Genomic DNA, 57671 nt, shown 5'->3' on the forward strand with positions numbered 1-57671 from the left:
GAAGCAGCACATTCTGCAGCCGAGAGGGCTCAATTACAAAGTTCAGTTTACCGGACCGACTGGCACCAATGCCGTCGAGGCAGCTTTAAAACTTGCACGAAATGTCACTGGGCGTAGCAATATAGTGGCATTTACTAATGGTTTTCATGGCTGCACCAGCGGTGCGCTTGCCGCTACAGGTAACCAACATCATCGAAATGGTGCCGGTACAGGGTTAACCAATGTCACGCGTTTACCGTTTGAAGGTTACGCTGACATCGATGGGTTAAAACTGCTCAGTACCATGCTTACCGATAACTCGTCTGGTATGGACAAGCCTGCTGCTGTATTAGTCGAGACGGTTCAAGGGGAAGGTGGGCTTAACGTTGCATCAGATAAGTGGCTCTCGCGTCTAGCACAGATATGCAAAGAAAATGATGTATTGCTCATTGTGGACGACATTCAGGCGGGTTGTGGCCGAACCGGTACTTTCTTTAGCTTCGAACCCTCAGGAATAAAGCCTGACATTGTCACGCTATCAAAGTCTCTCTCGGGTTATGGTTTACCGTTGGCGGTTGTGTTGTTGAAACCACATCTCGATATTTGGAAGCCCGGCGAGCACAACGGCACCTTTAGAGGTAATAATCACGCCTTTGTTACGGCGGCAAAAGCGATTGAAACCTATTGGCTTGATGATCAATTTTCACAGCACATCGGCGAACACGCCAAGACCATCGCAAGTTTCATTGATCGATTACTGGAGCGTTTCCCAAACTATGTGAATCGAAGAAAAGGTAAGGGCTTGATGCAGGGTATTGAGTTTCACTCAGAACGTTTTGCAAAAGAGGTGTCCACGGCCTGTTTTGAAGAAGGTTTGGTGATTGAGACTGCCGGTCCAAATGATGAGGTGGTTAAGTTCTTTTGCCCTCTAACCATAACGGCGGAAGAGCTGGAGGAAGGGTTAAATCGGTTTGAGTCCGCGTTTAACTCTGTCATTGCCAAGCACTACAAAAATGCATCATAACGAGGGGAAATCATGATAGTTAGAACATTAGAGCAGTGTCGTGACAGTGAGAGGCGCGTAGCGTCGGATACTTGGGAAAGTGTGAGGATGATACTCAAAGATGACAACATGGGTTTTTCGTTCCACATCACGACTATTTACGCGGACACAACCACGCACATTCACTACAAGAATCATCTTGAGTCAGTGTACTGTATTCAAGGTGAGGGAGACATTGAGATCGTAGGCGGTGAGACTTATCCAATAAAATCGGGAACGCTCTATGTCTTGGATAAACACGATGAACACTTTCTTAAAGCCAACAAAGGGAAGGAAATGATCATGGCCTGCGTGTTCAATCCGCCAATTACTGGGAAAGAAACTCATGATGAAAACGGGGTTTACCCACTCATTGACTGAGCGAAAACATTTCATCTCTATCCCAATCAATTACAAAATAGGCTATTTATGACTACTTATACCGTAGAGAAAATCGGCGGTACATCAATGTCCGCATTTGACACTGTTCTGGACAATATTCTCCTTCGCCCTGCGACAGAGAGCTCTCTTTACAACCGAGTTTTCGTCGTGTCTGCGTATGGCGGGCTCACGGATTCCTTACTAGAGTGCAAAAGAACTGGCAAACCCGGTGTTTACCCTTTGGTTGCCAGCAGCGACGAGCGCTGGACTAATGAATTGGATACCGTTGAACAACGTATGTTGTTGACCAATGACCATATGTTTGCTGATCCGATGGATCGGATGGCAGCAGACAAGTTTATTCGCTCTCGCGTTTCCGAAGCTCGACGCTGCATCACGAATCTTTTAGAGGTGTGTCAATATGGTCAATTTGACCTAACCAATTACTTACCAGAAATCCGAGAGTTCCTGGCATCGCTTGGGGAAGTTCACAGTGCTTACAATACTGCGATGAAACTCAAGTCAATGGGCGTTAACGCCACATTTGTCGACCTGTCACTTTGGGACGCTGAAACGTTGCCAGAGACCTTGGAACAGGCAATCTCACAAGCGTTTGAAAACATCGATATCAAAACGGAGTTGCCTATTGTTACCGGTTATGCTGCATCAAAACAAGGCGTGATGTCGTTGTACGATAGAGGCTACAGTGAAATGACGTTTAGTGTCTTGCTAGCATCACCAATGCTGATTTGGCTGTCATCCACAAAGAGTATCATCTGAGCTCTGCAGACCCGAGAATGGTGGGTGCAGAAAGCGTCAAACCTGTAGGGGAAACAAACTTTGATGTTGCAGATCAATTGGCATCGCTTGGCATGGAGGCTATTCACCCAAGGGCGGCGGCAGGTCTTAGAGAAAGCGGCATTGAACTGCAAATCAAGAATACGTTTGAGCCTGACCACGATGGCACTCTCATTTCAGAAAACTATACTTCCGAGGACGAAAACGTAGAAATCGTCGCGGGTAAAGCCAAGGTTCATGCTTTGCAACTGTTCGACCAAACCCACGCGTGTCATATTGACCGAGTGAGCCTCGATCTGATGACAATCATTGAGCCGATGTCACTTGAAGTTATTAGTAAAGAGATGACGGCAAACTCTCTGACCTACTACTTAAATGGCTCGGCGACCGCGATCGACAAGGTCAAGCAGCAGCTAAAGCTCAACTACCCCGACGCGCAAGTTTCCTGTCGTGTTGTGTCTATGGTGTCCGCCATAGGTACAAAAATAGACTCGACGGAAACGCTATCGATAGGTACAAAAGCGCTCGCAGAGGCTGGCATATCACCAGTCGCTTTACATGCACCAGTTCGTAACGTCAGTGTGCAATATGTTGTTGAGGAAGATGAATATCAACAAGCGCTCGGTGTAGTTCACCATGCTTTGTGTGAGCCCAAACAAGAATCGCTCGGACTAAAAGGCGCCGCCTAGTTTTTGGTCGCTAACTTAACTTCTATCGGCTAGGCTTCATGATATTAGAGAGTTTTAATAACGGTATGTTTAATAATCAGCGCATTAGACCGCGTTTAAACACATTTGGTAAATCATGAAGCCGAATTTTAACTTTGAAGATGTGAGTCAACTGCTTGTTGGAGCATTTGCCCTTGGTATGCCCGTCTCTTTTTCGGAAGAGGCTTGGCACCTTGGGGCAACGCTCCCCGCGATCAACTTGCTGATGATTGTGCTTCTATCTGTCAGCTTTGTTACGCTGTACACCTATGAAGCTGTGTTTCAGCGTAATATTTTAGAGCGAAAATTGGCCTTTGTTTCTCGAGTATTTTGGGCTTATGCGCTGACTATGGTCGTAGTTGCGTTGATCCTGATATGCTTGATAAGTTGCCACTAATCGACGAGCCAGCGGTTGCTTTTAAGCGGGTACTTCTGATTTCAATGCCGGCCTCGATGGGGGCCATCGTTGTCGATAGCTTTGATAAAGAATAGTTTTGATAATAAGCGGTTATCCTCATTATCAATTAGTTTTAAGACGTTCACTTCTGGTCAGTTATTGTTGTAGGCACGCTACGACCATTAAAGCACTGGCTTATCAATGGCAGGATCTTCTTTTGGCGTTGCTGTTTGCTGTGTCATTACCTGACTTCTCCCATCTGCCTTAAGCTTTACAACACCTTTTTGCAAAATCAGGTTGTTTGGGTAACTAATCTGTTCCCCGCTTTCATGGCGAATAAGTACATGAAACATCGTAATGTCTATTATCTTCCCTCGAATATCCGCATCTTTTTCAACCACCTGTATTCTGTCACCAATTCGATAGGGGAAGGCGAAGAAGATCAGCACGCTAGCAGTCACATTACTCAAAATAGACCACTGAGCAACCAAGGCTACGCCCAATACAGCAAAAATGGACGACAAGAATAGCGCGATGTCACCAAACCCGATTCCCAAAAGTATAAAAAAGAGAGCGCCAAAAACGATAAGAGCGGCGACATTAAAGGCTTTTAAGATGAACTGTTTTCGTTGAATCGAAACTTGTTTACTTGTCGCGAGTGTATTGATCCAAGCGTGAACCACTTTAACAACGACTTTGTACGCAACAATCAGAATGACTGCGATGGCGAGCTGTTTAACTAAATCAGACGCTAGCAAGGTTTCGAGCATGTTTATTCCCTGAACAAGTGGAGCGTTTATAGGAGAAATCTAGGCTTTCAATGATATCTCATTCTCCGTGTTGCTGTAATTTACTTTTTACCTCGATGAACTTAGTTAGCAATGCAAAGATAGGCTCCCTCTTAGCACTGCTCCAAAAGGGTAGGATTGGAGTTCGTAAAAACTAGAATGTATGTTTTCAAGCGCAATCTTGCTTGAAAAGCTCAGAGTGAAATGGGTACGATGTAAAGCAACGATACAAGTCTAACGTGGTAAGTGGAAATACATAAATACTGGGCATTGTGTTTGGAGCTTGCAAGCGCCGCGCCTCTAGATTACGTTTTACACGCATCTCGAGGATCAATGCTTTCAACTCGTCCGTAATGTTGGCCTAGAAATATCACATCGACGAAATGCGAAGCCTGCATCGCCAGACTCTTCATACATCTTTACCCTATTATCCTCACGGAGATATCGCCCCTCACTGCAGGTGGGTACTGTTTTTTAGAAAAGTATTGAAACTTTTACACGCGATACTTGGACGGCCTAAGTAGTAACCTTGGGCTGCCTGACAGCCCAAGTCACTCACTAAAGAATACATGTTTTTAGTCTCAATGCCCTCTGCGACAATAGTTGTATCAAGCTGTGCTCCCAATGCTACGATACTCTTTACCATTCTCATTTGCTCATGCTTATCCCCTAGCTCTTTTAATATATGGCCATCAATCTTGATGCTTTCTATCGGGAGGCTGACAAGACGTTTCATAGATAGTAGGCCGTCACCAAAATCATCGATTGATAACTTAACCCCATATTGGTTTAACTCAACGAGATGCGTCATCACCTCATCTGTATCGCAGGCTAAGTGTGATTCTCTAATCTCCAAGATGATTTTCTGAGGATCGATTTTGCTAGATTCTATCGCATCCGACAGGAGCTTACAGATGAGCCCACAATGCTCAGTGCCTGGAGGCAGGTTAAGACTTAGCATTAAATCAGGCATTGTCGTCTGCCATTCTTTGAGTTGAAATAAAGCCTGCTTAAATAGCCACTGGTGAAAACTATCGACTAAGTTTAATCGCACGACAAAATCGATGATTTGCTGGGCAGGAACTTCTGTCTCACCAAACTTCCACCTTATCAATGCTTCAACAGAAGTGACTTCTTTAGTTTTTGTATCAAAAACAGGTTGGAAAACGAGATAAAGGTCGTTGTTATATAGAGCCTCTGGAAAGGAAGACGTGAGTTTACATTCAGCGCTGTTTTGCTTCTTCATTTTGGAGTCGAAAATGCGAACTTGTCCCTTGCCGCTTTCTTTAGCTGAATACAATGCGTAATCGGCATTATTGAGTAACTCAGCGCTTGTTTTAGCCGCACTTGGGTGGCTGGCAACCCCGATGGATGGGCTCACTTCAATGACTTCATTTTGCCAATCTATATCGATTTGTAAGTCCTTAAGGCAACTTTCTGCTGCAATTTTAGCGTCTTCTAGCGTTGTGTTTGATAATAGTACGGTAAACTCATCACCACCGAGTCGCGAAACTAAGTCCGTCTTTCTAAACCGCTTCTGTAGTTTGTTTGCCACCATCTGCAAAACAAAGTCACCAGCTTCATGGCCATGAGTGTCATTGATGGTTTTGAAGTTATCTAAGTCTAAATACAGCAGTGAAAAATGGTGGTGGTACCGTGCGCTTTCGCTGAAAAGAAACTCTAAGCGATCATTAAATACAGCTCGGTTTGAAAGCTTGGTCAGGCTATCGTGTGTTGCCATATAACAGAGCTGTTGTTGTGACTCCCATTGCTTGGTTACAGAGATAATGAGTTCTTCCAGGCTTTCACTTGTAATATCTTGTTTGACCGCGTAATCATGAGCACCATACTTCATAAGTTCGACAGCGGTTTCCGTATCCTCTTGGCCTGTAATCACTGCAATAGGGCAGGGCATATGGCCATGTTCTCTGTTGAGTTTGTGCAGCAGGTCTACTGCATTGCCATCAGGAAGGTAGCAGTCTAATAAGCAGCAATCTATGGGGTGCTGATTAATGAGCTCTAGTGCTTTCTCTAAAGACGCTGCATTCTCAACAGTTTGAAAAGAGTGTTTGGTCGATTGTAATAATCTGCTGAGATGAACGAAATCGGCTTCATGATCTTCAACGATAACTAAACGTTTTGCCTGCATAACACCACCTAAGTAAGAGTTTTGCCGGATGGCAATGTAGCGGATTTGATCCAAAAGTTTATGACGCTATCCAAAACAGTTCTAAATTTTGCGACTTCCAATGGTTTGCAGATATAGGCGTTAACACCAAGCGATAACTTTCAATGACATCTAAGTGATAGTTCGATGTTGTTAACATAATAACAGGTATGTGATTGGTTACCTTATCAGACCGAATAACTTTAAGCGTTTCTTTACCATTGAGTCCCGGCATATTGATATCCATTAAAATCAAATCTGGAAACGTACATTCATTGGTGGCGGTGTTCGTAGCTGTTTTCAGGTACGCTAGCGCTTTAACGCCACTGTCGACGATATCAATAGAGCAGTTTATTTTAGCGTCTTCAATGGTGCGTTTTATTATAATTTGGTCAGAGGGTCGGTCCTCCACCACAAGGAACTTAAATGGACTATTCATCATCTCGTCCCTCAATTAATAATGGGATACTTAATGTAAATGTAGCTCCTTTGTCAGGCTGAGAGGCGACGGATACTGTTCCGCCATGTCGAGTCATGACTTTATCCACAATCGCCAACCCTATACCAGTTCCAGCATTTTCAACTTGAACAGTTTTAAAAATACCGAATATGCGCTCATGATCCTGGGTAGCGATACCGATACCGTTATCTTTTACAACGATAACAAGCCGATTATCTTGTGTCTGTGCAGAGATGTTTATCTTTGGTACTTCGTTGTCACGAGAGAACTTTATGGCGTTGTGAATGAGGTTTTGGACGCAAAGTAACATTTGTGCTTTATCGGCAACCATCTCAATGTCGATGCCATCACATGTAATCGACGCTTGTTTCTCTGCAATCAATGAGCCCAGTGCAAGCTCGGCTTTTGAGACAATTTCACTTAGGTTGAACCTATGGAACTCTAGGATTTGATTTCCGACTCTGGATAATTTTAACAAATCCTCAATAAGGTGCGTCATTTGGTCGCACGCTTCATCAATAAAATACTGGTCTTCTTTCTGTCGTTCGATATCCCCTTTTTCTACGTCTTCTATCAAATATTTGGTAAATGTCTTCAGCGTGCGAAGGGGTTCTTTGAGATCGTGAGAGGCAACATAAGCAAACTGCTCGAGATCGCGATTCGCCTTTGAGATTTTCTCGTTGAGCGTCTTTTGCTGGTGTATATCAGTCATTGAGCCTGCGATGCCGATAGTATGAGCACTACTGTCAGAATGCGTGGTGCCTTTAATTCTGAACCAATGATATTTTCCAGTAGACAGACAAAGTCTAGCTTCAATGTCGCAGCTTGCTTGTTCTTCAAGGATTGCCAAAGCGGCGTTGACTTTGGTCCGATCATCAGGATGAAAGTGCGTAAGAAATGCAGCAAGAGGAATTTTTGAATCTTGTTGTGGCTGACCGATCAAGTCGAAAAACCTTTGGCTTGTTTCCACTATGTGGGGCTCTCGTGCATGCAGTTGCCAGAATGCATCCTTTGAGCCTTCCATGTATAACTCTAGCTTGGCGAGAGTGTTTTGGAGCTCGACTTCCTTGATCTTTAATCGCTCCTCGGCTTCTTTTTGACGCGAAATGTCCATGAAGCTGCCAATAAACTTGGTGACTGAGCCGTTTTCACTCGTCTCAAAAGGCGTGTCTTTGCTGAGACACCAGACCCATCGACCGTCTTTCGCTCTAAATCTATATTCGATTTCATGGATCTCAAACATCTCTTGCGCGTTGATGACAGACTCCATATGCTTCAGAACCCTCGGTAGGTCGTCCGGATGGAACAAACCCAGAAACTCCTCCCCGCTAAAGCTGTTTAGCTCATCTTTTTCGTAACCTAGTATTTTGGTGTAAGCTCTGTTGATAAAATCATTAGACTGCTTCTGAATGTCATAAACGTATATGCCAGTGACAGAAGACTGTATGGTGCGATCTAAGTACCGCAGACGCGCTGCCATGTCCTCGTCGTCCAGTCCGTCGATACTCAACAGCATATGCTCCTTCAAAAATACATTACCTAAATACTGGTTTTCCTTTACTAATTTATTCAAGCAAAGCCCCTCAAAATAAGCGATATATCATTAAGCTAGTACATCTTCTGCAAAAGGCACGTTTGTGATTCCCAAAATTAAACTCTTAAATAAAATACACAAGGCAGAACAAAGTATTTTACGGGTTAAACTATTTTCTACAACGAAAGCATGAATGTAACGTGCCTCAAGAGTTGGCCAGTCTATGTTTAATTCTGGGTTACGTTGATTGAGCTTGCTTACTAAAGAAATTTGCCTCTTAGCTCTACTGCATTGCTTCGAGCTAATATCCAGTCCTTAGCCTGGCTACTTGGCACTGCTCTAGAAAACAAGAAACCTTGGCACATTTCGATCTGCTTTGCACGTTTCAGACCCAAATGCTCATGTTGTTCAACGCCTTTATTCTTAAGGGGTCGGCGTTCAATGCTTGAGAGTGTCGATGCACCTTGTCTTCGTTGCGAATAAACAGTTTATCAGCTTCTATGAGCGTAGTTAAAACTCGAGCGATATGTTCGCTGTTGACTCTGTCATTCGCGATCATTAGTTAGTATTGAAGGTATATGCCCGGGAACTGTTGAGCGTAAACTTTTTTCAAGAGATGTTTTCTTAACGGTGATTAGTATCATTGTTCGGCTCAGAGCAAGCCAATAACAGCGCTGACACTAAGACAACTAGGAACCTGTACATACTACACCCTTGAGCATGTCCATCTAGTTATTAGGTTAGGATACCCTTATAGAGAAGCAGCAATTTAGAGCTCTATAATTTTAAAGCCGAATGCAAACAACAGTTCTCTATCCAATGCCCTGAGATAACATACTAGCCGCCACGCGATTGAACGCAGCAATATTCGCACCTTTTCGATAATTCACCCAGCCATCGGGCTCGCTATCACTGTGTTCAACGCATTGCTTGTGGATTTTTTTCATGATGTGCTTCAACCTCTCGTCTAACTCGTCGAAAGTCAGTGAGCTGAATGACGCATTCTGCGACATCTCTAGTCCTGAAAGTGCTACTCCACCTGCATTGGAGGCCTTGCCGGGCGCATTGGCTACGCTCGCTTCATTCAGTACGTCGATCGCCTTTTCAGTGCACGGCATATTTGCACCTTCTGCGAGAAACAGGCAGCCCTGTTCAACCAAAACCTTGGCGTCGTCTTCATCAAGTTCATTCTGCGTACCGCAGGGTAGCGCGATATCACAACCAACATCCCAAGCTTTTTGTCCTCTCGCCACTTCCCTCCAATATCATTGGCAACTTGTTCGAGATCGGGACGATCAGTCGATCTTATTAAGTCTTTGAGCGTTGATTGATCTATACCCTCTTTGTGATATATCGAACCGTGGCTGTTTGAGAGGGTGACGACTCTTGCGTTCATTTCTGTGGCTTTTAGTGCAGCATGAAGAGCAACATTACCCGCTCCTGAAATTGCCACCTTTTTGTCTGCAAGGCCATCGTCTGCTTGGCGAAGCATGTTCTCTACAAAATAGATCAGACCGTAACCAGTTGCTTCTGTTCGAACGTGACTACCACCGAATTCGATATCTTTGCCAGTTAACGTTCCGCTGAAATTGTTTGCAAGCCGTCGGTACTGACCAAAAAGAAAACCGATTTCACGGCTGCCTACATTGATGTCACCAGCGGGCACATCCGTGTTTTCTCCAATATGTCGGTAGAGCTCATTCATAAAGGCTTGACAGAAACGCATGATTTCTCGATCTGAACGCCCCTTCGGATCAAAGTCCGCACCGCCTTTGCCACCACCTAAAGGGAGCATAGTAAGTGCGTTCTTAAATGTTTGTTCAAAAGCGAGAAATTTAAGTACAGACTCATTAACAGAGGGATGAAAACGAATTCCACCTTTATAAGGGCCAAGAACTCCACAGTGCTGAACTCTGTAGCCGCGGTTAACATGTAAGTCACCATTGTCGTCTTCCCAGCAAACTCGGAACGATATAATGCGATCCGGCTCTGTTAGGCGCTTCATGATTTGGTGCTGTTCGAACTCAGGATTCTCCGCGATCACGGGGAGCAGATCTTTGAAAAGTTCGTGTACGGCTTGATTGAACTCTTGTTGATTAGGATTGCGCTGTTCCAGCCATTGGAAAAAATCGTGAGGATCTTTTGTAACAGGCATACTTTAAACCTCTTTTAGTTTCAAACCTAAAGTAAACGCAGCGAAGCTACTTAATGAGAATAGCACTAGAACTGCGGTCATATTCCACTGTGCAATCACTCCGCTGAGTATTCCGTATGCAAGGAGAAGTACGCCGATGACTGTATTACTCACAGATACGTAATCGGTGCGTTTGTTTCCTTCTGCCATGTCTACAAGGTAAGTTTTACGACCGAGGCGAACCCCTTGGTGGATAACCGCGAGAAGGAAATAGAGTAATAAGTAAACGACTAAAACAGTTGTTGATGACAGAGCACGCTCGAACATTGCGTGGAACAAGGACGCGAACAGGAATACACAAATGGATAAGGCAGCCGTCAATAAGACTACGAAGCGACTGCTTCTATCCGCTAGAAGCCCCCAGAATAGGCCACTGACCATGCTAGCGAGTCCGGTCAATATGACAAAAAGAAGCACGCCGGTTAAATCGGTATGTGGCGTGGCTAGTAGTACGATAAAGGGGGCGGCCAGTCCTGAGCCCATGAGCAACGCGCGCACGGCGACGAAGTATCGAAATTGCGTATCGAGGCGCAAAAGTTGAAGATTTCGTATGGCGACTTTTAACCCGTTGTTAGCACCTTCCGTAGCACCCGCATGCTCAATGATCGATCCAAAGCTCAGTGCGGCTAACAGCCAACAAAAGCTGGCGACGACTAGCATTATAATGATGAATGTGATGGTGGTTTGTTGGAAAGCCAGTAAGCCGCCAGTGACGAGTAGGGTTACGATGCCAGAGAGGCTAGCACTCAGTCCACCCAGTCGACCGCGCCGTGCTTTTGGGATGGTTTTTCCCAGCACATCCTTACTCGCAATTGAGCAAAGTCCTCGGCTTAGTGAGAAGAGGACAAGTAATACGGTAATAGTCCAACCAAGCGCAGCTCCATCAAGTTGGGCTGCAGAAATAGCCATCAAGGCAACTGAGGCACCCTGCAATAATGATCCAATAACATAAAACTGTTTGCGTCGCTGGAATTGACGAACGATACCACCGAGCAACAGCTGTGGCATCATAGATCCTGATTCACGAATGGGTACCAAAAGTGCGGTAAAAAAAGCCGGGGCGCCAGCAGTGGCTAAAAGCCACGGCAGAACGACTTTGCTGCTGCTAAACGAATCTGCAAGCTTGGTACTGAGCTGAGCTAACAAGATCTTCAGAAAGTTACCAGGTACTTCTCGACAAGCCTTATCCGAAATGCCGTTGCATGCTCTAGCATCCTCCTCGTTCGAGAGTCGTTCGTAGAGTGTCGTGCTATTAAGTTTCATTTATTCCTCCTTGGCGTTTCGTTACGGGGGAAACGGAAACTAAGTTCAAACACATTCGTAATGCATATTTGAGTAGGACATGACGTGTAGTCATGACATCGTAGCCTTATGCAACCGTCAGATAAGACCACGGCAGAAGTGAACAGTGTGTACACAAGGCATCACCGAATTGTTGTTGACAACATCGGTACCGGGTATCTCGAATCAAAAGTTATGAACCAGCGTTGGCTTCTTAGAAAACAACCATCGATTGAATACCGATTTATACTGCCAACCAAGTGATAAGAGCTTAGCAGCCAGACCTTGGTTTTCGATAATTTCTACTTCAACACCTTGATAGTGGTATGGGTTGTTTTTGATGTATTGAATGAACTGCGTAAGTACGCCTTGTCCTCTGGCTTCAGGGGTAAAGTTTACGGACACAATGCTAAACCGAAGACTTCCCGCTGGGCTTCTTACCAAACAATACCCAAACTCGCTTTTGAATGTTTCTGCAAAAACCGGAAATGGCTCTGACTGGTACTTTGAGGATACACGGTCATATTGGCGACAAAGATGTTGGAGAAGTTGCTGCGCTTTATGATTCATAGCCATCGATAGCTCCTGTCAGTGTACTACCTAACGATTTGTTACATCCTCATTGTAATTATAAATACGGCTGCAAATAAGGAGTTCGTCCTTCATAGTAGTTGCCGCATTTATATTGAAGCACTAACCGGTGACTGTTTTCCTATCGAATGCTCTAGGGTTTGGGGACTGTTTCAATAGGATTTGTTGAAACTTGACTACGATGTCAAGATTCTGAGTTGAGATTTGCTCTATGGTTGAGCTAGGTAGTCAAAATAGGGCACTGATATGAGCACAAAACGTCATGGTATTACGATTGGTTTAGAGCGAATTGGCAACGAGTCGGTAATAATGCTTAAAGCGACAGGCAAACTTACTCATGAAGACTATGAGGTGATCACTCCTGTACTTGAGTCGAGTTTGCAGGAGGTATCTGCAGATCACATAAAAATGTTGGTTGATATCACGGAGTTTTCCGGCTGGGAGCTAAGAGCGGCCTGGGACGACTTTAAATTAGGGTTAAAGTTTGGCGTCAACATAGAAAAGATCGCTATCTACGGTGATAAGAATTGGCAGGAGCTCGCGAGTAAAATAGGTAGCTGGTTTATTGCCGGGAACATGGCATCTTTTGGCAACTATCAAGACGCCATTGAATGGTTAACAGATTGATGCTTCTGAAATGAAATAGCAACATCCGTCGCAATCCCAGCTCTCACAAGCTGCTAGATATAGAAGTAGGGCAATGGCATATGCAACCATAGGCTTTTGAGTGGTTGATATTAAGGTATTTTGCCGGATTTTGGGAATGAATAAAAAGTTAGCTGTGGTAGCTGGTCTACTGGGTGTCTTCGCTCTGTTCTATTTGGGTAAACGAAGTGGAGAGGAGCTTGCCTTGCCAAGCTGTGAGGTGATGGAAAAGGTGGAAACGCCGATCCACTTTTTTACTGGCGACTTTGTCAGTGATGAAAGACTTCAAGAATATGTCGATTATTCAAACTTGGTGCTCGACAATTCTTGTATACCCATGAGGAGAGTTATTGCAGGCGTGACTCGCATTGACCTCAAGGAGTTTGAAAGTCATGATACTGGCCGTTTACATAAGCAATTAATCGACACCGTTGGAGAAGCGACCTTGCAACCGATGCAGAAGAAAGGTCGATACTATGGACTCATTCTACCTGAAGGCCATGCTTTTGGGAGAGGCGGGTTCGTAGGCGAAGCACATTTGAATTTTAGTCGTAGTTTTTTTGTAATGACCGCAGATGCCCGTGATGCCATTTTAGAGCATGAACTGGGTCATTTAGCCTGGGCATGGCACAACGATGAGCCCATTCATTGGATAAAAGGTATGCTGTTACCCGAATTCCATAGCTTCATAAAGCCTTACGCCTTTGGTGCTTTGTGTCGCGAGGCGGGCACTGTAATGACTTATGCGGATAAATCACTACCCATATATTCATCCCCAGGTATTAAGTACTACGGCACGGCTTGTGGTGATGCAGACAGCGCCGACAATGCTCGTCATATGAGAGAGTTTGCGATGTCACTGATGTAAGTATCAATGACATCTGCAGATTAAAGAGCACGGTGAGCAAAGAGGGGTATTATTTTGATGCTAAATGATCAACTGCGTGCTGAACGATCGTGTGCGAATCTAACATGGATTTTTTCACTTGTATGATTTTGTCTTCATTACCAAATCTGCAGTTGTTGAATAGCACATAGGCGAGACCAATATCTTTTAGTATTCCCCGCAGTTTAGGTTCTCCTTGCAAAAGCAGCTTTCGCTCAATCTGGTCTACTTTATCGACTTCGACAGCGGCTTTGGTCGCTGCCATCAAACCAGAAATGGCCAGTCCTGGTATTAAAGCTAGGCCACCGGTTAGTACCGATGTCGCGGTAAGTAGCGTTGTTAGTAAGACGGGTGCAAAGCTGCCGGCTACCCAATACTTATCATCCCAGGCATCCTGGGCTTTTTCTGCTATCCACTCTTTAGCACTGCCTCTGTTATGAACCGCTTTGCCGGTGTTTTTTCTCAGTGTTTCAGCAATGTCCATATCTTCTGAGCCAACCTTTTTGCCGGTGAGTTTACCTGCACCCCATTGGCTTACCTTCTTAACTCCTGTTCCGGTCACACTGATGCCCGCGTTGACCGCTCGTCCAGCTAAATGGTTCCCCACACCGTTAGCAACAGGTTTGAGAGCCATCCCACCAACCGATGTACCAACACCAAGACCGAAACCAACGACTTGTTTGGCCACTGCTTTTGCTTTGGCGGCATTTTGGTTAACCATGGTCGCGTAATCGGTTAGTGATTTAACAGACTTCTCGCTAGCTCTAGAGCCATGCCAAGGTTGGCGCATTCGGCAATGAGCTTGTTCTCACCCATGTCATAACGGAGGATATCGAAATTAGGGGATTGGGCGATCAGCTTATAGACTGCTCGAGCGTGAGGGGTGAGACTTTCCCATGCGTCAGGATCGAAACCATTCGGTACTTTAGCTCTTTGTACGACACTGTTTGTCGATAGCTTTGGCTGAGAAGCTTGGTTTGACGGGCGCTGAAGGGGCGCACTCACCACATTCATGAGACGATTGTCTATGAGGTGAGGTTGGCGTTGAGCTGTGGTGATGTTGTCGGTGTCTGCTCGTTTGTCTGATAAAGGTTTAGAAGAGGTATCGCGACGCTGTGTTGTAGGTGGTTGCTGCGATTTATTTTTGGGCTGTGATTCAAGCAAATCTGAATACATGTTGCGGCCTTCCTGTTTCCTAATTGGCGTAGAGTTGTTGCCACCAGCAAAGGCAACAACAGTATTCACATTAGGTTAGGAAGGATCGATTCAGTTTCTACTATTTACAGTACAGTTGGTGTTTATTTTTTTGCATTGAGCTCTGCGTAAGAGTGCAATAAATCATTGAGCGTCTTCACCCAACCTAGAACATCCTTCGGCCTATTGTTCAATAGGACTTCAACGTGGTTGCAATGCGTTTGCAATGGGATGGCGCTTTCCAAGTTGAAGGAAACCGCATAAAAGTGCCATAGAACAAGGCGCGTCATACGTTCACTGTTCTGATTTGCATTGTCCGAATCGTCAAATGCTTGCTGGATTTCGCAAAGCGCAATCGCCGTCATTCTTAAGATGGCATCGAGTTGTGTCGCTAGCATGCGATCTTCGTTGTCCACTTCTTCCTGATCGAAGGTAAAAAGCTCGGTCATCACATCTTCAGGTACCATGCGGCTGATCATACGCGCAGCGAACTCTTCTAGCTCTTGGCGTGGCATAGTGTTGAGGGTATCGAAGGTGTAATCTGGGATCATAAATGCATACTCTTACTATCGGTTAAGGCGAGCATTGTAAGGAGTTAGCAGTGATTTTCCAGCTTTTAGCATTCTATATTGAAAAAAGAGCCACAACGATGTGGCTCTTAAGGTGCTATTAGGGCTTGAAATTAGTTTTGATAGGTTATATCGACTAAGATCGATTGGTAAGAGCTATTGCCTTCTTTATTAGTGACGGCTTTTGATTGGCTGTCACGTTTGAGCGTGACAGTGTAGGTTGGGTCACTCTCGTAACTAGTACCTTTTGCCATGTTTGCTTTCGCATCGATCATTTGCTGAGCAAGGTAACGGTAATTATCTTGTTTAGTGTACAAAATATCATCGTTGGTTAGCGGTGCGATTGTTTCATCAATCTCGTTGTTGGAAGACTCTTCGCTAAATTGAATGTCGTAGCTTAACTGAGACATATCAACATCAAGCCTATCGCCTTCGCGCAAAAAGTGGGTTTTCACATCCGTAATCCAAAGTGGTTGCTCTTCTGCGAGGGAACTGCCCGCCATATCAATGATATAAACACCGTTGGCGCCGACAACGGACATAGAAATTGGGGACTCATCTTGCGCTCCGACAACCTGTTTCACAATCAAGGCGGTTGTCTCGTCAATACCGAAACCAAAACGCGTCTGTTGCTGTTGCAGCAGTTTAATCAAACGAGTTTCTCGAGCACGCTCAGAGAAATGGGTATCAGTGACCCCCAAGGTAAATAAACCAAGACCACCGGTTGCCACAAAAGCACTGGATGGATAGCCGCCAACGAGAACATCGTAGTTGGTGCCACCATCAATCATAGGGTTAGTGTTTGCATTGGCGTCTAATTGACCGCCGGTCATGACTGCGGTACCCGCGCTGCTGCCACCCACTAATAGTTTGCCCTCTTCGTATCGTTGACGGATCAGCGCCATTTCTTCACTGTCTCCAAGTGTGGTAATGAGGCTATCTAAGCTTCGGCTTTGACTTCCGCCGTTTATGAAAAGACCGTCGGCGGACGCAATCAGCTCTAGCAGGCTTGACGGCGTTTCACATGCTTGCTGTTTAATCGCGGCGTAATCGGGGAAATAGATATCTTGATGAGGCTTACCGGCATAGATGTCGTGAAATAGCTGCAAGTCTTCACAGCGTCCAGTGTCTACCGCTTGTCGATAGGCTCGATCGATAGGAAGCCACGAGCTGTTTGCACCTGCTTGCTCAAAAATATCTACATAGAAATCGGCAACGTCGTAATTGTTGTTCGATGATGAAGTCATGACAAGGACAGTGGGTTTTTCACCGTCAGGTTTGTTTTCTGAAGCGAGAGAAACAAAAGCCTGATAAGCACTGATAGAGTCCTCGCTGTAGGTATCAGAAAGTGCAACTCGCTCGTGAGGGCGTTGGTAAGCTACATCATTGCGCAGCGCTCTAAGTAGACGATATTGGTCTTCAATAGTGAGAGAGTTAAAGGCCGGTGATAGCGCGTTCACCAAGTCTATATAGGGATACTGCTTATTTTGTTCAAGCGTGCTGATTGCCGCTGAAACGGCGCTGTTTTCTGCGAATACATCAAGCAGTAAAGCGAGGTTTGCAGAGTTTGGAGTGTATTGAATTAAGCCATCGTCCATCTTTAAATAGTGCAGCGCGTCCCATTGATCAGAGGATGAGCTGTACCACAAGTAATCGCCATCAGCGTCTACGCCGTCGATTTTGGTGTTAACGCTAGTGACAGAGACATTGATAAACGCCGATTTAAAGGCATCCCAAGAGTCATATTTAAGAGAGGGGTTTTCGGCTTGTAAGGTTTGAAATGTGTTTTCAAGGGCGCTTTGCCACTCGGGTTCATTTTGCCATGCACTTGTGCTGAGCACGCGCGTTACATATTGTTCTGAAATGGATACCGCTTCGGATTGTGGTGTGCGAATTGCTGCATCGTCGATGTCGGCAAACAGCGTAGAGCGAACTTTATCCCAATCATTGCAGTCTCCGGGTGTCATGGACGAACAGGCAGTCAAGTGACCCCCACCCAAAAATAGACGCTTAGTGTAGGTATCACTACTGCTTTGATTGTTTGCTTGTTGGTCGTTGTCGCTTTCACAAGCAGTTAATAGAACTAGGCTAGCCACGACGGTAGCAAGAGTGTGTTTTGTTTGCATAAAGATTCCCTTCATACTGACGAAATATCAGTACAGACAGTACAAAATAAGTCAGAGCCGAATACGCCATGACTCTGAATGTTGGTGAACTTCTGTGGTTCAATATTTTGAAAGAGAAGGGAGGGCTATTCGTTATACCACTCGCTCAATGCATGTCGACTGAGCTTATAGAAACCGAGAAAGGTGGAGTGCGTCATGACGGAAACCGCGCTTCGCTGTGCGAACACGTAATCAAATAATCGATTTTGTCGGATGACATGAAACACTGCGTTACCTTTGTGAGAAGTTGCTTTTCCGCTTTGCTCATTAACGTTGGATCTAAGGCTAACGATTTAATGCGTTGAATAAAGCAAAATGGTAGAAGGCATTCTTTATTTCGACAATATTAAATTTCTCGATATTCTGAATGCTTATTCATTAATGGTGATAGTATAGTTATATGGATAGCTAAATTAGTTTTGATACTGGAAGATTATTCAAAAAATACATTTATTGAATGAGTGATTAGCTTTGATAGAAAGATCACAAATTACGTGTCGCTGCTTTGTAGAAGTGAAGTAATATGGATAATTACGATGATTGTCACATTTATTAAATGTTTTACCCACTAGACTGACACGGTCTTTCTTTTCAATTGGGTACAGCTATGTCTCAAGTTTTCACACATGAACAAGTTAAACGGTTAATATACCGTGCATGCTTGTGTGCTGAATCTTGCATCACCGCTGTTACTTTTATTGGCTTCTATCGCCTCAGTCGCCACGCTCTCAGCGAATGGTGCAACGAATAACTTTCCGTTTTTCTGAGAATTAATGCTTTTTCCGTGCCTGTATACGGATGACGGCTATTGATTCGAATTAATAACAACTTTTTGAATTTTTTACTGTGCTATACGTGTTGAGGTATATAGCGTTGCACGTGTTTAGTTCAATTGTTGGTTGTTTCTATTTTCTCTTCAATATAAATGCTCACTTATTAGGAGTAGAGTATGTTGCACGTTATTAAAAATATTATTCTCTATGCGCCAGAGTATGTTGGCCTTCGAGATATTATAATTGGTGGTGGCAAGATTCTTAAAGTATCTACGCCAAATAACACCTACAGTGATGTGTTTACTGTTACTGATGGCGAACAAAATATACTTGTGCTGGATTTGTTGACGGACTTGTACATATTGTAGGTGGTGGTGGAGAAGGAGGCTTTGGTAATCGTACGATAGAAGTCACTGCACAAGAGATGTTAAATGCGGGTGTCACTTGCGCCGCGGGTGCACTAGGCACCGATTCCATCACGCGCTCGGTAGAAAACTTGCTGGGTAAGAGCCGTGAGTTGACAAAACAAGGCGTATCCACTTATTTCTACACAGGTTCGTATCATCTGCCACCCTGCACGATAACCGATAGCATAGAGCAGGACATTTTGTACCTGCCTGATGCGATTGGACTTGGGGAGCTCGCGCTGTCCGATCATCGAGGCTCAGTCGTTCGCTTTGAAGACTTATACTCAATTGGTAGAAGTGTACGAACCAGCGCAAGCCTAGCGGGTAAGACAGGTGTCGTGCTGTGTCACCTTGGTGATGAACAAGAGCAGTTAAGTTTGCTTAGCGAGGTTATTAAAAACAGCGACTTACCTCAGACACTGTTTTGGCCTACCCATATTAACCGGAATCCGAGGTTGTTTGAGGCGGGTATCCAATTTGCACTAGACGGTGGTTTTGTCGATTTTACCACCAGTACAAACGCTGGGTTGTTGGCCGATGGCGAAGTGGCATGTGCCAAAGCGCTCAGCTCGATGTTAGAGGCCAGCGTACCAATCGAACAAATCAGTTTTACCTCTGACGCCAATGCAAGCCTGCCGAGATTTGACCCACATGGCAATGTAATAGGGACTGACAGCGGCAAAATCGACAGCCTATTTCAAGCCGTGGTCGACGCTGTAATGCTATATGACATTCCGCTCGAACTCGCACTGCGTTGTATTACTTGTAACCCTGCAGCTCGTTTAGGTCTTTCCAATAAAGGCCGAATAGAACAGGCACGAGATGCTGATTTTGTGATGCTAAATCCCACCGATTTTTCAATTCAACAAGTTTGGACGAATGGTATCGCGCGGCTTTCCTAATTAAGACGCGCATTAGAATATTATCAAGGAGGTTATTATGACCACAGAAGTGACAACGCAATCAAAAGGGTGGACATTTAAAATGCCCACGGTTTATACGTTGCTGTTTATTATCACCGCATTAGTCGCGTTGATGACTTGGTTTGTACCTAGTGGAAAATACGACTATCGAACGGCAAACAGTGGCGAGGTGATCAGCGCTGAAAATGTCAGCAGTTATTCCGGTGGCGAGCGACTTCTGCCGATTCCGGGTACTTACCAAGAGCTAGAGAGCAATCCGCAAGGCGTGTTCGATGTATTTGCAGCTCCACTCTCGGGCTTTGGTGATGCTAGCTCTATCATCTTGTTTGTACTAATGATTGGTGGTTTTTTGAATGTGACAATTCAAACAGGCGCCATGGATGCAAGTGTCAGCGCGCTGTCTAAGCGTTTTACGGGCAAAGAGCAGTGGCTGATCCCGATTTTGATTTTCATTTTAGCGGTGGGCGGCAGCACCTACGGTATGAGTGAAGAAACGGTGAGCCTTTGGGTTATTTTACTGCCGCTGTTTATCGCTGCGGGTTACGATCGCTTAGTCGTCGCGGGTATTATTCTACTTGGTAGTGGCATTGGTGTCGCAACCAGTACCGTCAACCCATTCGCCACCGGTGTGGCCTCACGCTTTGCTGAAATTCAGCTTGGTGATGGGATTGTGGTTAGGTTGTTCGCGTTTGCGGTGCTTTATTTGGTGACTTGCGTGTTTATTATGCGCTATGCCGCTAAGGTAAAAGCCGACCCGAGCCAATCATTACTCAGTGATATTACGTTCTCTGATCAGTTCTCTGCTCAGCCGACGGCCTTGCCATATACGAAGCAACACAAAATCACAATGACCGTGTTCTTTGGTGCCTTTGCACTCATGATTTATGGTGTGATCCCTTGGGAGGACATCGGTGTCACGTTTGTACCGGCGCTCAACTGGTGGTTAAAGGAAATCTCGATAGTCTATTTAGTTGCAGCTATTTTGATTGGTTTGATCAATCGTATGCCTGAAGAGCAGTTTGTTCGTTCCTTTATTGCAGGCTGTAAGGACATGATTGGTGTCGCCTTGGTTATCGCTGTTGCCAAAGGCATCAATGTCATCATGAACGACGCCAATATTACCGATACTATCCTGAGCTGGGCAGAAGGCATGGTTGTGGGCCTCGACAGCGGCGTGTTTGCTGTCGTAAGTTACATCGCGCATATAGTGTTGGCATTCTTTATTCCTTCGAGCTCAGGTCTAGCGACGGTCTCGATGCCTTTGATGGGGCCGATGAGCGATTTTGCAGGCGTCAACCGAGATATCGTTGTAACTGCCTATCAGTTGGGTTCGGGTTGGATTAACTTGTTTGCGCCGACTGCTGCTACAGTTGTTGCTGGGTTGGCGATTGCCAATGTGCATATGGACGCTTCTTCAAGTGGGTCATGCCTTACATTGTGGTCGTGTTTGTAAGCTCCTGCGCTATTTTGTATATCGCTGCCTAGGTGTTTTCACTTATGATCTCAACAAGCGCTGTTGCCGATTGGTGATGGCGTTTTTTGTGTTTGAACCATTGTCATTTTTCTTGAACCGCAAGGTGGAAAAACGTTAGCGATTCATCCGGGTTGGATCCAAACCGATATTGGTGGTGAAAATGCCACCTTTACTGCAGAGGAAGGTGCGTTAGGTATTATCAGAGTGGCAGAGAGTCTCACTTTAGAACAGACAGTTACGTTTCGAGTACTTGATGGTGCTTCTATCGAATGGTAGTTACTGCTTTTTCAACCAACTAAAGATATCTCTTAACCTATGCGGTGGGGTCGAACTATCAATATTATAGATAGTACTGTTGTGTCACGGTCAAAATACTTAATAATTAAGTCTAGGTATACTATAGTTTGATTTTTATTCGATATGCGTCTGTGTATATAAACGAAGTAAGGTCTTTTATGGAGTCATAAAAGACCTTTTAATTTTAAATTAGGAACGAGTAATTTAATTACTCTTTAAAAGAATACTGCAGCACCTAGGAAGAAGTGCGTGCCTTTCGACTCTACGCCAATAGAGCCATCACTGAAGTTCAAACCATCGTTAAGTTTTAGATCGTCTGTGTAGCTTTCCAGGTAAACTTCACCCCATGGTACAGGAGCGTAGCAGCGCCAAGGTTAAACGATGTCATTTCAGTCTTAGTGCGGCTAAGCTTTTCATCTTTTTCTTCAGCCATTTCGTAGCCAGCGTAAATACGGAATGCGTCTGACAGGTACATATTTGCACCAAAACCGAATGTGGTCGTTTTCGAATCAAAAGCGTTTAGACCATCTTTAGCGGTAAACTCTTCGTATCGAGCAGAAAGAGACAATGCTCCTTCTAGCAAATGTTGCTCAAGTGCTAGCGCGTACTGCTTAACCTCTGCGTCAGTAGCTGTAATTGCCGCTGAGGCAAGAGGAATGCCAAGAAGATCAATGAACGAACCGTTGATATCGTTAGCTTGGTTGTAAGCTGCCGCTAAATATGTACCAGTTTGTTCAATAGTATAAGCAACTGCTGCACCATAGCCACCTTTAATTGTAACTGTAGGGTTAGTTTCTGTAGGATTAACTTGAAGCAATGAGCCAAAGTTCAGTCCGTTACCACCAAAAGTAATTAGGTCATCTACGCTGCGGCGAGCTTGATATTGAAGGCCTACGTAAAGGTTATCAAAGTCATTTTGCCAAACAACCGTGTTTTGAGAGCGGCGGCTTCCTAATTCGTCAGATTGCATCATGTTAAGACCGCCAACCCAATAAGCGTAGTAACCCTTGTCTGTTTTCATATACGGACTTTCTTGGCGACCAATGGTAATTGAGCCAAAGTCATCGTGACCGAAACCAGCGAATGTTTGGCGTGCAGTTAGCGCGCGACGCGTATCAAGGTCTGTTGATGTTGAGAAGTCCACATCCCATTCAACCTTTGCTAGACCATACACTTTGCCCATTTGATGTTTGATATCAAAACCAAACCAAGAGCCTGGGTCTTCAATGTGCGTTTGGTCTGAGTTATAAGCAAAGCCTGCATCATTACCGATAATAGTTGATTCATCGTAATCATACGCACTGACTTGAGCAGCGATTGCGCCATACATGTTCGCGCTCGTACCCTCTGCATTATACAACTCAATAGCAGCAACTTGCGATGCAGCAAATACACTCACTGCCAAGGTAGAAAGTTTGAATAGACTTTTCATATGTATTCCTTTTTATATTTATTCCGTTTTTCGGATATAAGAACCCCCTTCAAAAATATTTCTATTTTTGAATACCACTGTTGGGGGACATTATTGGAGAGTTGGTTCTATTCGCGTTGGGGAATATTCCTTCGCTCTTAATAAATCTGTTTGTTGATATTAGTGTAAGGTATTTTATTCAAACGTGTGTTTAATCTTGGTCACATTTATCAAAGGAGTGAATGCTGACCTATTTGTAACTTTAATACTTGGAGCGGTGTAATCTATGTGTTACTGATGGTTGTTGCGGTAATGTTAAGTGTGTTTAAGTTAGTGTAAAAGCTCTGAGGTTTTTAATGAGTAATTTATTAGTTATTAATGCTAGCCAGCAGTCTTTTCATTCCATGCGCATCTAAATGCCCATCGTTTTTCTTAGTAGCACGTAAGTATTGATACGCGATGATGAGTTTGCGGTGGGTAAGGGTGTCACTGTCAGCGAGTTTATTACCTAGCACGGTTTCATAAGCGAGCTGATAGGCGGGCATATCAACCACTTCAGCTTGACGATATAAATAGCCGCAACCAGTGGCGAGCCACTCTAGTGAGCAGTTGGCTTTCATAGCGATTTGATTGGCTTTTGCTAAGCTTGGTTCACTGCCTTTAAGATATTTGCGTATAAGCGCTTCGGAGAGTTCAACACGGCGAGCAAAGCCACTGACGCTTTCTTGTCCAATCAATTCTTTAAGTCTTTCAGCAAAGCTCACAACTTCGTACTCCAGTTCGTTTTTTCGAATTTTACCCGTTGTGAGCCTTGGGAAACAAGCTTAGGATGTGGGCAGATTTAAATAAGGAGATAACCCATGGTTTCTAAAGTAACGATGGCGCCAAATGGGCCGGAATTTTCCGAACTGGTTCAGGGGTATTGGCGTTTGGCTGATTGGGGCATGACACCGCAAGAGCGTTTGACCTTCCTTAAACAGCATATCGAACTGGGTGTGACGACGGTTGATCATGCCGATATTTATGGCAACTATGAGTGTGAGACACTGTTTGGTGAAGCGCTAGCATTGGACCCATCTGTCCGTGAGCAAATCCAAGTCGTTTCAAAATGCGATATCAAGCTTTGTAGCGATAAGTTTTCCGATCGTAAGATCAATCACTACGATACCAGCGCGAAGCACATTTATGAGTCTGTAGACAACTCTCTACAAAGATTGGGTGTGAACGAGCTAGACGTTCTGCTTATCCACCGTCCTGACGTTTTGATGGACGCGGATGAAGTTGCTGACGCGTTTAATGAGCTTTATAAAATTGGTAAAGTGAAACACTTTGGTGTGTCTAACTTTACACCTCGTCAATATGAGTTATTGCAATCGCGATTGAGCAAATCACTGGTGACGAACCAAGTTGAGATCAACCCGCTTAACTTTGAGGTCGCTCACGATGGTACTTTAGATCAACTGCAGCAACTGCGTGTCAAGCCAATGGCGTGGTCTACGCTTGCTGGTGGTGAGATCTTTAATGGTCAATCAGAGCAAGCTCAGCGTGTTCGCAACGAGCTTGAAGCGATTCGTGCTGAAGTTGGTGCAGCAAGTATCGACCAAGTGATTTACGCTTGGGTTATGCGTCTGCCTTCGAATCCATTGCCTATCATTGGCTCTGGTAAAATTGACCGTGTGAAGGCGGCTATTTCTGCGTTAGACATTGAGTTGACGCGAGAGCAGTGGTATCGAGTTTGGGTAGCATCTAAAGGTCATGGTGTGCCATAGACCCTCCTGATACTTTGAACCACAAAACGCCACAAAATTGAAAGATTTTGTGGCGTTTTTCTGTTGTGCATTGCTTTCGTAGTATGATGACGTAGGTTCTGACTCATCGTTTGATACAAAGTTGGACAATACTGGTGTTTTCTTTACTTACTGAAAAATGTTATAACATAACAACTGTTTGTTTTTCGATTCACTACCATGAAGCTTCTTCGTCCTGCACTGATGACTACCGCTGTCATCGCTCTCTCTACTGCTTCTTTAATTAGCTTTCTGCCTGACCCGACACCGGAGCCTATTAAAATAAAGATAACTCCTTACGAAGGTGAGGCTGTTTCAAATCCTGTTGTAAATCTAGAGCAGCAAAAAGACCATTCAACCCGAGTTCACTACTTTGTTAAAGTTGGGGATACCTTAAGTACGATTTTCTCATCATGGAACCTTGGCTATTCTACGCTCCAGCATGTACTAGAGGCTGATCTAAACGTACTCAAACTCGACACAATCAAACCGGGTGATCATCTTGAGCTGGTCATCGATCCAGAATCAAAGCAGTTGCAGTCGATGATTTTCCACGAAAGTTTGGTCGAGCGAGCTATTTATACAAAAGAGTCGGATGGCTCGTTTGAGTATCGTTTTGAAGAAAAAAAGGGGGAGTGGAAGGAAACGCTATATTCAGGCACGGTTCACGGCAGTTTTTCAACCTCCGCGCATCGAGCTGGCCTTTCAACAAGACAGATTGCCAACATTACACAAGTACTAAGAGATAAAGTAAATTTTGCCAGAGAACTGCGCGCAGGCGACCGTTTCGAGATTTTGGTTAACCATCAATACTTAGGTAATCATCCAACCGGTAATGCAGAAGTTCAGGGAATCTCTATTACGCTTGGTAATCGCGAGGTCGCGGCATTCTTAGCAGAGGATGGTCGCTTCTACGACCGTGAAGGAAACAGTCTAGAGCAAGCTTTTGACCGATTCCCCATAGATAAAGCCTATCGCCGAGTAACCTCGCACTTCAATCCTAAACGCAAGCATCCGGTAACGGGACGCATTTCTCCGCATAACGGCACCGACTTTGCAACGCCCGTAGGTGCCCCAGTTTATTCAACTGGTGATGGTAAGGTAACGGCTATCCGCAACCATCCTTACGCTGGCAAGTATGTGGTCATTGAGCACAATAATGTTTACACCACACGCTACCTTCATTTATCCAAGTTTCTGGTGAGGCAAGGACAGCAAGTGAAACGTGGCCAGAAGATTGCGCTCGCAGGGGCAACAGGTCGACTGACTGGCCCACACTTGCACTTTGAAGTCTTGGTGCGTAACCGTGCAGTGAATCCACTAACGGCAGACCTTCCGTTGGCGACATCTATTCCAAAAGAGGAGATGAGCCAGTTCTTAGCGCGTATTACAGAGTTTGATCGCCGAGTGGCCAACAAACGCATGGCAAACCAGGAGCCATCTTCGAAAGACACTGACGTATAGTCTCTTTTTGGGATCTCATTCGCGCTCGCTCTCATATCGTTCGAATCTTAGACGATAATTTTGCTTGAATATGCTACTTGGTTAACATAGTTTGTGGTGTGGTTGAATTACAATCGACGCCAAATCAACAGTTTGATTGTCAGGAGTGCCTTGATGCAAAGGATTGAAAACTGTGTATGCAGTGTATGTTGTGCTGAAACGAAACACATTGTGGTGCTGGTTGAAAAACCAGCGCTAGCGGAAGGCGAACATTCACAAGACAGCAGCGCGTTTTTGGCCAACCTATTAAAAGGCTGGGTGTTTGGTGGATTAATGACTTCTACACATGCCTATTCATGTCACCGAGTCTGTGAAGTGTGCGGTACCAAGACCATTGAGGATTATGTAGAGTGACTGGTTTAACTGGATTATTAATTGTTCAGTTTGATGGCCAAACGGTCAATGTAGTAGAGATTGTGCGTGAAAATCGCGTGACATCGTTAGAGATTAGTTGAGGAGGTGGGAGGTATTGACTACAATGAGCCACTTTTCACTAACTCATTCAGGTTATCACCATGAGCGACAACGCAAAGCCAGAATTACCAGATCATCTATCAGGCAACCCTCGTAGCCCACATCACGTGGCTGAGTGTTTTGAACACCAAATTGGCATTCGCCTAAATGGTAAAGAGCGCACAGACGTTGAAGAATACTGCATCAGCGAAGGTTGGGTTAAAATCCCTTCTCCAAAAGCGAAAGACCGCTGGGGTCAACCTATGCTGATCAAACTTAAAGGTACAGTTGAAGCGTATTACGTTTAATTGAAGCCAAAAAGAAAAGGCCAGTCACTTTATCAGTGACTGGCCTTTTTTATAGCGCTTGCTTTAGATTGCTTGTTTCCAACGAAGCGTTATTTCATTTGCTCAACTTGTTTCTGTAGTTGATCAAGCTGATGCATTTTGCCTTTGAGACCCAGAGATTGGTAATCAATCGCCGCTGGGTTCATCATTTGACCTTGCTGCAATGGGTAGTCTGGTAGCGTCTTGAAGAAATCACCTAGTACGTCTTGAATCGGTACGAATAGCCACATGTTGTCAGCCATCCAACGTAGGTACATGCCAGACTCGTGTGGTGCTTTCTCAAATGGGTCAGCACGTAGGTGGATGATCTTCGGCCAGTTAGGTGCAAATCGAACTGCATCAGTGATGTTACCCTCTAAAGTAGCAAAGTGCAGTTTCCAATCGTTCCAACGCACTGCGTTTAGCTCACCATTCGCAGTGAAGTAAAGTAGCGACTCACGCGGCGCTTCATCCGTTTTACCTTCGAAAAACGGTTTGAAGTTGTAACCATCGATATGTACACGCCAGTCTTTACCGTTCGCTTTGTAGCCTTCTGCCAGTTTTTCTTTAACATCAGCACGCCCGCAGCGGCAAGTAGTGTTGGTAACCAGTCTTGGTGCGCCATCATTTCGTTGATCTTGGTACCCGGTTCAATGGTACCCGGCCAGCGAACAAGCTGAGGAACACGCATACCGCCTTCCCACGTTGTACCTTTCTCGCCATGGAATGGAGTTGCACCGCCATCTGGCCAACTTACTGTTTCTGCACCGTTATCCGTAGAGTAGATAACGATAGTGTTGTCAGCAATCTTCAACTCATCCAGCTTGTCTAGCAAGATACCTACGTGGTCATCGTGCTCTAGCATGCCGTCAGCGTAGATAGAAATGCCAGACTTACCTTGATATTTTTCTTGTAGGCGAGTCCACACGTGCATACGCGTCGTGTTGTGCCAGATAAAGAAAGGCTTGTCCGCTTTGACTGCTTTTTCCATGAATGCCAGAGAAGACGCAAGGAACTCTTCGTCCGCGTGTTCCATACGTTTACGTGTCATAGGACCGGTATCTTCGATCTTTCCGTCTGCGTAAGACTTGATGACACCGCGAGGACCGTAGTTTTTACGAAACTCTGGGTCTTTTGGATAGTAGTAAGTTTCCGGCTCTTCTTCGGCATTCAAGTGGTAAAGGTTACCGAAGAACTCATCAAAACCGTGTTGAGTAGGAAGATGTTGGTCTTGGTCACCAAGATGGTTTTTACCGAACTGAGCAGTGACATAGCCTTGATCTTTCAGAAGGTCGGCGATGGTTGGTGCCCAGTCAGGGATACCATGAGTAGAGCCTGGCATACCGATGGTGAGTAGACCAGTACGGAAAGGTTCTTGACCAGTAATAAAGGCCGCGCGACCAGCGGTACATGATTGCTGACCGTAATGGTCAGTAAATAGGGCACCTTCATTAGCAATACGGTCAATGTTTGGGGTTTCGTAGCCCATCATGCCTTGGTTGTATGCGCTAATGTTCCAGTAACCAACATCATCACCAAAAATCGCTAGGATATTAGGTTGGTCGGCTGCAACTGCTGCTGAAGAGGTTGCAACCAGGCCTACGCCCATTGCAATCTTACTTAAGTGGTTCGCCATTCGAGACTCCATCGTCTTTTAACTTATTGGATTTGAACGAGACACCCAAAGGTATCCGGATGCTTGGCACTTTAGGCGAGTTGCAGTTGGAAGTCCTCTTATAGAGACTATAAAGAAAAGTTATAAAGCATGCTTATCTATCTGATATTTTAGGGTTTTAGCTATGAAAGGCCTAGGAAAGCTTACCGAATGGCATGTGATTATTGTCGAATAATTTAGCTTTATTGCCAGATGACGTTTTCAAGAAAAGTCGTTGCGTTAGTGGTAGTTATGCATGTTAGCGACTATATGTTAATGGGCAGGATGCAACCAACTAACGTAGAGGTTTACATGACAACGACAACAAGGTTTAAGCGGAGCTTAGCTGTATTGGCTACCGCGTTAATTGGTGTTTCAGCAAGTGCGTATGCCGAGGATAAGCCTAATATCCTCGTTATCTGGGGTGATGACATTGGTCAATCCAACGTCAGTGCTTACACATTTGGCTTAATGGGTTACAAGACGCCAAACATCGATTCCATTGCTAAAGACGGAATGATGTTTACTGATTATTATGGCGAGCAGTCGTGTACGGCTGGGCGCTCGACATTTATAACCGGTCAAAGCGTACTTCGCACAGGTCTGAGTAAAGTCGGTCTTCCTGGCGCAGATTTAGGTTTGCAAGCAGAAGATGCCACGATTGCAGAGCTACTTAAGCCCCACGGCTATATGACCGGGCAATTTGGTAAAAACCATTTGGGTGATAAAGATGAGTTTCTACCCACCGCCCATGGCTTTGATGAGTTCTTTGGTAACCTTTACCACTTGAACGCTGAGGAAGAACCAGAAAATATTGACTATCCAAAAAATCCAGAGTTTCGCAAACAGTTTGGCCCTCGAGGCGTCATCAAATCATTTGCTGACGGCAAAATTGAGGACACAGGACCTTTAACTCGTAAACGCATGGAAACGGTAGACGAAGAAACCTTGTCGGCGGCACTCGACTTTATGGATCGTGCTGTGGCAGCAAAGAAACCGTTTTTTGTATGGTGGAATGCGACGCGTATGCACTTCCGTACCCATGTTAAAGATGGCAATTTGGGTAAATCAGGCATCAGCTTTTATGCCGATGGCATGATTGAGCACGATAACCATGTTGGGGAGTTGCTTAAGAAAGTCGACGAGCTAGGCATTGAAGACAATACCATTGTGTTCTACTCCACAGACAATGGTCCACATATGAACACCTGGCCGGATGCTGGTCTTACGCCTTTCCGTGGCGAGAAAAACACCAACTGGGAGGGGGCTTACCGAGTGCCAGCAATGGTTAAGTGGCCAGGCAAAATCGAAGCGGGCAGTGTGTCTAACAACATTATGCACCACATGGATTGGCTACCAACTTTCCTAGCCGCAGCGGGTGAGCCAGATGTGAAAGAGAAGCTACTTAAAGGTCACCAAGCCGGGGACAAGAGCTTCAAGGTTCATTTAGATGGCTACAACTTCTTACCGTATTTAACAGGAGAAACGGAAGAGTCTCCACGTGCGGAAATTTTCTACTTCTCTGATGATGGCGATCTCACCGCCCTGCGTTATAACAATTGGAAGGTAGTGTTTATGGAGCAGCGCGTAGAGGGAACACTGCGCATTTGGGCAGAACCGTTTGTTACGCTACGTGTACCGAAAATCTTCAACCTGAGAATGGATCCTTATGAAGTCGCTGACGTGACCTCTAACACTTACTATGATTGGATGCTCGACAGGGTATATCTACTTGTACCAGCCCAAGCATATGTAGGTAAGTTCCTAGAGACTTTCAAAGAATATCCGCCAAGGCAAAAAGCAGCGAGCTTTAACTTGGATGAGGTGATGGAGAAGCTACAGACACCGACCAACAAGTAAAGTGATGATAAAAAGCGCTCCCAACGACTGGGAGCGTTTTTATTTGGATTCTTTTTCACACTTATTACATAAACTTGGATGGATTTAGCGAATTGATACAGTAGACTGACTACTATAACTCACAATGAATACCCGTTATTTCGATTTATCATGCTGCTAACCGCCACTCCTACCGCCGAAATCTTTACTCAACACGAGTTCCGAACCATTGAATTGCAACCGCATTGTCTAGTGCTGCATTCTGTTCGAGCGGAGGTACGAATACCTTTCTGTGAATGGAGCGGCAAACTCAGCGTGAAGCGCGGCCTGATTTGGTCTTCAATTACCGTTCATGCCCATGAGAGTGATGATAAACAGGTGTGTTGGGTCGTACAAGGTCTGCCATGGCAGGAAGCGCAGCGTTTTGCCAAGCAAGCCGTCACGGTTTACCAAAACTGGCATCGAGAACAAAGTGCCATGCTTAAAACCTACTTACCAAAGTGGGAGCAGGAGTTGACGAGATTGCGTACGCTGCCTCAGTTCTTACCGCATTCGATGATGACAGCATGGGTAGATGAGGTAAACAGTCAGTTTCTAGAGATGAACATGTCTATCTCGGAAGCAATGCGTACTATGCCGAATCGAATTCAAAAGCTATTACCATGGCTAGATGAAACGCAGCAAGCACTGGAAGAGCGCAATACCCAATGGCTAGTTGATGAGCGTGAAAACTGGCAGGTGCTTTTTACTCAGTCAGAATCGTCGCCAATGAACGACTCGCAGCAAATGGCCGTTCTGCACAACAATGATCAGAATTTGATTTTAGCAGGGGCTGGTTCAGGCAAAACCAGTGTGCTAATGGCAAGGGTTTCGTACTTGCTGCAAAGTCATTTAGCACAACCAGAGCAGATACTTCTTGTTGCTTTTGGCCGTGATGCTGCCAACGAAATGCGTGAACGACTAGAGAGAAAGCTTGGCAAAACTGCCGATGATATCGCGGTACTGACTTTCCATCAGCTTGGTCTACAAATCCTCAAAGAGACAGAAATCCAACCGCCGAAGCTTACGCCGCTCGCTACAGAGTCAGCACAGAAAAACGGTTGGTGTATTGACTGGCTGAAAAAACATTGGATGACGCCCACCAACTTCAAGCGTTGGCAAAAGCACCTATCTAAATGGCCTATTGCTTACCTAAAAGGCGATGAAGAGCTTGGCAGTCAGAGCGAAAACCCTAAGTTAATCGCATGGCTTGAGCAGCAGCTCGATCAACTGATCGCAACAGGGCTGAGCAAAAAAGCGATTCAAGAGCGACTCATCGATGATGCCGAATACACGCGCTTAAACAGTGAGTTAGCCTTGTGCTGGCCTTGCTATCAAGCTTGGCAAAAGATGCTCAAAGACAACGATCAGATCGACTTTACCTCGATGATCACCAATGCCACTAAGCGAGTGACGTCGAAAAAGTTCACCTCACCATGGAAGTTCATCATGGTCGATGAGTACCAGGATATCTCACCGGATCGACTGGCTCTAGTGCAATCTTTGTGTGAGCAGCAAGATAACAAAGCCTCGCTGTTTGCGGTTGGGGATGATTGGCAGTCAATTTATCAGTTTACTGGCTCCGATGTGGATTTGACCACCGAGTTTAGTGACCGTTTCCCTCATTCATCGGTACATTTACTCGATACGACTTATCGCTTTAGTGACAAACTCAGTGCAGTGGCGTCAGATTTTATTCAGGCTAACCCAGCGCAAATCAGGAAAGAGATAAAAAGCCACAAAGCGGTGAAGCAAAAAGCGGTAGTGATTGAACACGGTAATCGAGTGGAGAAGATCCTCGATGATATCAACAGCAAGGCAAAGAGTGCTAAATCGGTGCTACTGCTTGGTCGTAATCATTATCATAAACCAGAGCTCTTTAGCGATTGGCAGAAGCGGTTTATTAATCTGTCATTAGAGTTTATGACCTGTCATTCGAGTAAAGGTAAAGAAGCCGACTTTGTTATTATTGTGAATGCCGATGAAGGGCAGTTCCCTGCTAAGCGCAAGTTTATCCATTTAAGTGATGCGCTAACGAAAGGCTCGGATGACTATCCTTACGCAGAAGAACGGCGCTTGTTTTACGTGGCGATGACCCGTGCGAAAAGTCGTGTGTGGATAACCTATCAATCGACTCCGTCACCATTTGTTAGAGAGCTTATGGATCATGAGTTAGTCATGGTGAAAAAATAACTTTGTGGATTATTGGCTATGAACATTGATTATCTACGTTTATTCATTCGTCTAGCGAGTACCCATAACATCAGTCAGGCAGGGCAAGAGCTTGGCTTGTCGCCTGCCGTGGCGAGTGCCCATATCAATAAACTTGAGGAAAGTGTCGGTGCAAGGCTAGTACATCGCACCACTCGAAAAGTATCCCTAACGCAAGAGGGGGAGGCGTTTTTACCTCATGCAGAAAATGTCGTTGATAGTGTTGAACTCGCCAAAGCTTCTATTGGCGGGCAGGGGGCATTAGCGTCCGGCACGTTGCGAGTGACAGCACCTTCGTCTTTTGGACGTATGCATTTACTGCCAGCTATGAACGCATTTATGGAGCAAAATCCAGAGCTTTCAGTCGACCTACGCTTTTCTGATTCGATTGTTGATTTGGTGGATGGCGGTTTTGATGTCGCCATTCGCAACGCCGAACTAAAAGACTCGAGTTTGATTGCCAAAAAATTAGCACCAGACCATCGTATCATCTGTGCTTCACCCGATTACCTGGCTAAATATGGAACGCCCGATTCGCCGCAGGCTTTAAAAGATCATCAGTGCATTAGAATTACTGGTATCGACCATTGGGATTTCAAAACGGCGAATGGTGACATCAGCATTAAAATCACGGGCAAAATTCGTTCAGATAATGGCGATGCGATACGTGAGCTTTGTATGGCAGGTCATGGTATTACAATGAGCAGCACATGGAGTGTGTATCAGCAAATAAAAAGTGGGGAGCTGGTGGAGATTTTACAGCAAACCCCGTACCAATCGGATACCGCTATTTGGGTGTTGTACCCAAGTTCAAGGCTCGTTGCCCCGAAAGTTCGAGCCTTTATTGATTTCTTTAGTGACTACTTTGGTACGCCCCCATACTGGGATTTATGATACAAACCCACTTTGTTTACTTTATCAAAGGTACTGATCAAGTGCAGACATGACAGCCGCTACCTTGGTGGTGTTCTGAGCATCGCTGTGCGGCTTAGCAAACTGGCCGATGTCGTTATCAAAATAGAGACCGCTGGCGTTGGCAAACTCATCCGACAGTGCAGCTCTCACAAGAATGTCAGCACCAATATTGAGATCGTTACCGGCGACGCCATATGCCTCTTTAACCATTTTGCTGGCCAAGAAGGAAGCAGGGTTTACAGCAACAAACACTGGCCCGTTTGGGTACTCAGCCGCCAAGGCCTGCGTCCACATTGTAATCGCCAGTTTTGATTGTGCATACGCGCCATTGTCAGAGAGCACCGGGCGGCCAACCATTGCTTGAACATCAACAGGTGCTTGAGCCGCGGATGATAAGTTCACTACGCGGCCATTACTGTTTAATAGTGGCAGTAACTGACGAGTCAGAATGTATGGGGCGATGGTATTGACCGCAAAACGTACATCTAGGCCGTCTTTTGTCAGAGCGTTCGGTGTAGCAAAAACGCCGGCGTTGTTGATAATCACATCGAGCTTACCGTGCATCTCTGAAACTTGAGTGGCCAGTTGGCTTACCTCGCTCAGGACAGATAGGTCAGCGACATAGCTTTCAATCTTGGCATTGCGATTTAACGCTGCAACTTCTTCTACCGCGGCATTGAGTTTCGCTTCATTGCGCCCATGCATTAGGATGTGGTGACCCTGTAGAGCAAGCTTTTTTGCAGTTTCTAGGCCAATACCATCTGTCGCTCCAGTCAATAAAAGTGTTTTTTGCATGGGGTTAGTCTCCTGATGAGTGAACATCTATAGGTTAGGCGATAAGAGGTTTCTCACCAAGAAGCGAGAATAGTAAACAGTTTTTAGATTTTGTTGATAATAAGAAAAAGCCTTTGCGCTGGGCAAAGGCTTGGTAAGGGTAATCTGTGTTTGAGTTAGGACTAGATTTTGTAGCTCGATACCACATCATCCATATGTTGAGTTTGCCCCGAGACTTTTTGAACCTCTTCAATACAGGCATTGGCGTTGTTCATATTGTCAGTGGAGATCTCATTCAGTTCAGTAATCGACTCGCCAACCTGGTTCATAACAATGCCTTGTTCTTCAATGGCTGCAGCGATTTGCTCTGAGTTTGCTTGAATTTCAGACATATCAGTAGAAATCTGTTGTAGTGCTGTATCTAACTTGGCAGAGGCGGATAATGTAGCTGCACCTTGAGTATTGCACTGCTCAATATCATCAACCACTGTGGTCATTTGAGATTGAATGGCGGTCACCAAATTGGTGATTTCTTCGGTAGATTGGTGAGTTCGGCTTGCCAATGCTCGAACTTCATCAGCAACCACGGCAAAACCACGACCTTGCTCACCCGCACGCGCCGCTTCAATGGCGGCATTCAGTGCCAAGAGGTTGGTTTGTTCTGCAATATCTTGAATGATATGCACCGCACCACCAATTTTGCCTACGTGGTCACTCAATGAGCGAATTTCATCATTGCTTTCAGCGAGTACGGCAGACAGTGATTGAATATTGCTCACCGTGTCATCAACAAAGGTACGGCTTTGCTGAGAGTTGTCCGCAGCCTGGTTAACCACATCGGCTGCTTTATGTGTGGTTTGAGAGATCTCATCAATAGTGGTCACCATTTGCTGAACGGCAGCCGCCATTGAATTGGTGTGATCGCTCTGGCTGTGGAACTGTTCAACCACATGTTGAAGCTCGGAGCTCATGTTGCTGCTGCTGTGTTTCAGTTGGCTAGATTGCTGCTGCGTATCGGCAACCAGCGCTCTGAAACTATCGAGTAGGCTATTGACCGCGCGACCAATCGAAGCGATCTCATTTTTGCCCTCTGATGGCACATGCAGTGTCAGATCGTTAGAGCGAGCGATGGTGGAAATATTGGTTTGCAATGCATCAACATCACGACTGATAGAGCGAAGGATAACGCCTATTAAAGCGACGATCGCCAAGATAAGTCCGCCGGAGATGACCCATTTGATTGTCGTTAGACTCGCTATTGCTTGATCCAACGCGTTGTGAACGGTTTGATTAAAGGCTTTGAAATCGGATTCAATACTGTGAGAGCGGCTACGGGTCTCACCTAATAAACCTTGGTCGTATCTATAACCAATGATGGAGCGTTGCGTTAACACCTCCTGGCCTAGTCGATCTAGCGTCGCGATGCCACTTTTGTCAAAAGTGATATCAGAACCCGTAAGCACCGCTTTTTCTAGTTCGACAAGAGATAGTGTCAGATTGTTACGCTGCTGCTTCTCTAGCTCGAGCTTGAACTGCTCCAAGATTCCGTCATTCGGTGTTAGGCCAAGTGCTTTATAAGCCTCGACCAGGTTGGTAAATGCGCTACGATATTCTGCCAATTCGCTATCAAGTTGATTCGGTAGCGGAACGTTAGACGCTTCAAGCATTTGTTCTAACGCACGTTTCTGTTCAATGAATAATCCAGAATTTGTGTTGAATTTGTCTAAGTACTTTTCATCTTTACGGAGTAAGAAGTCTTTTTCGTTGCGGCGAAGGTTAAGAAGCGTGACTTCTAGTTGCCCAAGTTGCGTAACAGCATTGGAAAGGTTGTCGGTAGTTCGGGCGAAGTAGGTACTGGTTCCCAGTACAGCGAGTATCGCCAATAGTGACAGCGATCCTAAGAGTAGAAGTTGATGCTTAATCTTCATAGTGAGCCTTAACTAATGATTTATCCGTATTGAAACGCCGTGACTGAAGAGGGATCAGTAGACGCAAAGTTTTGTTATTATCTGAACTCGGAGCCTTTCGGGTGCGCAATATAGCAAGTTATTGATTTTTAGTCTTCATTTGCAATAGCAAGAAAAAGAAATGGAATCGAGTGCATATAATTCGACCTGATAGAACCGTTTGTTGATATTTATATCGGTAATGGTACGCCGTTCTTTAGCGAACGGTGTAGGCTTTAGCGCACAAAAATGAACATTAGAGGTTAACGTCTTGTTACAGCTAGAAAAATACGACGCAATTATTTTTGATATGGATGGTACGCTTTTGGATACCATGCCGAACCACGTAAAAGCATGGGAGTTAACTGCTGAACACTTTGAATTTCCATTTGATCGCGCTTGGCTGCATTCGCTTGGTGGGATGCCGAGTTATAAGATTGCGGGTGAGGTGAACCAGCGATACGATCTGAGTTTGGATCAGCAAACTGTGTCGTCCTTCAAAATGGCGACGTTTGCAACATTGCCATTTCATGGTGCTCCAATTATGCATACTTACGAAGTATTTAAGCAATATCAAGGCCAGAAGCCTATGGCGATTGGTACAGGCAGCCAGCGAGACTCTGCAATAAAGTTGCTTACTGAAGCAGGTGTGTTGGAGGCGTTCGACTGTGTCGTTTCTGCAACCGAGGTAACTAGCCACAAACCGAATCCAGACACCTTTTTGATGGCAGCGGAGAAAATGGGCAAGCAAGCCTCACGCTGCGTTGTTTTTGAAGACACGAAACTGGGGCTGCAAGCTGCCCACGCGGCAGGCATGGATTGCTATCTAGTCACTGAAACCGACTTTGAGTTTTACCCTGTTTAAAAAAAAGCCCTACCAATGAGGATAGGGCGTTTTGTTAGAGTATTTCTAACTCTATCATTAGACAGCGAGTTTATTGAATCTCAAGCAACTCAACATCAAAAATCAATACTGCTGAAGGGGGAATTGGGCCGCTACCACCTTTGCCGTAACCTAGGGTACTAGGAATGTATAGACGGAACTTGTCGCCTTCAGACATGTATTGCAACCCTTCTTGCCAGCCTTTAATCACTTGGTTAAGACCAAAGCTGATTGGAGCGCCGCGATCAACAGAGCTATCAAAAACGGTGCCATCGATGAGTGTCCCGTGATAGTGGACTTTTACTTTACTCTTAGCTGTTGGGGTTTCCGTGTTCTCACCTTTATGAAGGATTTCATATTGAAGGCCACTTTCGGTGCTGATCACACCTTCTTTTTTAGCATTTTCTAGCAAAAACGCCTGACCTTGTTGGAAGTTCTCTTCACCCGCTTTGCTGTTGCTCCAAGTGCGATAAATCATGAAGGCTGCCAGCAGCAGAACGATGACCGGGATAAGGATTTTAGACACAATCTTTCCTTTTATTTTGTTTTTAAGAAATTAATGGTTTCGGCAATTTCATCGATACCCTGATGACCAGAGACCATGACTTCATATTTGCCGTTGACAATGAAGGTTGGGACCGCATTAATTTGCGCTTCAATTGAGACTGACTCAGCCACTTCAAGGTAGCGGAACAACTGCTCCTGTTGAGCTTTATCGAGTTCGTACGGGCTTACCATGTCGCGAGAGTGGAAAATACGGTCAAGTTCCGCTTTCTTTGCTTCGCCATCTAGATCACGGTCTTGAACCAAAGCGAAAAGGTTATCTTTCATATCTGCCGGCACGATACCGTTTTCTGACTGCATTACAGCAGTGTAGAAAATCATCGCGGCAATTTTAGCACTGTCATTGAACATCACGTGCAGTTTGCCAAGCTTCTCACCTGTCTGTTCTTCTAGAGCGGGTAACATAGGCTCTAGGTTACGACAGTGGCCGCAACTTAAAGAGAAGATCTCAGTGACTTGTGGAAGGCGGTAAGTTGATAAGTTGGTGTCCAGTGTACGATATTGTTTGCCTTCAACTGGGGTAGATGACTCGCTGCATGCAGCAACAGCTACAACCAGCGCTAATATAGAGAATGACTTAGAAAGTGTTTTTAACATAATAATGCTTCTAAATGAATTTAACCCAACGAGTTTAACGTTGAATGAGTGAACCACACAAGAGGGGAAAAGACGAAAGATTTATTGTAAAGCTTTGAGTAAATCGGTCGATAAAAGATCACGTTCAAAAGTGAGGAGTGGGTGATGTTGAAACTGAAAAAAATTGGAGCCGCTGCTGTAATGAGTGCTGCTGCGATCATTTTGTCAGGGTGCAGTTCGATGTCCGCTACCACAAGTAAAATGTTCCCAGCGATGCTAGAGACCGCGCCTCGTGGAGAAAGCGATGTTTTGCACGCCGACTGGGGGGAGACACAGACCATGTCGAGTGCAAAAGTCGGAGGCCCGAATGGCCAATATCGAACTCGGTCATGGGATGAGCTAGAGACGTATTTGGTGAATCATGGGTTGGATTATGAATTGATCCCCGGTGATTATGTGATGATTCGCCTAAAGCAAAAAATCCATTTTAACACTGGTTCTGCCAATGTAGCAGATGGGTCTGTGGAGTGGCTGAGTCAACTCGCCAGTTTTTTATCAGATCAAAACGGAGTGGATGTTGTCATTGGTGGTCATACTGACAATACGGGGACGGTGAAACTCAATGACTCCTTGGCAGATAAGCGAGCCGAGTCAGTAAAACGGGCATTGATTGGAAATAATGTGCCACAACAGATGATCTACACCCGCGGCTACGGAGAATACGTTCCAGCTTGCACTAATTCCACTCAGTTTGGTAAAGCCTGTAATCGCCGAGTGGAGCTGACACTGATCGTCGCTCAATAATCTCGGTACATTAAAAAAGCGACGGAAACCCCGTCGCTTTTTGGTGTCAGACTCTTACGAGCGGAGCGTTAACTCAATCCGATAATATTGCCATCGTCATCAAGATCAAGGCTCATAAACGCGGGTTTGTCTGGAAGGCCAGGCATGGTCATGACATTACCACACAGCGCGTAAACAAAACCGGCACCTGCACATAAGCGTAATTCACGAATCACAACATCAAAGCCGGTGGGTGCGCCTTTCACACTACCATCGGTGGTGATGGATAGCGGTGTTTTCGCTAAACAGACGGCAAGATTGTCAAAGCCATGCTTTTTGTATAGTTCAAGCTGTTGCTGCGCTTGGTAAGAAAGAGTGACACGTGCTGCGCCGTAGCCGACTTCACACACAGTCATTAACTTTTCTTCAATGGATTGCTCTGCGGTGTACAGTGGCTTAAAGTCCGCCTCTGTTGTACAGGCTTCAATCACTTTTTCAGCCAGAGCGATTGTTCCTTCACCACCTTTTGCAAAACCTTCGCTGATCGCCACGCTACAATTACTGTCGAGCGCTTCTACCCACTGTTTTAGTTGCTCAAGCTCTTGCTCGCTGTCTTGTGGGAAACGATTGATTGCAACGACAGATGGAACACCATATTTGGCAACGTTGTTGATGTGCCATTTCAGGTTTTCAAAGCCAGCCTCTAGCGCAGCGCTGTCTTCGCCATAAATGCTATCTGGGATTGGGGTTCCCGGCTTAAGGTCATATAGCCTGAATTCGCTTTTAGACCGCGTAGAGTCGCGACAATCACGGCACAATCTGGTTTTTTATCCGTCGCTGACGCTTTGATGTTACAGGCTTTCTCAAATCCCATATCAGAGCCAAAGCCGCCCTCTGTAACGGTAAAGTCACTCAGCTTTGTAGCAATACTGTCAGCAATGATTGAGGAGTTACCATGGGCGATGTTGGCAAATGGCCCCGCGTGGATAAGGGTTGGGACGCCTTCCAGTGTTTGCATCAGAGTTGGCTCAATCGCCTCTTTCATGCTTACGGCCATAGCACCTGCGACTTGTAAGTCTTCTGTCGTGATTGGCGTGCCGTCGATAGAGTACGCGACAACGATTTTGCCGATGCGTGCACGTAAATCTTTCAGATCTTTAGAAAGTGCTAAGATGGCCATCAACTCTGATGCAGCAGAGATATCAAAACCATCTTGGCGCTCGTAGCCATTAATAGTCTTGTTGATTTCGTTTTGACCCACTGTAACCATGCGTAGCGCACGGTCATTGTGGTCTACTACGCGTTTCCAAACCACATTTTTGCTATCGATCTTTAATGCTTTTAGGCCCGTGCGGGTTTCAAATGCTTCAAAACCTTGACGCTGCTCGTGATAGATACGTGCGTCGATAGCAGCGGCTGCTAAATTGTGCGCCGCTGTGACTGCGTGAATGTCACCGGTTAAGTGAAGGTTTAGCTCTTCCATTGGGGCAACTTGCGAATAGCCTCCACCTGCAGCCCCCCTTTAACACCGAAAATCGGTCCCATAGAAGGTTGGCGGATACAAGCCATGACCGATTTGTTGAGCTTTTTTAGACCCTGAGACAAACCGATAGTTGTCACAGTTTTGCCTTCTCCAAGAGGAGTAGGGGTAATGGCTGTAACAACGATTAGCTTACCATCACGGTTGCCTTTGAGGCGAGAGACCGCGTCCAAAGTGACTTTCGCTTTGTGATAACCTTGCGGATGATATTCATGCTCAAGCAAGCCAGCTTGCTCGGCAATGTCAGAAATAGCGGAGAGTGACGTCGTACGACAGATTTCGATATCGGAAAGCATTAACGGTCCTTAAAAGCCACAAAATTGTTGAGGAAAACGTTTGCGTCAGGATAATACTGGTTAAATATGCTTTGTAAAGCTAAATATTCAGCGGGCTGTACTAATATTAACCAGTTCCTCAATAGTTGTATGATTCAGAAACAAAAAAAGGGCCGAAGCCCTTTTTTAACGATCCCAGTATGCTTCTTCTAGGCTGTCTTCTCTCTCTGGAAGAGCGCGCGTCAGTCGAGGAGAGTGCTGGGTGAGTACTTCATAGCTCACACGGTTCGCGTATTTGCAAATTTGTGATAGCGACGAGTACGTTAAACAGGGTGCAACGTGCTTGTCTGAGTCTGATACGTTCTTGCTGTGGAATGAGTTAGCTGTCATATCATGTAGTAACGCAGAAAGCGCGCCATCACCAGCACCATTGGTGTTTTTGATTTCCAATGGACCGCCCAGATAAGGGCCAATGTGTGAGTATACTTTTTGCGGATCGGCACAGTCTTGCTTGCGCATAGCGCGGCTGAACTCAAACTGGTTGAAATCGCTGAAGTGCTCAGATGATAGCAAGTCATGGGTAGTTTCGCGTAGAGTGACGTTGTCACAGTAGCCCGCCATGTACAAGCCGTCAGGACCGGCAGTACACAGTACCAAGTCGACCCAGTCTAACGCTTTATCTGCCGCTTTTAGTGGATCGGCAAAGCCAGTCAATGCTTCACCTTCTTCTTCGTTCATCGCCAGAATTGTGACGTTTTCTTGAATATAGTCCTGCCAGAACTTCTCGTTGCCTTCAATCACCCATTTAGTTCCAAGCGTGAGCACTACTGGCACTGACTTCTGCTTGGCAATTTCAACCGCGCGAGCAACGGCTTGTGGCATTGGGTCTTCCGGTTTGCCGCGCATCAGGTAAGAAGAAACGACGAGTGCAGACGCTTTATTGAATACTGATTCAGGAATACTTTCTGGACGTAGCTGGTTCATTTCGCCTTCGTTGATCGCGAAGGTACGCTCGCCGTCATCGGTGATCAAGGTGTAGCAACGACCAATAGGACCGTCGACAGTTTGCAAGTGGTTAAGATTCATTCTTGAAGAGGTACGGCAAAGGTAACGGTAGCCGTAAGAACCCACTTGAATATTTTTTGACATAACACCTAGCAGTACAGACTTACTGTCAGCGAGTACTGAGTAGTTGTGCAGAGTGTTGCCAATGGTGTCACCCGGGAACTGGTGAGTGATTAACTCTTTCTCGACCAACTCGGCGTATAGAGCGTCCGCTTTGCTCTCTTCGAGTACTAGCGAATGTCCTTTGCTCAAGTCGTATTTCGCTAAGAAGTCGTCATCAACACGCGCTTCGATATCAACGATGGTTTGACCGACGCCAACAATCGTTGGACGATACAGTTTAGGCGCGGACTGCGCCTGACTGACCGATAGGTCTTTCTTGCTGGTAGGGAAATAGTGTTTTGACTTACGTTGTCCAGGAAATTTCATAATAAAGGCTAGCGGCTCAAAATTTGGCGGCATGATATCACAGAAATATAATTTTTATTTCATAATTTTGCAGTCATTAAGTGAAGCATCTTACCGTTGGTGGAAATTAAAAAATTACAGTAATGGTTATGTCTAATATATCAGCAACATATTATTGACACTTTCACAAATCCCACTAGTCTATCCTTGATGCACAGTGGGGTGTTGCGTATGGAAATTGCTAATCTGAGCACAAAGGAGTTTAAAGAAGTCCTTAGCCGGCTGGACTGTTACTTGTTTGTGAAGGATGTTGATCGTCGATATGTTTATGCGAATGAGGCCGTTGCCCAGTTGTTTGGTAGATCGGCAGATGACATTATCGGCTGTGATGATGCTCAGTTTTTTGATTTGGATGCGTGTAACGAGTTACTCGTCCATGACAAGCAAGTTCTCAACGGTGAGTCGATCTCAAAGGTGGAGAGAAATGTCGATAATGATGGGTTCATCCGTCATTACCAAACCTTAAAGACCCCAATTTATGATAATCAAGGGCGCGTAAAAGGCATCTTTGGGTTGTCTATTGATATCTCTGAATCGATTGCTAAGCGAGATCAACTCGAGTACTTAGCATTGAGGGATGCTTTAACCGGTGTCTTTAATCGTCGCTATTTAGATATGCAGCTAAAACGTGAGGTGGCCTCGCACGTCCGTCGTAGTAAGCCCCTGTCGTTTGTGATGATTGATGTCGATAACTTCAAAGGGGTAAATGATCGTTTCGGACACAGTGTTGGCGACCAAGTGTTGCAACGTATTGGTCAACTCCTCATGTCCTCAGTAAGGGAAGAGGACTATTGTTTTCGCTTTGGTGGTGATGAGTTCGCACTTTTGCTGCCTATGACGAGCGCCTTGTCGGCTTATCAGGTGGCTGAACGAGTGAGAAGCAGGGTGGTGGGCATCAATTTTCTTCCCACAAGGGAGAGGAGGTCAGTGTCAATGTTAGCCTTGGTGTGGCGCAGTTAACGGGTGCCAATGAAAGTTTACTACTGGCTCAGGCTGACGGTGCCTGATGGCGGTCAAACAGACGATAGCGGCAAAGAACGCGACTTTGGTTCATTGTCAGAGGTTAAGTCGTATCACCCGTTGTGATGTCTGTAACGAGAGAAAAAACTGCTCAGCACAGCAGTAAAGTTGCGCTGAGCAGTCTCTCACATTGCTTCGCTGCTATTTCTGTAATGGCGCTGGTAATGAATAAGCAGCCGTTCCCCATAGCGGAACAGTTGACAGGCTGTGTTTAAAGCTGCCTGATGTTTCTTTTGTCGAGTAAGACAGATACATCAAGGTTTGGTTATCAGCGTCATAGATCCGGCGCACCTTCATACTCTTAAAAAAGATACTTTTAGACTTTTTAAATACCACCTCTCCGGATTTTGACTTATCAATATGGGCAATCATCTCCGCCGTAATTTCTCCTGTTTGACGACAAGAAATGGAGCTGTCGCTTGGATCTGAGAGGCTTAAATCCGCTTCGATACTCGCAACGTGGCAGGTAACACCAGTAACAATCGGGTCATTAAGAGTGTTGAGTTTAATATCTTTTAATGTGAACATACCGAGCGATACATCTCCCACCTCTTTGTCACCACAACCCGATAGGGCTAACGTGACAAGCGGGACCAGCAAAAGCTTTTTGAGCATAAAGGATTCCTTTTTAAATTAGGCTTTTGTATACCATAACTAAGGTTACCCGAAAAATCGAATAGGATTGATATGAAAGACATAGCCACACGCCTCCACAACGAAAAGAATCAATGGCTGGCTAGCCAAGTAGAAGGTGGGTATCCAACCAAAGAGAGCCTCAAAGGTCGCGATCTTTATCTCGGCGCTATCTCTAGTTGTTACTTGGAACCGTTTGAAGTCCCAAGTGACTCAGTATCTAACGTTGAATGGCATTTGGTCGATTTCCATCGGCTAACCATTATGTTCGCCTTGTTGCACTCCAAACGCTGGGCTAATGATGAGCACCAGCAACTAATTGTAGAATTTCTTACGCAGATCATCGTTGAGCCTGGTCACGCGCTGTACGTTGGTTTCGAGCATGGAGAAGTCTCTGCGGCAGCCATGGTAACAACAGAAAGGGAGACGGTGCTGATCTCAGATATCGCACTTTGCGGTGATTGGAACGAGGCGAATGTATCGACTAGCATCGCTTCACTATTACAAAATGCCCAGATTGCAACTAATTCACAGGTTTGGTTAGAAAAACGGTGATCAATCACTGAGTTTCGAATTTTGCTCTCTTCAAATATCTAAACTTTCGATTCCATCGCCTTCTGAGTCGCTGAAGTGTATTAATATTCAACGAAAATTAAGTGTAAAAGGTCGTTGAATACATAATGGCGAGTATTAAATGTGTCTTGTTTGATTGTGATGGAACCTTGGTTGATAGCGAGCGTTTATGCTGTGTTGCAATAGTCGAAACGTTTGAGCAAGTTGGGGTGACACTTAGGTTAGACGCCGTCATGGACAACTTTGTTGGCGGAAAAATTGCCGACGTATTGACGTCTGCTCAACAATTGGCGGGGAGCCACGTATCACTCGACCTGTTAGAGCCTATTTATCGCGAGCAAACCCAACGTCTGTTTGAAGAGCAATTAAGACCAATGGAAGGAGCCGTTGAGTTACTCGATTTCTTAGATCAATCCGGCATTGAATATTGTGTGGTCACAAATAGTCCTACACACAAAGCCAAAAAGATGTTGGCGACAGTGGGACTCGAACAGCGTTTTAGTCATCGTGTGATTTCGGCGTTTGACGCAAACAGCTGGAAGCCTGAACCGGACTTGCTTCAATATGCAGTGACCATGATGGGCTTTCTACCAGACGAATGCTTGTACATTGATGACACGGCTAAAGGGGTGGAGATGGGCATTACGGCGGGGATTCAAACCATCCACTTCGCCTTGTCGTGTGATTACCAACAAAATTCTAGTACTTGCCTAACCTCGATGAGTGACGTCATCAAACACATCGAGAAGGCAGAGTAGTAGCAACAGCGAAACGTTAGTGCATCAGGTGGATATGTTTGATGCGTGGAACATGATTTTGAAAATGCGTGCTCTGGTAAACCACGAGACTATGGTGAGAAAACTGGCGGGTAAAGTAGCCGCAATCTGCGCATATAAATGTCTCTGCATCTTCAGATAATAGTCCTTCATCAGATCCACACACTGGACATAGACCCAGAGGTGGGTGCGAAGGTTTGGTTTTATTCATAAAACCCCTCTTGTTTTGGAGGATGGGTTTGCTTTTATGATTGTAATACTCTTCAGTGGAACTCACTTACATTACCCGTGAATTAGGCGAGGTAATGCGACTTATATCACTAATATTAGTGAATGACTCGAAATCATTGCTTATATAAATACATGCGCATAAAAAAATAGACCAGATGAACTGATCTATTTTGGTTTATGGCTAAACATTCTTTTGATTAAAACGCTCTGGTTGTTCAAGAGCGTTTTCTCGTTGTATCCGTTTTTCTTATGTGCGATAGCGAGTCAATACTTCGCTGAGCACCTTCGTTGCTTTTGATAGGTTCGCTACGCCAATTTCACTGTTTTCTGCAACTTCACGAATGGTTGCTGATTGGGTACGAATATCGCTTAGCTCTGTGGCAATTTCTGATGCCACGCTACTTTGCTCTGCAGCTGACGTGGAGATTTGGGTACTCATGTCCATAACAGCACGTGAAGAGTCAGCAATCGAATTCACATCGCCACCAATTTCACCAATAAGACTGCTACTAGACTGAGCTTGCTCAACCGTCTGTTGCGTGATCTCTGCAATGTTCTGGCTTTCTGACTGAAGCTTTTCAATCATCGCTTGAATCTCAACAGTCGCGGCCTGAGTGCGACTGGCCAAGGTGCGAACTTCATCCGCTACCACAGCAAACCCACGGCCTTGTTCGCCAGCACGTGCCGCTTCGATTGCAGCGTTGAGAGCGAGCAGGTTAGTTTGTTCTGAGATCGCATTGATAGTAGTGATCACTTCATTGATTTGCGTCGTGTTGTCGGTTAACGCAGCAACAGAGTGCGAGGCTTCTTCGATGTAGGCTGAAAGCTGGTTGATATCGGCAATGGCTTGCTGCACACGTTGGTAGCTCTGCTCAACTTGTTTGCTATCTTCTTCTGCTTGCTGGTTTGATTGCAAAGAGATGTTAGACACTTCTTGTGCAGAAGCCGTCATCTGTTCCATTGCCGTCGCGACAGAATCCAACGAAGCATATTGATTGTTGATTTGGCTGTTACTGCGCGCCATTTCTTCATGAAAAGAAGAGGCTGTTTCTTCTAAGCTAGTCGCGGAGTTTTTCACTGTGGTAACAAGCTCTGTCAACGTATCCATTGCTTGGTCTAGGGCGACACCGATAGTACCAAACTCATCACGTCCAGCGACAAAGTTGAGACGAGAAGTTAGGTCTCCATCTGCGATTTTATTTACCGTGGTATACAGGGTGTAAAGTGCACCGCCAAGGAATGTCGCAAGCCAGTAGCTGAAAATACCAAACGGAATCACCCAAAGGTAGGTTAGCGCCAAGCTAGATAGTGCGTCAGATTTCGCTTGCTCAAGCTGTTTGTTCATTGAAACACTGAGCGAGTAGTTTTTGCCGTCGCTGCCTTTCGCGCTCGCAGACACGGTACCATTGTTAATGCCTGAGGACTGAGAATATCCCTCTGTCACGCCCATCTTGTTAAGTAAAGTCATATCACCCGCAGCTTGTGCTGTGTCGAGATACGCATTGAGGCTCGCTTCGACCTGACAGATAGCTTGAGATTCAGAACTGGTTACTGCGTCTTGATAGCGGGCGACAGACGAGTAGGTGAGTGCGGCAAAAAACAGTGCAAACACAATCCATACTTTGTCGTTGATCGACAGCTTAATAAAAAACGCATCGATTTTTCTAAATTGTACTTCTCTCATGGGCGGCTCCGTGAGTGATATTGTTATTATTGAATTGAATAGACATGAAAAAGCCCCAGAGGGGCTTAATTAATGGGTATGATATCGACTTTCTATGAAATATCTTTATAGGGATACATCATCGTTGTGATGATGATCACTAAAACTAACCAAGGCTTGGGAGTACATGAAAGCTTACAAGCAATTGAGCGACAACGATAACCAGGCCGACGCTCATTGCAGCGTAAAGCGCAATTTGCCCACCACCCGTTTGATAGTGCGTCGCAGATTGAGGCTGCTCTAACTGAGCCTTACGAGTTTTCGCGACCATGACAGTAGGTAGAAATATCGCCAGTATAGCTAGAGCGATGGCCGCGTATCCCAATGCCAGAATGAAGCCTTGTGGGTAGAACAAAAGCAAAACATAAAGGTGGTAAAAAGGTAATCAGTGCAGCTAAAGCACGATGAGTAAACGCGCTGTCAGTGGATGTATCTGCTGATGCCTTACGGCCAAGATCTCGTAAGTATTCAAACAAGCCCAAACTCACACCTAAGAATGACGTCACCAAGGCTAGGTCTGCGAATACACCAATAATCGTCGCTAATCGCTCGACATGAACGGTGCTTGAAAGTAGCGAAATCAAGTTAGATAAACCGCTATTTTCAACCAAGGTTTGTTGTTGCACAACGCCTAGCGTCACGAGTTGCCAAAAGACGTAAATGACCAAGGGTAGGCTTGAGCCGATAATGATGGCTTTACGCAGCGACGCGGTATCCCCTTTTAGGTAGTTAACAATCGCCGGAATACTTCCGTGGAAACCAAATGAGGTAAAGACCACTGGGATAGCCGCAACAATCAATCCTTGTTGGAGAGGAAGGCTGGTTAAGTAACCTTGAGTCACATTCGGTGCTAACAAGAAAAGCACACTGCCCATGGCAATCAGTTTGATGGTAAACAACACTCGATTCAGTTTGTCCACCGCATGAGTGCCAATGGTAACGGTCAATGCGACGATCAACGTAAACACTACGGTTGCTGTGGTTGATGATAGAGAAAGCCCAAACACCATCTCTAAGCGCTCAGCAAATTGACCGCCTCCTCCTGCAATGTATGCCGCACACAATGCATAGAACAAAAACAGCATCGCGAAGCTGGCGATGTACTTACCTTTCTTGCCTAGGATCTGCTTTGCAAGCGTATGCAGTGTCGCCGAATGGTCGGCATATTGGTGTAACTCAACCATCAGGAGTGCGGTATAGGCCATGAGCACCCACAGACCGACCATTAATAGTAGAGAGGTACCAAATCCGATGCCAGCTGAGGCAATGGGGAGGGCAAGCATACCTGCACCTATCGTGGTGCCGGCGATGATGAGAGTGCTTCCGAGAACTTTTGACTGCATTGTATATAATTCTTTACGCATTGGTGGTAATTAGCGATATGTAAGCTAATTTGGCTGTTGTTATAGACGCTAATTCTAATAATGGTGGAATTATGCAGTGCTAAAAGCTATCGATCAAGCACTTTGTACGATAATGTTTATATCTCTGTAAACCAGAGTTTACGACTAAGCGTTGAGGCACGAAGCAATCGTTTAACGATGACTTTGCTCAAGGAAATGGTATGAGTGAGTTGGGTTTCTTATTAATGTCATATAGCGTGACTACATTGTCGTATCGACATGATTAAGGAATATCAGCATGGAAAAAGACATCAACGAACAAGAGCTCGAGTGGCTAGATGCGATTGAAATTGGTCTGCTGTTGTCTGAGTTTGACGTGAACGAGCAAAGCGAAGAGCAATAGCCCTGTTACAAATAGTGGTAAGAAAAAGCGGTGAATAATCCCACCAGCGCCATTCACAGCTGGCCTGTGTTCCTTAAGCGTTGGCATTTACAAAGCTACCCGATAGTAGCGATAGACCACTTATGGGTAAGTAATGAGAATAGTGATGGGTCACCTATTTGCCAAAGAGAGCGAATCATGGAAATCACGGGCTCGGATCATGCGGCGGTAATGACTGTTTTGAATGTCGATTAGAGCGTGAATTGAGGTGGATAAAAAAGCGACCTTGAAGGTCGCTTTTCTGATCGAGGTGTGAGTTAACACCAGGGTATCGATTATTTCTTGCGGCAATACTCAGCGATAACATACATCGCTTGACCGTTCGCTTTACCTTGAACGTGCTTTGGATCGTCAGGGTTAACGCTGATACCGCGAATCACAGTACCTTGTTTAATGACTTGAGAAGACCCTTTGATTGGTAGATCTTTGATTACCGTTACGTCGTCACCTTTCTTAAGTTCAACGCCGTTCACGTCACGTGGCTTCTCTTGGTTCTCATCAAGACCAAGCTCAGCCCATTTTGCTACTTCTTCGTCCATGTACATCATGTCGACGAGATCTTGAGCCCAGCCTTCAGCGGAAAGACGCTTAAGTTGACGCCATGCCATAACTTGAACCGGCGCAACTTGGCTCCACATACTGTCGTTTAGGCAACGCCAGTGGTTCACGTCCATGGTCTCTGGGTTTTCAATCTGGCTCTTACATGTGTCGCAAAGCATAATCGCGTGATCAACCGTGATTTGTGTATGAGGGGCAACAGCGAATGGCGTGAGAGCCGTTTCGGCAGCACAAAGTTCACATTTGTTTTCGCAGCGTTCAAGCATGGTTGCTTCAGTAGACATACATATACCTTATTTTGATATGACCAGCAGCCAAAAGCTGATGGTTAAGATGATGTGGTACTTAATTTTAGTATCACTGGATTGATAGCCGCGCATTATACATGGTTTTACGGGAAAGTGTGATCTTGGGCATAAAAAAGCACGGCCGAGGCCGTGCTTTCACCAGAACAATACGTTTACTCAAGCACGGATGTGTTTTGCACTATCGCTGCGTTCGCTTCAACGAATGTCACGACTTGTGCTTGCATTTCAGAGTGATGAGCGATGTCGTTCGGGCCTTGTGGAATAACATACGTTGAGTGTTCTCCATTACTATTAAACTTAACAAACGGCTTGATTTGTGGTCCAAGCCCACTGCTTGCAACCACTGGTGTCAACGCTAATGCTTTCGCCAGCGGCTCCGTGCCCGCCAGTGGTGAGCTCAATGCATATTTGGTAGGTGGAGTGTCATTGGGTCCATTAACATTGTTGGGTACTGTATCATCACCAAATACTTGCGCCATATAGGCTTCAGTCGTAGTCGTATTGAGCACCGCTGCATGGTTGATAGGATCCGCGGTATCAAGCACGGTTTGGGCAGCAAAACTAAATTGAGATGTTGCTGAAATGAGTGCAGGGTAGTTTACGGCTGGGTTGAGATTTTCAAAGCCATTTAAACAGTTTAGCTCATAGTTTTCGGTACCTGATGTGCCACAATTATCCGCTGCATAGGAAGCATATTCAGCAATACCAGCCTGTGCGACGTTGTGAGTGACAACGGGACCAAATGCCTGAGAACCCAGTAAGAGATTTGCTATCTGCCCACCAGCATTCACAAACGACGCGTTTTTGAATGAGAACAATACATCCACAGATGGGTCGAGTGTTGCGCTCGATTGAGCGACCGCCGGCACACCTAATATTCCACCCAGTGAATGACCGATAAAGCTTGGCGCCGAGGTAGTTAAAGGAGGAAGCGCTGCGATCGCAGTACCATTAAATCGCTGCGCTAGCTGATTGGTACCCAGTGCTAAGCGCAAAGTGATGAGATCGAGCATAGATTGGCGAATGTTATCGCGCGCCACCGGAAGCACGGACAAGTTCATATAAGCCAAGACATTGGCATTAGCCGAGCGCTGATCATCTAGACTTCTGTCACCATGAATAGGTGCATCAATGGCGATAACTGCATAACCGTTTAACGCCAGGTTGTTAGCAAATAAATAGCTGTTTTCTTTCGCAGAGGTTATGCCATGTTGATAGATGACCAGCCCTTTCAACGGTATACCCGTGTTTGGATCTTGGTTGGTGGGTGTGAAGAGTAGGTAGTTGACCGCTTCGACTGATTTGACGACAGGCACTGGTGAGTATTGCGTCACGATGCGCTCAGCGTCGTAACGAGAGCCATCCAGTTTAGTGAATGTGTAGCCAATGATGTCTTGAAGTTTCGACGCAGGATCTGCGAAAAACTCAGCAGGTTGATGCCGTATCCAACTAGCTGTTCAGAGAAGTTATTGAGCTCTGCTTCATCGGTTACTGCATCATTGATGATCGCTAAACTTGTCGAACCAGACTCAAACGGTTGTGTATTCCAATTGGTTCCGGTTTCTAGGTAGTATGGAAGATTAACGGTTCCTCGGCTAACGGTAACCATATTCGGAGTGTTCAGGTTGTAAAGACCAATAACTTGGTCACGTTCCGCGGCTGAAGCGATGTATTTGGTAAAGTTAGCATCGTTAGCGAGTACCGCTGCGTAGTCTGCCCCGGTACCAAAGGTCATTTGACCAATAGTGGCCACTGGCGCGTTATTGGGGTTTGCACTCTCTTTCCATATTGTTTCGTAGCTGTAATCCGCACCCTGCGCTAAGGCCAGCATCCCTTTTGTTGCCGCAAGGGTTGCGCCTACTGACTGAGTACTAAACCAAGCGGAATACACAATGCTTTCCGCGCTGACTGGGTTGGGGGTTAGAGCAGTGGTCGCGCCTTCAACTAACGCCTCAACGCCATAGGTAAGCTGTTGAGGTGCGACTAAGTCGCCTGACTCGTAAGGGCGCGACTTTGATTTTAATGAGGCATAGCTTTGGGACATACCCACTTTTGCGCCGTCAACATCTTGTAGTGAATCGTTTATTGCAATCAGATATTCAGATGTTGATTCGAATGGTATTTTGGGAGTAATTATTAGCCTTTTCCCGCTCACTGATACTTCATAATCAATATCATTTTGTAGGACTTTTTCTGGAAGTGGGTTGCCAGTCATCTTATCCGTTATTTTAATGATACTTACTGACGAAGCAGCCGTTGCGGAATCTAATTGACCGGAAAATGGAACAAAGAAGCTGGCGGTCGTCGACCATCCATCCACTTGCCCCATCGCGACGAGTGGGTTTGACAGTGCACTGTCATCAGTCGGTAGTTCGATAGTTCCGTCTACGGGATTGAAGAGTAGGTTATTAGGTACTGGAACAGTGGCATTAGCACCACTTAATATAAACTCAAGCTTAGTTGGTTGCGCGAGGGAAGTAGTAATAAACGACTCATAAGTTGGTAGTGTAGGTTCACCACTTTGCGTAGCGTCGCTGCCACAACCAGAAAGAAATAGAGCGCCAGACAGTGCGGTCGCGAGAATTGTCTTTTTCATTATTGAATCCTTTCTCTGGCCATTAATTGAATACATAGTTGACTTGGAGTGCACCAATAGCGGCCGATGACGAGGCATCGAACGTGAGCACTTCACCTGCAGCGTTCTCTTCAGTGAACGAGCCTGGCTTACCATGGATGTACGTAATGCCAGCATCAAATGATAAGTTTGGGTTCCACTGATAAGTAAACCCAGCGGAATACCAATAACGGTCGGTATCTGGGATGCTTAATGTGGTTTTACCGGCTTGCTGATCAAGCGCGAAACCTGCTCGAAGTGTCCAGTCCTGATTGAGATAATGGGTAAAGCCAAGGGAGTAACGATCGTTGTCGCTATAATCTTCCTTCTTATAGAAACATTGCCCAGCGGTGCCATCGTTACAATCAGGTGACGTCGCTTTTAGTTCGGTAAAACTGCTCCACTCGGTTCTAAACCAGCTATAGTGAAGCGCCCATTTCTCTGCGAACTTGTGATATCCCGATAGCTCCCAAATGGATGGTAAAGTCACATCCAAACGCCCATCAACCGTTGGTCTGGTTGCAATACCCGAGTCATAGCTCGAGAACTCACCATCTTTGAATTCGAGGTCAACGGCAGAGCGGTAGGTCAGAGCAAGGCGATTATTTTCGTTAATTTCATATAGGCACCAACGTTCCAACCGTAGCCAAATGTATCACCTTTAAGGCCGATCAGATTGTCGCTCGGGTTACCTCCGCCAAATGATGGAGCTAATCCTCCTTTGTGGCGTGTCAGTTCCGCTTCGGCATGGGTTAGGTTCACACCAGCGCCCACAGAAAATGACTCGTTAATACGATAGGCGATGTTAGGGTTAAGACTGACGGTAATGAGTGAGGTGTCACCCGCGAGATCGCCTGCGTAAATGCCGTCAGGATAGTCTGTCGCTACGCCGTAGTTGGTAAACAAACCAAGCCCCAAGCCCAGTTATCATTAATAGGACTGATGTAATAAGCACCAGGCACTAGCTGAGTTGGTGCAACATCCTTAGATGTTTGATTTATTGGGGAGGTTTGTGTCACGTCAACCTGCGGATCCACCACTGAAATCGCACCAGAGAACTGTGCAGTATCAAACAACGTCATTGCCGCAGGGTTGCGAGCTAACACACTCGCATTGTCAGCAACGGCACCTTCACCAGAAAAGGCGCGCCCAAGACCGGATGCGGAGTGTTCGTTTGCCTGGAATCCAGCAGCAAAGACGGTGGGAGCAGCAACAGCGAGCGCTATTGGTGTCAGCAGCATTCTTCTTTTCATTTAGTCGTCCTTTCATAAATGTAGGGAATCTGAGCTGTCACATCTTTGAGTGACTATTTAGTGCGACTTGTCAGACCTGTTGTTAACTATATGTAACACTTACGTAAATTAAAAGGAGAAATGCTCAAAAATGATACAGGCGTTCGCTATGCTGTTAGTTGCACTTTGGAAAAGCGGGAAGGATTCACAAAAAGAGAGAACTGCCGGATAGGAAGTATCCGGCGTAAATCAACGTTTAGGCCTTTTTGCAGGTCGGGTGTGCAATGTCGTATTCAGGGAGTTGATCCGCTTTGGCTTTCAAATCTGAAATGCGCGTATCGTGAGACGGGTGAGTAGAAAGAAGCTCTGGTGGTTGGTTTCCTCCGGATGCTTTCGCCATGTTTTTCCAAAGCTCAACACTTTGGAATGGGTCAAAGCCGCTTTTCGCCATGAGCTCTAGGCCAACGATATCGGCTTCTGACTCTTGAGTACGTCCATAAGGTAAAATCACCCCATATTGAACACCGACGCCAAGGGCTGCCATGGTGACGTCCTTATATTGGGAGCCGCCAAGGGCTACGCTGGTGACTTGAAGGCCAGCATTTGCGAGCTGAGATTGTGACAAACGTTCGTTGCTGTGATCGGCCAGAACGTGAGCGACTTCGTGACCAATAACGGTGGCTAACTGATCCTGATTTACCGCAACATCCAATAATCCTGTATAGACACCAATTTTGCCACCAGGCAGAGCAAACGCGTTCACTTGGTCAGAATCGAACACGACCACTTCCCATTGAGAAAACTCGGGTTGCGGTGGTACATGGTCAGTGATGCTTTGGCCACACATTGTACGTACTCATTGACGCGTTTGTTGTCGCTGATTTTTAGCTCTTTCTTCATCTGCTCGAATGACTGAGCACCGAGGTCGCTCATTTGCGCGTCTGAGAAAAGTATGATTTGGCTACGTCCAGTTGGAGACGACGAACAAGCTGCAATAGCGACGGTAATGGCAGCGCTGCAGCACACCTTTGTCCAACGTTTCATAGTGAAGACTCCCTTGTCCTTGTGAGATGTTTGCCTTTCTGGGTAACTGAAGGCATCATTCCTATCATTCAATCAGCTAAGTATAGGATTTATCGATGAGTATTTGGAAGAAGAATATTTCTTTAGAGGCGCTGAATCGCACATCTAAGAATACGCTTATGGAGCATCTTCAAATCGAATACACGGACTTTAGTGACAATACCTTGTCGGCAACCATGCCAGTGTGCAGCTTTACTCACCAACCTTTAGGTATGTTGCATGGCGGGGCATCGGTAGTGCTGGCAGAGACACTGGGTTCTTTGGCGGCTAATTTTTGCGTAGACGACGACCATTATTGTGTTGGTCTGGACATCAATGCTAACCATATTAGAGCCGTGCGCTCTGGGTTTGTTATTGGTACCGCGAAACCCATGCACCTAGCGTCTCTACGCAGGTTTGGCAAATCGATATTACCGATGAAAAGCAACGCTTAGTGTGTACCAGCCGCCTTACGATTGCGGTGAAAAAGCATAAAAAGGGAAAGTAATGGTTATCGATTTTTCCTCGGGCAAGGTGATTGCGACACCGCATGAAGTTGTGGTTCGCTATCTAGTGGGGCAAATCACGTTGCAGTCTCAAGTCGACGCGCTTCAGCTCATTTTGCCTGCCTGTATCCTGTCCGCAAATGGCGCAGAATGTAAGTGGTCTGTCAAACTGGACGATGAATCTCAAGTAAAGGCGATTTCTGAGGCATGTAGCATCGAGATCATGCGCGTGTAACTTGCTAATTCTGTTTATAAAGAGGAAACTTAATGGCAAACGCATTAATGGAATTTCCTCTTTATGAGCAGCCCTCGTCTTCGCAAGCAATTCGAAATCTTGTTTGAACACTTCTCTGGTCAAAATGCCGATACTCAGCTCGATGACGTCACTGGTATTTTGTTTTGTACCCGTCGTAACGCTCGAATTGTGTTAAACAAACTGGAAGAAGAGGGGTGGATCGAGTGGCATCCTGCTGCGGGGCGCGGCAAACTCTCAAAACTGATTTTTAAACAAAATCGTAACGATGTGAGTGAAACTCTGGCGCGTCGTTATTTGGAAGAAGGCCGCATTGGTCACGCGCTCAACGTACTTGATAAAGATGCGAATCGTTTATCGAGCGTGATCCAAAGTTATTTGGGGGTATCTCAAGCGGATGGTAAGCAAGTCATTCGTTTGCCGTACTACCGTCCGCTATCCATGCTGAACCCAAAAAAGCCGATGCGTCGCTCAGAAATTCACATTGCAAGGCAGGTATTTAGCGGCCTTACCAAGTTTGATGAAAACGATGAACTCCAGCCAGATCTCGCACACCATTGGCAGCAAGTCAGTGAGACTGAGTGGCGATTCTACATTCGTCCGGGTGTGCGGTTTCACAATGGCGAATTGCTTAAGCTCGAACATATCATCAGCAGTATTGAGTCCCTTAAATCCGCCAATTTGTTCCAGCACTTAAGCCAGGTAGCGTCACCTTCACCTTGGGTGATTGACATTAGTTTCACTCAGCCAGATCATCGTGCCCCTCAGTTGTTTGCAGAGAATATGGCGAAGATTTTGCCGCCAGAGTTAATGCGAGGGGATGACTTCGACCGGTACCCAATCGGTACTGGGCCTTATTCCGTGACGACTAACAACGACAAACGTCTTATCTTAACGGCTTTTGATGGCTATTTTGGCTATCGACCTCTACTTGATACGGTTGAAGTATGGGTGATTGATGAAGTCCACTCGACGATGGTATTTCCTAGCCTTGCCGATCCCATCGCTGGAGCTCGCTCTGACATTCAAGATGGGATCGACCTCGATCCTGGCTGTACTTATTTATTATTGAATCGAGTTTCAGGCGTGGCCAAACACGATAGATGGGCGCGTTATCTCACCAAACGATTGAACTCTCTGGCGATTTTTCGAAAGCTACCAGAAGAGACGATTAAAGAGCTGGGTATGATTCCTGCCCACGGTATTAAGCCTGGTTGGTATCATCAACCGATGGCCACTCTCGTCGACGACAGCGATGTGACGGACATAGAAGCTAACCTCACAACTGATGAGTTGGATGGCGAGATTCGCATCGCTTATTATGCGGAGCATCCCACGTTCCCAGAAATCTCGGTAGCTATTGATGCCTTGTTAAAGCAGGATGGGATACGCGCTAAATTTATTCGTTATGGAGTCGATGCGCCAGACTTTCATGATGTTGATATTTGGATCCGTCCAATGGGTATTGCCAGCAATCGAGAAGATGCGCTTGCGGGTTGGTTGCTCGATTACAGTGATATTGAGAAAATGGCCAAGCCCGAGGAGTTTGCGGGTTGGCGTGCACTTGTGACCGGGTGGTTGAGTCAAGCCGACACTAAGTTCCCCGCGCAAGAAATTGGTAAGCAGTTGGTACAGCATGCTCAAGTGATACCTCTGTTCCATTGCTGGCTGGGCATTAGCAAAGATCATTGTGGTAGCTTGCAAAACGCAAAATGTAACGCGCTTGGTTGGTT

The 57671-nt window shown here is 45.6% G+C and carries 45 protein-coding genes and 10 pseudogenes (2 of these 55 cut by a window edge); 25 read left to right on the forward strand and 30 right to left on the reverse strand.

Annotation, left to right across the window (positions count from 1 at the left end; all coding sequences use genetic code 11):
* From ectB to TZ48_RS01290, 4 genes and pseudogenes are all read left to right on the forward strand, one after another.
* Positions 1-1003, forward strand: partial view of a diaminobutyrate--2-oxoglutarate transaminase gene (gene ectB / locus TZ48_RS01275; RefSeq protein WP_162674441.1) — the 3' portion only. Its footprint begins 263 nt before the window's first position; the window shows 1003 of its 1266 coding nt (coding positions 264-1266); the start codon falls outside the window, past its left edge; it ends in the stop codon at positions 1001-1003.
* Between the two features lie 12 nt (positions 1004-1015).
* A complete protein-coding gene (locus TZ48_RS01280; RefSeq protein ID WP_112477964.1) occupies positions 1016-1402 on the forward strand; it encodes an ectoine synthase in 387 nt (128 codons plus the stop codon).
* 48 nt (positions 1403-1450) lie between these two features.
* Positions 1451-2889, forward strand: a pseudogene (locus TZ48_RS01285) (aspartate kinase).
* A 115-nt stretch (positions 2890-3004) separates the two neighbouring features.
* Positions 3005-3399 (forward strand): annotated as a pseudogene (locus TZ48_RS01290) (DUF2391 family protein).
* 87 nt (positions 3400-3486) lie between these two features.
* Here TZ48_RS01290 and TZ48_RS01295 read toward each other — a convergent pair.
* The 9 genes and pseudogenes from TZ48_RS01295 to TZ48_RS01330 form a co-directional block, all read right to left on the reverse strand.
* A complete protein-coding gene (locus TZ48_RS01295) occupies positions 3487-4074 on the reverse strand; it encodes a mechanosensitive ion channel family protein (protein ID WP_112477965.1) in 588 nt (195 codons plus the stop codon).
* 301 nt (positions 4075-4375) lie between these two features.
* Positions 4376-4509 (reverse strand): annotated as a pseudogene (locus TZ48_RS01300) (IS481 family transposase); the annotation flags it as partial.
* A 34-nt stretch (positions 4510-4543) separates the two neighbouring features.
* On the reverse strand, positions 4544-6295 hold the full coding sequence (locus tag TZ48_RS01305) for a putative bifunctional diguanylate cyclase/phosphodiesterase (protein WP_112477966.1): 1752 nt from the start codon (positions 6293-6295) through the stop codon (positions 4544-4546).
* A 4-nt stretch (positions 6296-6299) separates the two neighbouring features.
* Positions 6300-6701 carry a response regulator gene (locus TZ48_RS01310; RefSeq protein WP_112477967.1) on the reverse strand — a complete coding sequence of 134 codons (402 nt, stop codon included), beginning with the start codon at positions 6699-6701 and terminating at the stop codon, positions 6300-6302.
* The gene (locus TZ48_RS01315; RefSeq protein WP_162674443.1) at positions 6691-8292 is read right to left on the reverse strand and encodes a PAS domain-containing sensor histidine kinase; all 1602 of its coding nucleotides are present in this window, start codon (positions 8290-8292) and stop codon (positions 6691-6693) included. The genes TZ48_RS01310 and TZ48_RS01315 overlap by 11 nt, the downstream gene beginning before the upstream one ends.
* 773 nt (positions 8293-9065) lie before the next feature.
* Positions 9066-9506, reverse strand: coding sequence for a dehydrogenase family protein (locus tag TZ48_RS26575; protein WP_275426388.1), 441 nt, complete (start codon positions 9504-9506; stop codon positions 9066-9068).
* Between the two features lie 77 nt (positions 9507-9583).
* Positions 9584-10408: pseudogene (locus tag TZ48_RS26580) on the reverse strand (Glu/Leu/Phe/Val dehydrogenase dimerization domain-containing protein); the annotation flags it as partial.
* A 3-nt stretch (positions 10409-10411) separates the two neighbouring features.
* On the reverse strand, positions 10412-11710 hold the full coding sequence (locus tag TZ48_RS01325) for an MFS transporter (protein WP_112477969.1): 1299 nt from the start codon (positions 11708-11710) through the stop codon (positions 10412-10414).
* A gap of 204 nt (positions 11711-11914) precedes the next feature.
* Positions 11915-12298, reverse strand: a complete 384-nt coding sequence (locus TZ48_RS01330; RefSeq protein ID WP_112478074.1) for a hypothetical protein — start codon at positions 12296-12298, stop codon at positions 11915-11917.
* A 267-nt stretch (positions 12299-12565) separates the two neighbouring features.
* On the opposite strand from TZ48_RS01330, the gene TZ48_RS01335 reads away from it, so the two are divergent.
* Both TZ48_RS01335 and TZ48_RS01340 read left to right on the forward strand, forming a co-directional pair.
* Entirely contained in the window at positions 12566-12946 is a 381-nt protein-coding gene (locus tag TZ48_RS01335; protein ID WP_112477970.1) for a SpoIIAA family protein, read from the forward strand.
* Between the two features lie 136 nt (positions 12947-13082).
* The gene (locus tag TZ48_RS01340; RefSeq protein ID WP_112477971.1) at positions 13083-13832 is read left to right on the forward strand and encodes a hypothetical protein; all 750 of its coding nucleotides are present in this window, start codon (positions 13083-13085) and stop codon (positions 13830-13832) included.
* A 49-nt stretch (positions 13833-13881) separates the two neighbouring features.
* On the opposite strand, the gene TZ48_RS01345 is transcribed toward TZ48_RS01340, so the two are convergent.
* From TZ48_RS01345 to TZ48_RS01360, 4 genes are all read right to left on the reverse strand, one after another.
* On the reverse strand, positions 13882-14640 hold the full coding sequence (locus TZ48_RS01345; RefSeq protein WP_162674444.1) for a hypothetical protein: 759 nt from the start codon (positions 14638-14640) through the stop codon (positions 13882-13884).
* Positions 14586-15026, reverse strand: coding sequence for a hypothetical protein (locus tag TZ48_RS01350; protein ID WP_112477973.1), 441 nt, complete (start codon positions 15024-15026; stop codon positions 14586-14588). The genes TZ48_RS01345 and TZ48_RS01350 overlap by 55 nt, the downstream gene beginning before the upstream one ends.
* Positions 15027-15148: 122 nt before the next feature.
* A complete protein-coding gene (locus tag TZ48_RS01355) occupies positions 15149-15595 on the reverse strand; it encodes an exoribonuclease R (protein WP_112477974.1) in 447 nt (148 codons plus the stop codon).
* A 131-nt stretch (positions 15596-15726) separates the two neighbouring features.
* The gene (locus TZ48_RS01360; RefSeq protein ID WP_162674445.1) at positions 15727-17739 is read right to left on the reverse strand and encodes a cyanophycinase; all 2013 of its coding nucleotides are present in this window, start codon (positions 17737-17739) and stop codon (positions 15727-15729) included.
* Positions 17740-18727: 988 nt separating this feature from the next.
* Between TZ48_RS01360 and TZ48_RS01365 the strand changes: the two genes are divergently transcribed.
* From TZ48_RS01365 to TZ48_RS01375, 3 genes are read left to right on the forward strand one after another with little or no spacing between them, the layout of a single operon-like run.
* Positions 18728-18919 (forward strand): hypothetical protein, encoded by a 192-nt coding sequence (locus tag TZ48_RS01365; RefSeq protein ID WP_112477976.1) that lies wholly within the window; start codon positions 18728-18730, stop codon positions 18917-18919.
* Positions 18913-19860 (forward strand): amidohydrolase family protein, encoded by a 948-nt coding sequence (locus TZ48_RS01370; RefSeq protein WP_112477977.1) that lies wholly within the window; start codon positions 18913-18915, stop codon positions 19858-19860. The genes TZ48_RS01365 and TZ48_RS01370 overlap by 7 nt, the downstream gene beginning before the upstream one ends.
* Positions 19861-19897: 37 nt before the next feature.
* Positions 19898-21334: a YfcC family protein gene (locus TZ48_RS01375; RefSeq protein ID WP_239670652.1), complete on the forward strand. Its 1437-nt coding sequence runs from the start codon at positions 19898-19900 to the stop codon at positions 21332-21334.
* 625 nt (positions 21335-21959) lie between these two features.
* Here the strand turns inward: TZ48_RS01375 and TZ48_RS01380 are convergent.
* Positions 21960-23084 (reverse strand): porin, encoded by a 1125-nt coding sequence (locus TZ48_RS01380; RefSeq protein ID WP_112477978.1) that lies wholly within the window; start codon positions 23082-23084, stop codon positions 21960-21962.
* 347 nt (positions 23085-23431) lie between these two features.
* On the reverse strand, positions 23432-23827 hold the full coding sequence (locus tag TZ48_RS01385; RefSeq protein ID WP_112477979.1) for an XRE family transcriptional regulator: 396 nt from the start codon (positions 23825-23827) through the stop codon (positions 23432-23434).
* 96 nt (positions 23828-23923) lie between these two features.
* On the opposite strand from TZ48_RS01385, the gene TZ48_RS01390 reads away from it, so the two are divergent.
* From TZ48_RS01390 to TZ48_RS01405, 4 genes are all read left to right on the forward strand, one after another.
* A complete protein-coding gene (locus TZ48_RS01390) occupies positions 23924-24832 on the forward strand; it encodes an aldo/keto reductase (RefSeq protein WP_112477980.1) in 909 nt (302 codons plus the stop codon).
* Positions 24833-25030: 198 nt separating this feature from the next.
* Positions 25031-26314 (forward strand): peptidoglycan DD-metalloendopeptidase family protein, encoded by a 1284-nt coding sequence (locus TZ48_RS01395; protein ID WP_112477981.1) that lies wholly within the window; start codon positions 25031-25033, stop codon positions 26312-26314.
* Between the two features lie 153 nt (positions 26315-26467).
* Complete coding sequence (locus tag TZ48_RS01400) at positions 26468-26707, forward strand: hypothetical protein (protein ID WP_112477982.1); 240 nt, start codon at positions 26468-26470, stop codon at positions 26705-26707.
* A 161-nt stretch (positions 26708-26868) separates the two neighbouring features.
* Entirely contained in the window at positions 26869-27114 is a 246-nt protein-coding gene (locus TZ48_RS01405) for a DUF3297 family protein (protein ID WP_112477983.1), read from the forward strand.
* Positions 27115-27203: 89 nt separating this feature from the next.
* Here TZ48_RS01405 and TZ48_RS01410 read toward each other — a convergent pair.
* A pseudogene (locus TZ48_RS01410) lies at positions 27204-28768 on the reverse strand (arylsulfatase).
* Between the two features lie 303 nt (positions 28769-29071).
* Between TZ48_RS01410 and TZ48_RS01415 the strand changes: the two are divergent.
* The 3 genes from TZ48_RS01415 to TZ48_RS01425 all read left to right on the forward strand — a co-directional run bounded on the left by TZ48_RS01415 (position 29072) and on the right by TZ48_RS01425 (position 33769).
* Positions 29072-30646, forward strand: a complete 1575-nt coding sequence (locus TZ48_RS01415) for an arylsulfatase (protein ID WP_420822916.1) — start codon at positions 29072-29074, stop codon at positions 30644-30646.
* 150 nt (positions 30647-30796) lie between these two features.
* Positions 30797-32857: a DNA helicase IV gene (helD, locus tag TZ48_RS01420; RefSeq protein WP_112477984.1), complete on the forward strand. Its 2061-nt coding sequence runs from the start codon at positions 30797-30799 to the stop codon at positions 32855-32857.
* An 18-nt stretch (positions 32858-32875) separates the two neighbouring features.
* Positions 32876-33769 carry a LysR family transcriptional regulator gene (locus TZ48_RS01425; RefSeq protein ID WP_112477985.1) on the forward strand — a complete coding sequence of 298 codons (894 nt, stop codon included), beginning with the start codon at positions 32876-32878 and terminating at the stop codon, positions 33767-33769.
* Positions 33770-33793: 24 nt separating this feature from the next.
* Here TZ48_RS01425 and TZ48_RS01430 read toward each other — a convergent pair whose 3' ends face one another.
* Positions 33794-34585, reverse strand: coding sequence for an SDR family NAD(P)-dependent oxidoreductase (locus TZ48_RS01430; RefSeq protein WP_112477986.1), 792 nt, complete (start codon positions 34583-34585; stop codon positions 33794-33796).
* 161 nt (positions 34586-34746) lie between these two features.
* The gene (locus TZ48_RS01435) at positions 34747-36492 is read right to left on the reverse strand and encodes a methyl-accepting chemotaxis protein (RefSeq protein WP_112477987.1); all 1746 of its coding nucleotides are present in this window, start codon (positions 36490-36492) and stop codon (positions 34747-34749) included.
* A 289-nt stretch (positions 36493-36781) separates the two neighbouring features.
* Between TZ48_RS01435 and TZ48_RS01440 the strand changes: the two genes are divergently transcribed.
* Complete coding sequence (locus TZ48_RS01440) at positions 36782-37375, forward strand: beta-phosphoglucomutase family hydrolase (RefSeq protein WP_275426389.1); 594 nt, start codon at positions 36782-36784, stop codon at positions 37373-37375.
* A 70-nt stretch (positions 37376-37445) separates the two neighbouring features.
* Here TZ48_RS01440 and TZ48_RS01445 read toward each other — a convergent pair whose 3' ends face one another.
* Positions 37446-37919, reverse strand: a complete 474-nt coding sequence (locus TZ48_RS01445; protein WP_112477988.1) for a BamJ family beta-barrel-assembly machinery protein — start codon at positions 37917-37919, stop codon at positions 37446-37448.
* An 11-nt stretch (positions 37920-37930) separates the two neighbouring features.
* Positions 37931-38554 carry a thioredoxin domain-containing protein gene (locus TZ48_RS01450; protein ID WP_112477989.1) on the reverse strand — a complete coding sequence of 208 codons (624 nt, stop codon included), beginning with the start codon at positions 38552-38554 and terminating at the stop codon, positions 37931-37933.
* A 144-nt stretch (positions 38555-38698) separates the two neighbouring features.
* On the opposite strand from TZ48_RS01450, the gene TZ48_RS01455 reads away from it, so the two are divergent.
* Positions 38699-39337 (forward strand): OmpA family protein, encoded by a 639-nt coding sequence (locus TZ48_RS01455; RefSeq protein ID WP_112477990.1) that lies wholly within the window; start codon positions 38699-38701, stop codon positions 39335-39337.
* Between the two features lie 68 nt (positions 39338-39405).
* On the opposite strand, the pseudogene TZ48_RS01460 reads toward TZ48_RS01455, so the two are convergent.
* Both TZ48_RS01460 and TZ48_RS01465 read right to left on the reverse strand, forming a co-directional pair.
* Positions 39406-41152 (reverse strand): annotated as a pseudogene (locus TZ48_RS01460) (formate--tetrahydrofolate ligase).
* A gap of 165 nt (positions 41153-41317) precedes the next feature.
* Entirely contained in the window at positions 41318-42625 is a 1308-nt protein-coding gene (locus tag TZ48_RS01465; RefSeq protein ID WP_112478077.1) for an inosine/guanosine kinase, read from the reverse strand.
* 210 nt (positions 42626-42835) lie between these two features.
* Here TZ48_RS01465 and TZ48_RS01470 point away from each other — a divergent pair, with 210 nt between their 5' ends.
* On the forward strand, positions 42836-43624 hold the full coding sequence (locus TZ48_RS01470; protein WP_162674446.1) for a sensor domain-containing diguanylate cyclase: 789 nt from the start codon (positions 42836-42838) through the stop codon (positions 43622-43624).
* Positions 43625-43825: 201 nt separating this feature from the next.
* Here TZ48_RS01470 and TZ48_RS01475 read toward each other — a convergent pair whose 3' ends face one another.
* Positions 43826-44299, reverse strand: coding sequence for a CreA family protein (locus TZ48_RS01475; protein WP_112477992.1), 474 nt, complete (start codon positions 44297-44299; stop codon positions 43826-43828).
* Positions 44300-44371: 72 nt separating this feature from the next.
* Between TZ48_RS01475 and TZ48_RS01480 the strand changes: the two genes are divergently transcribed.
* Both TZ48_RS01480 and TZ48_RS01485 read left to right on the forward strand, forming a co-directional pair.
* Positions 44372-44872 carry a hypothetical protein gene (locus tag TZ48_RS01480; protein ID WP_112477993.1) on the forward strand — a complete coding sequence of 167 codons (501 nt, stop codon included), beginning with the start codon at positions 44372-44374 and terminating at the stop codon, positions 44870-44872.
* 125 nt (positions 44873-44997) lie between these two features.
* On the forward strand, positions 44998-45648 hold the full coding sequence (locus TZ48_RS01485; protein ID WP_112477994.1) for an HAD-IA family hydrolase: 651 nt from the start codon (positions 44998-45000) through the stop codon (positions 45646-45648).
* A 496-nt stretch (positions 45649-46144) separates the two neighbouring features.
* On the opposite strand, the gene TZ48_RS01490 is transcribed toward TZ48_RS01485, so the two are convergent.
* Together TZ48_RS01490 and TZ48_RS01495 are read right to left on the reverse strand one after the other, a co-directional pair.
* Positions 46145-47581 (reverse strand): methyl-accepting chemotaxis protein, encoded by a 1437-nt coding sequence (locus tag TZ48_RS01490; protein WP_112477995.1) that lies wholly within the window; start codon positions 47579-47581, stop codon positions 46145-46147.
* A gap of 145 nt (positions 47582-47726) precedes the next feature.
* Positions 47727-48963: pseudogene (locus tag TZ48_RS01495) on the reverse strand (aromatic amino acid transport family protein).
* 433 nt (positions 48964-49396) lie between these two features.
* Here TZ48_RS01495 and TZ48_RS24275 point away from each other — a divergent pair.
* Complete coding sequence (locus TZ48_RS24275) at positions 49397-49600, forward strand: hypothetical protein (RefSeq protein WP_162674447.1); 204 nt, start codon at positions 49397-49399, stop codon at positions 49598-49600.
* An 80-nt stretch (positions 49601-49680) separates the two neighbouring features.
* Here TZ48_RS24275 and TZ48_RS01500 read toward each other — a convergent pair whose 3' ends face one another.
* From TZ48_RS01500 to TZ48_RS01520, 5 genes and pseudogenes are all read right to left on the reverse strand, one after another.
* Entirely contained in the window at positions 49681-50247 is a 567-nt protein-coding gene (locus TZ48_RS01500) for a PhnA domain-containing protein (RefSeq protein WP_042495704.1), read from the reverse strand.
* A 176-nt stretch (positions 50248-50423) separates the two neighbouring features.
* Entirely contained in the window at positions 50424-51605 is a 1182-nt protein-coding gene (locus tag TZ48_RS01505) for a hypothetical protein (protein ID WP_112477996.1), read from the reverse strand.
* The gene (locus TZ48_RS01510; protein ID WP_162674448.1) at positions 51602-52867 is read right to left on the reverse strand and encodes an Ig-like domain-containing protein; all 1266 of its coding nucleotides are present in this window, start codon (positions 52865-52867) and stop codon (positions 51602-51604) included. Before TZ48_RS01510 ends, TZ48_RS01505 begins: the two co-directional genes overlap by 4 nt.
* 88 nt (positions 52868-52955) lie before the next feature.
* A pseudogene (locus TZ48_RS01515) lies at positions 52956-54138 on the reverse strand (outer membrane protein transport protein); the annotation flags it as partial.
* A gap of 235 nt (positions 54139-54373) precedes the next feature.
* Positions 54374-55161 (reverse strand): annotated as a pseudogene (locus TZ48_RS01520) (M48 family metallopeptidase).
* A gap of 95 nt (positions 55162-55256) precedes the next feature.
* Here TZ48_RS01520 and TZ48_RS01525 point away from each other — a divergent pair.
* The 3 genes and pseudogenes from TZ48_RS01525 to TZ48_RS01535 all read left to right on the forward strand — a co-directional run.
* Positions 55257-55687, forward strand: a pseudogene (locus TZ48_RS01525) (hotdog fold thioesterase).
* On the forward strand, positions 55687-55920 hold the full coding sequence (locus tag TZ48_RS01530) for a DUF3389 family protein (RefSeq protein WP_112477998.1): 234 nt from the start codon (positions 55687-55689) through the stop codon (positions 55918-55920). Before TZ48_RS01525 ends, TZ48_RS01530 begins: the two are co-directional and overlap by 1 nt.
* A 63-nt stretch (positions 55921-55983) precedes the next feature.
* Positions 55984-57671, forward strand: the 5' portion of a protein-coding gene (locus tag TZ48_RS01535) for an SgrR family transcriptional regulator (RefSeq protein WP_112477999.1). It continues 52 nt past the right edge of the window; the window shows 1688 of its 1740 coding nt (coding positions 1-1688); the start codon lies at positions 55984-55986; its stop codon lies beyond the right edge, outside the window.

Source organism: Vibrio variabilis (genome assembly GCF_003263785.1).
GTDB lineage: Bacteria > Pseudomonadota > Gammaproteobacteria > Enterobacterales > Vibrionaceae > Vibrio > Vibrio variabilis.

Excerpts from the sequence above, each read along its gene's own strand:
- TZ48_RS01470 (WP_162674446.1), top strand. The coding sequence starts at position 42,836 with ATGGAAATTGCTAATCTGAGCACAAAGGAGTTTAAAGAAGTCCTTAGC.
- TZ48_RS01530 (WP_112477998.1), top strand. The coding sequence starts at position 55,687 with ATGGTTATCGATTTTTCCTCGGGCAAGGTGATTGCGACACCGCATGAA.
- TZ48_RS01465 (WP_112478077.1), bottom strand. The coding sequence starts at position 42,625 with ATGAAATTTCCTGGACAACGTAAGTCAAAACACTATTTCCCTACCAGC.
- TZ48_RS01325 (WP_112477969.1), bottom strand. The coding sequence starts at position 11,710 with ATGAAACTTAATAGCACGACACTCTACGAACGACTCTCGAACGAGGAG.
- TZ48_RS01330 (WP_112478074.1), bottom strand. The coding sequence starts at position 12,298 with ATGAATCATAAAGCGCAGCAACTTCTCCAACATCTTTGTCGCCAATAT.
- TZ48_RS01340 (WP_112477971.1), top strand. The coding sequence starts at position 13,083 with ATGAATAAAAAGTTAGCTGTGGTAGCTGGTCTACTGGGTGTCTTCGCT.
- TZ48_RS01425 (WP_112477985.1), top strand. The coding sequence starts at position 32,876 with ATGAACATTGATTATCTACGTTTATTCATTCGTCTAGCGAGTACCCAT.
- TZ48_RS01295 (WP_112477965.1), bottom strand. The coding sequence starts at position 4,074 with ATGCTCGAAACCTTGCTAGCGTCTGATTTAGTTAAACAGCTCGCCATC.
- TZ48_RS01390 (WP_112477980.1), top strand. The coding sequence starts at position 23,924 with ATGGTTTCTAAAGTAACGATGGCGCCAAATGGGCCGGAATTTTCCGAA.
- TZ48_RS01380 (WP_112477978.1), bottom strand. The coding sequence starts at position 23,084 with ATGAAAAGTCTATTCAAACTTTCTACCTTGGCAGTGAGTGTATTTGCT.
- TZ48_RS01345 (WP_162674444.1), bottom strand. The coding sequence starts at position 14,640 with ATGCGCCAACCTTGGCATGGCTCTAGAGCTAGCGAGAAGTCTGTTAAA.
- TZ48_RS01280 (WP_112477964.1), top strand. The coding sequence starts at position 1,016 with ATGATAGTTAGAACATTAGAGCAGTGTCGTGACAGTGAGAGGCGCGTA.
- TZ48_RS01455 (WP_112477990.1), top strand. The coding sequence starts at position 38,699 with ATGTTGAAACTGAAAAAAATTGGAGCCGCTGCTGTAATGAGTGCTGCT.
- TZ48_RS01395 (WP_112477981.1), top strand. The coding sequence starts at position 25,031 with ATGAAGCTTCTTCGTCCTGCACTGATGACTACCGCTGTCATCGCTCTC.
- TZ48_RS01310 (WP_112477967.1), bottom strand. The coding sequence starts at position 6,701 with ATGATGAATAGTCCATTTAAGTTCCTTGTGGTGGAGGACCGACCCTCT.
- TZ48_RS01485 (WP_112477994.1), top strand. The coding sequence starts at position 44,998 with ATGGCGAGTATTAAATGTGTCTTGTTTGATTGTGATGGAACCTTGGTT.
- TZ48_RS01480 (WP_112477993.1), top strand. The coding sequence starts at position 44,372 with ATGAAAGACATAGCCACACGCCTCCACAACGAAAAGAATCAATGGCTG.
- TZ48_RS01355 (WP_112477974.1), bottom strand. The coding sequence starts at position 15,595 with ATGATCCCAGATTACACCTTCGATACCCTCAACACTATGCCACGCCAA.
- TZ48_RS01435 (WP_112477987.1), bottom strand. The coding sequence starts at position 36,492 with ATGAAGATTAAGCATCAACTTCTACTCTTAGGATCGCTGTCACTATTG.
- TZ48_RS01430 (WP_112477986.1), bottom strand. The coding sequence starts at position 34,585 with ATGCAAAAAACACTTTTATTGACTGGAGCGACAGATGGTATTGGCCTA.
- TZ48_RS01450 (WP_112477989.1), bottom strand. The coding sequence starts at position 38,554 with ATGTTAAAAACACTTTCTAAGTCATTCTCTATATTAGCGCTGGTTGTA.
- TZ48_RS01350 (WP_112477973.1), bottom strand. The coding sequence starts at position 15,026 with ATGTATTCAGATTTGCTTGAATCACAGCCCAAAAATAAATCGCAGCAA.
- TZ48_RS01375 (WP_239670652.1), top strand. The coding sequence starts at position 19,898 with ATGACCACAGAAGTGACAACGCAATCAAAAGGGTGGACATTTAAAATG.
- TZ48_RS01475 (WP_112477992.1), bottom strand. The coding sequence starts at position 44,299 with ATGCTCAAAAAGCTTTTGCTGGTCCCGCTTGTCACGTTAGCCCTATCG.
- TZ48_RS01415 (WP_420822916.1), top strand. The coding sequence starts at position 29,072 with ATGCAACCAACTAACGTAGAGGTTTACATGACAACGACAACAAGGTTT.
- TZ48_RS01405 (WP_112477983.1), top strand. The coding sequence starts at position 26,869 with ATGAGCGACAACGCAAAGCCAGAATTACCAGATCATCTATCAGGCAAC.
- TZ48_RS01490 (WP_112477995.1), bottom strand. The coding sequence starts at position 47,581 with ATGAGAGAAGTACAATTTAGAAAAATCGATGCGTTTTTTATTAAGCTG.
- TZ48_RS01500 (WP_042495704.1), bottom strand. The coding sequence starts at position 50,247 with ATGTCTACTGAAGCAACCATGCTTGAACGCTGCGAAAACAAATGTGAA.
- TZ48_RS01365 (WP_112477976.1), top strand. The coding sequence starts at position 18,728 with ATGTTGCACGTTATTAAAAATATTATTCTCTATGCGCCAGAGTATGTT.
- TZ48_RS01400 (WP_112477982.1), top strand. The coding sequence starts at position 26,468 with ATGCAAAGGATTGAAAACTGTGTATGCAGTGTATGTTGTGCTGAAACG.
- TZ48_RS01335 (WP_112477970.1), top strand. The coding sequence starts at position 12,566 with ATGAGCACAAAACGTCATGGTATTACGATTGGTTTAGAGCGAATTGGC.
- TZ48_RS01360 (WP_162674445.1), bottom strand. The coding sequence starts at position 17,739 with ATGCAAACAAAACACACTCTTGCTACCGTCGTGGCTAGCCTAGTTCTA.
- helD (WP_112477984.1), top strand. The coding sequence starts at position 30,797 with ATGCTGCTAACCGCCACTCCTACCGCCGAAATCTTTACTCAACACGAG.
- TZ48_RS01510 (WP_162674448.1), bottom strand. The coding sequence starts at position 52,867 with ATGAAAAAGACAATTCTCGCGACCGCACTGTCTGGCGCTCTATTTCTT.